At 69.8% G+C, this 57,420-nt stretch carries 48 protein-coding genes and 2 pseudogenes (2 of these 50 only partly in view); 34 read left to right on the forward strand and 16 right to left on the reverse strand.

What is annotated here, in order from left to right:
* A protein-coding gene (locus tag ACF08W_RS12135; protein ID WP_352273412.1) for a serine protease crosses the window boundary here: on the forward strand, positions 1–2 show a 2-nt sliver of it. The gene continues 868 nt to the left of window position 1, outside the view; only 2 of the gene's 870 nt are visible here; its start codon lies beyond the left edge, outside the window; its stop codon straddles the left edge of the window (only 2 of its three bases are visible, at positions 1–2).
* A 69-nt stretch (positions 3–71) separates the two neighbouring features.
* On the opposite strand, the gene ACF08W_RS12140 is transcribed toward ACF08W_RS12135, so the two are convergent.
* The gene (locus ACF08W_RS12140; RefSeq protein WP_392279197.1) at positions 72–887 is read right to left on the reverse strand and encodes a TetR/AcrR family transcriptional regulator; all 816 of its coding nucleotides are present in this window, start codon (positions 885–887) and stop codon (positions 72–74) included.
* 99 nt (positions 888–986) lie between these two features.
* On the opposite strand from ACF08W_RS12140, the gene ACF08W_RS12145 reads away from it, so the two are divergent.
* Positions 987–1,823 carry a siderophore-interacting protein gene (locus tag ACF08W_RS12145; protein ID WP_385214377.1) on the forward strand — a complete coding sequence of 279 codons (837 nt, stop codon included), beginning with the start codon at positions 987–989 and terminating at the stop codon, positions 1,821–1,823.
* A 20-nt stretch (positions 1,824–1,843) separates the two neighbouring features.
* On the opposite strand, the gene ACF08W_RS12150 is transcribed toward ACF08W_RS12145, so the two are convergent.
* Both ACF08W_RS12150 and ACF08W_RS12155 read right to left on the reverse strand, forming a co-directional pair.
* Entirely contained in the window at positions 1,844–3,472 is a 1,629-nt protein-coding gene (locus ACF08W_RS12150; RefSeq protein ID WP_392279198.1) for an amidohydrolase family protein, read from the reverse strand.
* Between the two features lie 34 nt (positions 3,473–3,506).
* Positions 3,507–4,748 carry an alanine racemase gene (locus ACF08W_RS12155; RefSeq protein ID WP_352273626.1) on the reverse strand — a complete coding sequence of 414 codons (1,242 nt, stop codon included), beginning with the start codon at positions 4,746–4,748 and terminating at the stop codon, positions 3,507–3,509.
* Positions 4,749–4,990: 242 nt separating this feature from the next.
* Here ACF08W_RS12155 and ACF08W_RS12160 point away from each other — a divergent pair, with 242 nt between their 5' ends.
* Genes ACF08W_RS12160 through ACF08W_RS12170 form a run of 3 tightly spaced genes read left to right on the forward strand, consistent with a single transcriptional unit; the run spans position 4,991 to position 7,221 of the window.
* Positions 4,991–6,049, forward strand: a complete 1,059-nt coding sequence (locus ACF08W_RS12160) for a sugar kinase (RefSeq protein ID WP_392279199.1) — start codon at positions 4,991–4,993, stop codon at positions 6,047–6,049.
* Positions 6,046–6,804, forward strand: a complete 759-nt coding sequence (locus ACF08W_RS12165) for an IclR family transcriptional regulator (RefSeq protein WP_392279200.1) — start codon at positions 6,046–6,048, stop codon at positions 6,802–6,804. Before ACF08W_RS12160 ends, ACF08W_RS12165 begins: the two co-directional genes overlap by 4 nt.
* Positions 6,805–6,810: 6 nt before the next feature.
* Positions 6,811–7,221 carry a RidA family protein gene (locus tag ACF08W_RS12170; protein ID WP_352273406.1) on the forward strand — a complete coding sequence of 137 codons (411 nt, stop codon included), beginning with the start codon at positions 6,811–6,813 and terminating at the stop codon, positions 7,219–7,221.
* Positions 7,222–7,309: 88 nt separating this feature from the next.
* Here the strand turns inward: ACF08W_RS12170 and ACF08W_RS12175 are convergent, their stop codons facing one another.
* Positions 7,310–9,490, reverse strand: coding sequence for a serine/threonine-protein kinase (locus tag ACF08W_RS12175; RefSeq protein WP_392279201.1), 2,181 nt, complete (start codon positions 9,488–9,490; stop codon positions 7,310–7,312).
* Positions 9,491–9,668: 178 nt separating this feature from the next.
* Entirely contained in the window at positions 9,669–11,399 is a 1,731-nt protein-coding gene (locus ACF08W_RS12180) for a chitinase (RefSeq protein ID WP_385214363.1), read from the reverse strand.
* 724 nt (positions 11,400–12,123) lie between these two features.
* Here ACF08W_RS12180 and ACF08W_RS12185 point away from each other — a divergent pair.
* The 14 genes from ACF08W_RS12185 (at position 12,124) to ACF08W_RS12250 (ending at position 24,123) form a co-directional block, all read left to right on the forward strand.
* Positions 12,124–12,990 (forward strand): hypothetical protein, encoded by an 867-nt coding sequence (locus ACF08W_RS12185; RefSeq protein WP_352273403.1) that lies wholly within the window; start codon positions 12,124–12,126, stop codon positions 12,988–12,990.
* A 75-nt stretch (positions 12,991–13,065) separates the two neighbouring features.
* Positions 13,066–13,773 carry a Flp pilus assembly protein CpaB gene (gene cpaB, locus ACF08W_RS12190; protein WP_352273402.1) on the forward strand — a complete coding sequence of 236 codons (708 nt, stop codon included), beginning with the start codon at positions 13,066–13,068 and terminating at the stop codon, positions 13,771–13,773.
* A 7-nt stretch (positions 13,774–13,780) separates the two neighbouring features.
* On the forward strand, positions 13,781–15,076 hold the full coding sequence (locus ACF08W_RS12195) for an AAA family ATPase (RefSeq protein ID WP_352273401.1): 1,296 nt from the start codon (positions 13,781–13,783) through the stop codon (positions 15,074–15,076).
* A 3-nt stretch (positions 15,077–15,079) separates the two neighbouring features.
* Entirely contained in the window at positions 15,080–15,556 is a 477-nt protein-coding gene (locus ACF08W_RS12200; protein ID WP_352273400.1) for a TadE family protein, read from the forward strand.
* A complete protein-coding gene (locus ACF08W_RS12205; protein WP_392279202.1) occupies positions 15,553–15,942 on the forward strand; it encodes a TadE/TadG family type IV pilus assembly protein in 390 nt (129 codons plus the stop codon). Before ACF08W_RS12200 ends, ACF08W_RS12205 begins: the two co-directional genes overlap by 4 nt.
* A gap of 69 nt (positions 15,943–16,011) precedes the next feature.
* On the forward strand, positions 16,012–17,349 hold the full coding sequence (locus ACF08W_RS12210; protein ID WP_352273398.1) for a CpaF family protein: 1,338 nt from the start codon (positions 16,012–16,014) through the stop codon (positions 17,347–17,349).
* A 10-nt stretch (positions 17,350–17,359) separates the two neighbouring features.
* Entirely contained in the window at positions 17,360–18,298 is a 939-nt protein-coding gene (locus tag ACF08W_RS12215; protein ID WP_352273397.1) for a type II secretion system F family protein, read from the forward strand.
* A gap of 14 nt (positions 18,299–18,312) precedes the next feature.
* Positions 18,313–19,200, forward strand: a complete 888-nt coding sequence (locus tag ACF08W_RS12220; protein ID WP_352273625.1) for a DUF5936 domain-containing protein — start codon at positions 18,313–18,315, stop codon at positions 19,198–19,200.
* A 51-nt stretch (positions 19,201–19,251) separates the two neighbouring features.
* On the forward strand, positions 19,252–20,568 hold the full coding sequence (locus ACF08W_RS12225; RefSeq protein ID WP_392279203.1) for a sensor histidine kinase: 1,317 nt from the start codon (positions 19,252–19,254) through the stop codon (positions 20,566–20,568).
* Positions 20,569–20,628: 60 nt separating this feature from the next.
* On the forward strand, positions 20,629–21,726 hold the full coding sequence (locus ACF08W_RS12230) for a response regulator (RefSeq protein ID WP_392279204.1): 1,098 nt from the start codon (positions 20,629–20,631) through the stop codon (positions 21,724–21,726).
* Positions 21,727–21,986: 260 nt separating this feature from the next.
* Positions 21,987–22,217 carry a hypothetical protein gene (locus tag ACF08W_RS12235; RefSeq protein WP_352273394.1) on the forward strand — a complete coding sequence of 77 codons (231 nt, stop codon included), beginning with the start codon at positions 21,987–21,989 and terminating at the stop codon, positions 22,215–22,217.
* Positions 22,217–22,819 (forward strand): pilus assembly protein TadG-related protein, encoded by a 603-nt coding sequence (locus tag ACF08W_RS12240; RefSeq protein WP_392279205.1) that lies wholly within the window; start codon positions 22,217–22,219, stop codon positions 22,817–22,819. The genes ACF08W_RS12235 and ACF08W_RS12240 overlap by 1 nt, the downstream gene beginning before the upstream one ends.
* Before the next feature lie 31 nt (positions 22,820–22,850).
* On the forward strand, positions 22,851–23,468 hold the full coding sequence (locus ACF08W_RS12245; protein ID WP_392279206.1) for a hypothetical protein: 618 nt from the start codon (positions 22,851–22,853) through the stop codon (positions 23,466–23,468).
* Between the two features lie 73 nt (positions 23,469–23,541).
* Entirely contained in the window at positions 23,542–24,123 is a 582-nt protein-coding gene (locus ACF08W_RS12250; protein WP_366295533.1) for an OmpA family protein, read from the forward strand.
* A 250-nt stretch (positions 24,124–24,373) separates the two neighbouring features.
* On the opposite strand, the gene ACF08W_RS12255 is transcribed toward ACF08W_RS12250, so the two are convergent.
* Entirely contained in the window at positions 24,374–24,844 is a 471-nt protein-coding gene (locus ACF08W_RS12255; protein ID WP_392279207.1) for a hypothetical protein, read from the reverse strand.
* Positions 24,845–24,892: 48 nt separating this feature from the next.
* On the opposite strand from ACF08W_RS12255, the gene ACF08W_RS12260 reads away from it, so the two are divergent.
* Positions 24,893–25,831 (forward strand): TetR/AcrR family transcriptional regulator, encoded by a 939-nt coding sequence (locus ACF08W_RS12260; RefSeq protein WP_392279208.1) that lies wholly within the window; start codon positions 24,893–24,895, stop codon positions 25,829–25,831.
* Between the two features lie 154 nt (positions 25,832–25,985).
* On the opposite strand, the gene ACF08W_RS12265 is transcribed toward ACF08W_RS12260, so the two are convergent.
* Complete coding sequence (locus tag ACF08W_RS12265) at positions 25,986–29,921, reverse strand: hypothetical protein (RefSeq protein ID WP_392279209.1); 3,936 nt, start codon at positions 29,919–29,921, stop codon at positions 25,986–25,988.
* A gap of 304 nt (positions 29,922–30,225) precedes the next feature.
* Here ACF08W_RS12265 and ACF08W_RS12270 point away from each other — a divergent pair, with 304 nt between their 5' ends.
* The 3 genes from ACF08W_RS12270 to ACF08W_RS12280 all read left to right on the forward strand — a co-directional run bounded on the left by ACF08W_RS12270 (position 30,226) and on the right by ACF08W_RS12280 (position 32,346).
* Positions 30,226–30,372, forward strand: coding sequence for a hypothetical protein (locus ACF08W_RS12270; protein ID WP_352273384.1), 147 nt, complete (start codon positions 30,226–30,228; stop codon positions 30,370–30,372).
* Between the two features lies 1 nt (position 30,373).
* Positions 30,374–31,375: a peptidoglycan-binding protein gene (locus ACF08W_RS12275; protein ID WP_352273383.1), complete on the forward strand. Its 1,002-nt coding sequence runs from the start codon at positions 30,374–30,376 to the stop codon at positions 31,373–31,375.
* Positions 31,376–31,461: 86 nt separating this feature from the next.
* Positions 31,462–32,346: a DUF6528 family protein gene (locus tag ACF08W_RS12280; protein ID WP_392279210.1), complete on the forward strand. Its 885-nt coding sequence runs from the start codon at positions 31,462–31,464 to the stop codon at positions 32,344–32,346.
* A gap of 89 nt (positions 32,347–32,435) precedes the next feature.
* Here the strand turns inward: ACF08W_RS12280 and ACF08W_RS12285 are convergent, their stop codons facing one another.
* On the reverse strand, positions 32,436–33,008 hold the full coding sequence (locus tag ACF08W_RS12285) for a dihydrofolate reductase family protein (RefSeq protein ID WP_392279211.1): 573 nt from the start codon (positions 33,006–33,008) through the stop codon (positions 32,436–32,438).
* A 304-nt stretch (positions 33,009–33,312) separates the two neighbouring features.
* On the opposite strand from ACF08W_RS12285, the gene ACF08W_RS12290 reads away from it, so the two are divergent.
* Positions 33,313–34,182, forward strand: coding sequence for an LLM class F420-dependent oxidoreductase (locus ACF08W_RS12290; protein WP_385214296.1), 870 nt, complete (start codon positions 33,313–33,315; stop codon positions 34,180–34,182).
* A 49-nt stretch (positions 34,183–34,231) separates the two neighbouring features.
* Here ACF08W_RS12290 and ACF08W_RS12295 read toward each other — a convergent pair whose 3' ends face one another.
* Positions 34,232–34,735, reverse strand: coding sequence for a DinB family protein (locus ACF08W_RS12295; protein ID WP_392279212.1), 504 nt, complete (start codon positions 34,733–34,735; stop codon positions 34,232–34,234).
* Positions 34,736–35,042: 307 nt separating this feature from the next.
* On the opposite strand from ACF08W_RS12295, the gene ACF08W_RS12300 reads away from it, so the two are divergent.
* From ACF08W_RS12300 to ACF08W_RS12310, 3 genes are all read left to right on the forward strand, one after another.
* Positions 35,043–35,636, forward strand: a complete 594-nt coding sequence (locus ACF08W_RS12300; RefSeq protein WP_352273374.1) for a hypothetical protein — start codon at positions 35,043–35,045, stop codon at positions 35,634–35,636.
* Between the two features lie 175 nt (positions 35,637–35,811).
* Entirely contained in the window at positions 35,812–38,157 is a 2,346-nt protein-coding gene (locus ACF08W_RS12305; RefSeq protein ID WP_392279213.1) for a Tox-REase-5 domain-containing protein, read from the forward strand.
* Between the two features lie 51 nt (positions 38,158–38,208).
* On the forward strand, positions 38,209–38,937 hold the full coding sequence (locus ACF08W_RS12310; RefSeq protein ID WP_392279214.1) for a hypothetical protein: 729 nt from the start codon (positions 38,209–38,211) through the stop codon (positions 38,935–38,937).
* 102 nt (positions 38,938–39,039) lie between these two features.
* On the opposite strand, the gene ACF08W_RS12315 is transcribed toward ACF08W_RS12310, so the two are convergent.
* From ACF08W_RS12315 to ACF08W_RS12335, 5 genes are all read right to left on the reverse strand, one after another.
* Positions 39,040–39,489 (reverse strand): DUF3592 domain-containing protein, encoded by a 450-nt coding sequence (locus ACF08W_RS12315; RefSeq protein WP_392279215.1) that lies wholly within the window; start codon positions 39,487–39,489, stop codon positions 39,040–39,042.
* A 75-nt stretch (positions 39,490–39,564) separates the two neighbouring features.
* Positions 39,565–40,158, reverse strand: coding sequence for a hypothetical protein (locus ACF08W_RS12320; protein ID WP_352273622.1), 594 nt, complete (start codon positions 40,156–40,158; stop codon positions 39,565–39,567).
* Between the two features lie 71 nt (positions 40,159–40,229).
* Positions 40,230–42,239 carry a hypothetical protein gene (locus ACF08W_RS12325; RefSeq protein WP_392279216.1) on the reverse strand — a complete coding sequence of 670 codons (2,010 nt, stop codon included), beginning with the start codon at positions 42,237–42,239 and terminating at the stop codon, positions 40,230–40,232.
* A 215-nt stretch (positions 42,240–42,454) separates the two neighbouring features.
* Positions 42,455–43,882: an APC family permease gene (locus ACF08W_RS12330; protein ID WP_392279217.1), complete on the reverse strand. Its 1,428-nt coding sequence runs from the start codon at positions 43,880–43,882 to the stop codon at positions 42,455–42,457.
* Positions 43,879–45,027 carry a zinc-binding dehydrogenase gene (locus ACF08W_RS12335; RefSeq protein ID WP_392279218.1) on the reverse strand — a complete coding sequence of 383 codons (1,149 nt, stop codon included), beginning with the start codon at positions 45,025–45,027 and terminating at the stop codon, positions 43,879–43,881. Before ACF08W_RS12335 ends, ACF08W_RS12330 begins: the two co-directional genes overlap by 4 nt.
* A 229-nt stretch (positions 45,028–45,256) precedes the next feature.
* Here ACF08W_RS12335 and ACF08W_RS12340 point away from each other — a divergent pair, with 229 nt between their 5' ends.
* Positions 45,257–45,841, forward strand: a complete 585-nt coding sequence (locus ACF08W_RS12340) for a helix-turn-helix domain-containing protein (protein WP_392279219.1) — start codon at positions 45,257–45,259, stop codon at positions 45,839–45,841.
* 52 nt (positions 45,842–45,893) lie between these two features.
* Here the strand turns inward: ACF08W_RS12340 and ACF08W_RS12345 are convergent, their stop codons facing one another.
* Positions 45,894–46,274: a DUF192 domain-containing protein gene (locus tag ACF08W_RS12345; RefSeq protein WP_392279220.1), complete on the reverse strand. Its 381-nt coding sequence runs from the start codon at positions 46,272–46,274 to the stop codon at positions 45,894–45,896.
* Positions 46,275–46,377: 103 nt separating this feature from the next.
* Here ACF08W_RS12345 and ACF08W_RS12350 point away from each other — a divergent pair, with 103 nt between their 5' ends.
* From ACF08W_RS12350 to ACF08W_RS12375, 6 genes and pseudogenes are all read left to right on the forward strand, one after another.
* A complete protein-coding gene (locus tag ACF08W_RS12350; protein WP_392279221.1) occupies positions 46,378–47,382 on the forward strand; it encodes a prepilin peptidase in 1,005 nt (334 codons plus the stop codon).
* A gap of 271 nt (positions 47,383–47,653) precedes the next feature.
* A pseudogene (locus tag ACF08W_RS12355) lies at positions 47,654–48,569 on the forward strand (hypothetical protein); the annotation flags it as partial.
* Between the two features lie 1,167 nt (positions 48,570–49,736).
* Entirely contained in the window at positions 49,737–50,408 is a 672-nt protein-coding gene (locus ACF08W_RS12360) for a hypothetical protein (protein WP_392279222.1), read from the forward strand.
* A 159-nt stretch (positions 50,409–50,567) separates the two neighbouring features.
* Positions 50,568–52,544, forward strand: coding sequence for an N-6 DNA methylase (locus ACF08W_RS12365; protein ID WP_392279223.1), 1,977 nt, complete (start codon positions 50,568–50,570; stop codon positions 52,542–52,544).
* A complete protein-coding gene (locus tag ACF08W_RS12370) occupies positions 52,541–53,827 on the forward strand; it encodes a restriction endonuclease subunit S (protein WP_392279224.1) in 1,287 nt (428 codons plus the stop codon). The genes ACF08W_RS12365 and ACF08W_RS12370 overlap by 4 nt, the downstream gene beginning before the upstream one ends.
* 85 nt (positions 53,828–53,912) lie before the next feature.
* On the forward strand, positions 53,913–56,504 hold the full coding sequence (locus ACF08W_RS12375) for a DUF262 domain-containing protein (protein WP_392279225.1): 2,592 nt from the start codon (positions 53,913–53,915) through the stop codon (positions 56,502–56,504).
* A gap of 279 nt (positions 56,505–56,783) precedes the next feature.
* Here ACF08W_RS12375 and ACF08W_RS12380 read toward each other — a convergent pair.
* Positions 56,784–57,420, reverse strand: a pseudogene (locus tag ACF08W_RS12380) (IS5 family transposase); it runs 317 nt beyond the window's last position.

Below are 57,420 nucleotides of genomic sequence, written 5' to 3' on the forward strand. Positions count from 1 at the left end.
GACCGGGTGACCCCGTCCGCCGCCGCGGCGCCCGCTCTCCTCCGGGTGCCGCGGCGGCGGCACGTCGTCCGTCACTCTCTCCCCGCACGGTCGACCGCCGCGGCGATCCCGTCGAGCAGCACGTCGAGTCCGGCCTCGAAGGTCGCCCGCGCCTCCCGTTCCAGGAACGGCACCGACTCCTCGCCCGGCGCGATGTCCCGGGGCGCGCTCGCCCCCTCCAGCGCGGCCAGGTCCGGATACCGCGCCGCGAAATCGGGCGCCACCTCGGCCAGCAGCGCCGAGCGCGCGAACCACCACCGCTCGTCCGGCTCGCCCGTCGCCGCCGCGGCCTGCCGCGCCTCGGCGACCGTCCCGGCGCAGCCGCGCACGAAATGGGACAGGGTGCCGATCAGCCGCCGCAGCAGAGACGCGTCGAGCCCCGTCGCGGTCAGCAGCCGCACCAGGGTGTCCAGCCCCGCGTACTCGTGCGGGCCGAGCACCGGGCGGGCCTGGGAGACCTGGAGCACCCACGGGTGGCGCAGGTGGAACTCCAGGCCGTCGTGGGCCCAGGCGGTGAGCCCGGCCCGCCAGTCGCCGTCGTCCGGGTAGTCGGCGGGCAGTTCGGCGTGGACCTGGTCGTACATCAGGTCCAGCAGCTCGCTCTTGCCGGGGACGTAGGTGTAGAGCGCCATCGCCGTGCGGCCGAGCCGCTCGCCCACCGCGCGCATCGACAGCGCGGCCATCCCCTCGGCGTCCGCGAGCCCGATCGCGGCCGCCACGATCGCGTCGACGCTCAGTGCGGGCCTCGGGCCGGGACCGGGGCGCCGCTCCGCCGGCTCCGGCCCCGCGCCGCGCCACAGCAGGGACATCGAGCGCCGGGCGTCGCCCTGTCCGGCAAAGACCACCACTTGCGACTCCTTACGCCGTAAAGTAACTTCTTCCGAGCAATTCCTTACGCCGTAAAGTATCAGTCGGGGAGCCGTCCCCGGCGGAGAGGTGGGGCCGCGATGGGACAGGCACTGGCCGTGTCGTACGTACGGGTCGTCGGCGTGGAGCGGATCACGCCGCGCACGGCGCGGATCGCCTTCACCGGGGAGGCGCTGGCCGAGCTGCTGGAGGACCGGCCCGACCAGCAGATGAAGCTCTGCTTCCCGCGGCCGGGCCAGGACCTGCCCCGGCTGCCGGAACCGGCCGCCGACGACACGTACGGCATGCGGTGGTACGAGGCGTACCTGGCGATCCCGGAGGCCGAGCGGCCGCTGCTGCGCGGCTTCACCGTGCGCGGCCACGACCGGGCGGCCGGGGTGATGACGGTCGACTTCGTGCTCCACGGCGACGACGGGCCCGCCGCCCGCTTCGGCCGCCGGGCGCGCCCCGGCGACGTGCTCGGCATGGTCGGGCCCTCGTCGCTGTACGCCCGTCCGCTGCCCGCCGCCGACTGGCTGCTGTTCGCCGGGGACGAGACCGCGCTCCCCGCGATCGGCACCCTGCTGGAGTCCCTGCCCGCCGGGGCGCGGGCGCTCGTCCGGGCCGAGGTCGCCGACGCGGCGGAGGAGCGCCCGCTGCCCTCGGCGGCGGAGGTGTCCGTGGAGTGGGTGCACCGGGACCGGGGCGGCTCGCTGCTGGACGCGGTGCGGGCGGCCCGGCTGCCCGAGGGGGCCGGGGCCGCGTGGCTGGCGGGCGAGGCGGGCACCGTACGGGCGCTCCGCCGCCACCTGGTCGAGGAGCGCGGGATGGACCGGAAGGCCGTGGAGTTCGCCGGGTACTGGCGGCGCAGCCTCACCCAGGACGACGCCCCGACCGAGGAGGACCTGGCCTGGGCGAAGGAACAGGGCGGCTTCTGACGGCCGCCCCCGCGCGTCGCCTACCGCGTTCCCCGGCCGCGGACGGACCGGCCCGCGAGGGTCTGGGTGCGGCGGCCGTCCTCGATGACGAAGCGGCCGTCGATCAGGACGTGCGGGATGCCCGTCGGCAGCGTGCGGGGCGCCTCGAAGGTGGCGCCGGCGGCCACCGTGAGCGGGTCGAGGAGGACGAGGTCGGCGCGGTAGCCCTCGCGGACGTACCCCCGGTCGGGCAGGCGCAGCCGCCTCGCCGGGCGCGAGGTGAGGTGGGCGACGCACTCCTCCAGCGAGAGGACGCCCAACTCCCTGACGTACCGGCCGAGATAGTGCGGGAAGGTGCCGTAGGCGCGGGGGTGCGGCTTCTCGCCCTGGAGGATGCCGTCGCTGCCGCCGGTGTGCACCCGGTGGCGCATGATGCGGCGCACGTTCTCCTCGTGGCCCACGTGCTGGAGGATCGTGGGGCCGAGCCGGTCCTCGACCAGCAGCCGGCGCGCGGTCGCCCAGGGCGTCTCGCCGCGCAGCCGGGCCGACTCGGCCACGGTGCGGCCGACGTGGTCGGCGAGGGCGGGCGTGCCCACCCCGGAGATCTCGATGGTGTCCCACTCGATCGGCACCCCGTGGCAGCCGTCCGAGCCCAGCTCCTCCAGATGGTGGCGGATCCGCTCGGCCGCGGCGTCGTCGGCGAGCCGCTCCAGCACCGCCCCGGGGCCGCCCTCGCCCGCCCAGCTCGGCAGCATCGCGAAGAGGGTGGTGCAGCCGGGGGTGTACGGGTACGTGTCGAGGGAGATGTCGGCGCCCGCGTCGAGCGCCTCGTCGAGCAGGGCGAGCAGCTCGGGCGCCCGGCCCTCGTTGACGCCGAAGTTCATGGTGGCGTGGGCGAGATGGAGGGGGCAGTCCGCCGCCCGGGTGAGCCGCACCATCTCCGCGTACGCGTCGAGCGCCCCCGCCCCGTACGAGCGGTGGTGCGGGCAGTAGTAGCCGCCGTGCGCGGCCACCACCCGGCACAGCTCGGTGAGTTCGGCGTCGTCCGCGTACATGCCCGGGGTGTAGGTGAGGCCGGAGGACATGCCGACCGCGCCCTCCGCCATGCCCCGGGCGACGAGCTCCTTCATCCGGTCCAGTTCGGCGGGGGAGGCGGGGCGGTCCTCCCAGCCCATCGCGTACATCCGGACGGTGCCCTGCGGGATCAGGTAGGCGGCGTTGACGGCGATGCCCCGCCCGCCGAAATTGCGGTCCAGCCGGTCCAGGTACTCGCCGACGGTGCGCCAGTCGAAGTCGACGTCCGTCTCCTCGGGCGCGCCGCCGTTCCAGCCGGAGATGGAGCGGCGCACCTCGGCGAGGGTCCGGTCGTCGACCGGGGCGTACGACAGGCCGTCCTGGCCGAGCACTTCGAGGGTGACGCCCTGCGCGGCCTTGGCGCTGTGGTCGGGGTCGCGGAGCAGCGCGAGGTCGCTGTGCGCGTGCATGTCGACGAAGCCGGGCGTGAGGGCCAGCCCGTCGGCGTCCAGGATCCGGCGGCCGGAGGGGCGGGGGCCCGCCGCGCCCTCCGGCCGGATCTCGGCGATCCGGCCGTCCCGGACGCCCACGTCGGCCCGGCGGCCCGGGGCGCCGGTGCCGTCGACGACGTACGCGTTGCGGATGACCAGGTCCATGGGGTGGTGCCTTTCGGGGGAGCGGCCGGGCGGATCAGAAGAAGGTGCGGACGTAGTCCGTGACCGTGCCGTCCTCGGTGACCAGCGGGATCAGCTGCCACTTGTCGAAGACGGTGCACGGGTGGGAGAGGCCGAGCCCCACCCAGTCGCCCACCTCCAGCCGCGCGTCCGGCCCGGTGCGCAGCCAGGTGTGCTGGTCGGAGAGGCGGTCGACCGTGATGTCCGTCGCGGGGCGGACCTCGCCGTCCCGGCCGGAGCGCACGAGCTGGGCCTCGGGGAGGTCGAGGTCGTAGGCGGCGTCCCGCTTGCCCGCGTTGAGGAAGGCCTGCGCGTCCGTGGGGCGGGAGACGACCTGCGCCCACAGCCGGAACGCGGGCCGCAGCGAGCCCTCCTCGGGCACCCGGTTGAACGGGGTGAGGTGGCGGTAGTGGATGTCGTCGTGCGAGACGTACGCCCCCGAGCGCAGCAGCTTCAGCACCGGCGCGGAGAGCTCCGGGATCCGCGCGAACACGTCCGCCACCGCGTCGAACCAGGCGCTGCCGCCCGCGCTGACCACGATCGGCTCGCCCGGCGCGAAGCGGCCCGCGCGGTCCAGGTCGACGGCGAGCGCCACGAGCCGGTGCAGCCAGTCGCGCACCCGCTCACCGGTCGCGTCCGGCACCTCGCCCTCGTAACCGGCCACGCCCACCAGCCGCAGCGTCCCGGTCGCCGCGACCGCGTCGGCCACCGCCGCGCACTCCGCCTCCGTACGGGCCCCGGTGCGGGCGCCCTCGCCCGCGCCCAGCTCCACGACGACGTCCACGGCCCGGGCGGCGCCCGCCTCCCGCAGCGCCGCGTCCATCAGCTCGACGCCGCGCACCGAGTCGACGTAGCAGACGAAGCGGAACTCCGGGTCGGCGTCCAGCTCCCCGGCGAGCCAGCGCAGCGCCGCCGCGTCCACCAGCTGGTTGGCGAGGAAGATCCGCCGGATGCCGAACGCCCGGTAGACCCGCGCCTGGTGCGGCACGGCGGCGGTGATGCCCCAGGCACCGTGCTCCAGCTGGCGGGCGAAGAGCTGCGGGGACATGGACGTCTTGCCGTGCGGGGCGAAGGCCAGCCCGTGGCGCTCGGCGTACGTGCGCAGCAGGACGAGGTTGTGCTCGACCGCCTCGGCGGACAGGGCGAGCACCGGGGTGGTGAAGCCGCCGGTGTGGAGGTTGCGCCGCTGGGCGGCGAGGGCGCCGACGGTCAGACCCTGCGCGTCGGGCGGCAGCGCCTTGAACCGGTGGTCGACCACCTCGGCGGCGAGTGCGCCGGCGCGTTCACCGGCGAGGGCCGTCGCGGACCGGTCGACCTGCTCGAGGGAGTGCTGGGTGGCCAAGAGGATCCTCCTCGATCACTCATGCGTTGCATTGTGTGCAACGATCATTGCGTATACCGCTCGTCCCTGTCTACCATCCGAGCCGACGCCCGTGGTCCGCCGCGTGCGTCCGTTCCGTATCCCGGACCCCCGTCCGCCAGACCTGCGAGGAGCCCCGCGTGTCCGGAACCCCGGCCAGGACCGCCGCCGGCACGGCCGCCGCCACCGACGTCGTGTGCCTCGGCGAGTCCATGGTGACGTTCCTGCCGTCGCGTCCCGGACGCCTCGCCGACGTCCCCTCCTTCGACCGGGGCATCGGCGGCGCAGAGTCCAACGTCGCCTGCGCCCTGGCCGCCGCCGGACACCGGGCGGCCTGGGTCAGCCGGGTCGGGGCGGACGGCTTCGGCGACCACCTCGTCGAGACGATCACGCGGTACGGGGTCGACACCTCCGGGGTGCGCCGCGACCCCTCCCGGCCCACCGGCGTCTACTTCCGCACCGCCACCGACCGGGCCACCGACACCCACGAGGTCGCCTACTACCGGGCCGGTTCCGCCGCCTCCGCGATGTCCCCCGACACCGTCCCCCGCACGGCGCTGCCCCCCGCCCGGATGCTCCACCTGTCCGGGATCACCGCCGCGCTCTCCACCGGCTGCCTGGCCCTGCTCCACCACCTGACCGAGGACCGGCCCGGCCGCCCGGCCGTCTCCTTCGACGTCAACCACCGCCCCGGCCTGTGGCGCGGCACCGACGCCTCCCCCCGCGTCCTCCTCGACCTGGCCCGCCGCGCCGACCTGGTCTTCGTCGGCGAGGACGAGGCGCGGGAAGCCTGGGGGGTGAACGGCGCGGAGGCGGTCCGGGCCGCCCTGCCGGAACCGTCCGTCCTGGTCGTGAAGCACGGCGCGGACGGCGTGACGGTCTTCTCGGGCACCGGGAGGAGCCCCGGCACCGTCACCACCGTCCCCGCCCTCCACGTGGACGTCGTCGCCCCCGTCGGCGCGGGCGACGCCTTCGCCGCCGGATTCCTCTCCGCCACCCTGCGCGGCCTCCCGGTCCGCGACCGCGCCCGCCACGGCCACCTGATGGCCGCCGCCGTCCTCACCGTCCCCGGCGACCTCACCGAACCCCCCGCCCGCGCGCACGCCGACGCCCTTGCCGCACTGGACGACGCCGCCTGGGGGAGACTTCGTCTCGGCCCCGGCTGGACGGGGGACGACCAGGAGGTACGTACGACATGAGCCAGACCGTCGACCGGGCGCTGAGCATCCTGCCCCTGCTGGCCCAGGGGCCCGCCGACCTCGGCCAGGTCGCCGAGCGGCTCGGCGTCCACAAGTCCACCGCGCTGCGCCTGCTCCGTACGCTCCACGAGCACGGCCTCGTCCACCGCCAGCAGGACCAGCGCTACCGCCTGGGCGCCCGCCTCTTCTCCCTCGCCCAGGAGGCCGTCGAGAACCTCGACGTACGCGAGATCGCCCACCCCTACCTCGTCGAACTCAACGAGAGCTGCGGCCACACCGTGCATCTCGCGGTCTACGAGGAGCAGGAGGTCCTCTACATCGACAAGGTGGAGAGCCGCTACCCGGTCAGGATGTACTCGCGGATCGGCAAGCCCGTCGCGATCACCGTCGCCGCCGTCGCGAAACTGCTCCTCGCCGACCTCCCCGAGTCCGAGCGGCGCACCATCGCCGAACGGCTCGACTACCCCATGTACACGCCCCGTTCGACCCCGAACGCCGGCGCGTTCCTCAAGGAACTGGCCGTCGTCCGCGAACAGGGCTGGGCCACCGACCTCGGTGGCCACGAGGAGTCCATCAACTGCGTCGGCGCCCCCATCCGGGGCGCGGACGGACGGGTCGTCGCCGCGATGTCGGTCTCGGCGCCCAACGTCGTCGTCACGGCGGAGGAACTCCTCACCCTGCTCCCGCTGGTGCGCCGCACCGCCGAGTCCATCAGCCGGGAGTACTCCGGCACCCCCCGACCCAAGAAGGCCTGAACTGCCATGACCGAGAAGACCGCCCTCACCCCGAGCACCCACACCACGCCCCCCGCGAAGTTCTCGCACGGGGTGAGGAAGGGGAACATCCTCCAGGTCGCCGGACAGGTCGGCTTCCTGCCCGCCGTGGCCGGCCAGGCCCCGACCCCGGCCGGACCGACCCTGCGCGAGCAGACCCTCCAGACCTTCGCCAACGTCAAGGCGATCCTGGAGGAGGGCGGCGCGAGCTGGGACGACGTGATGATGATGCGCGTCTACCTCACGGACGTCGACCACTTCGCCGAGATGAACGAGATCTACAACGCCTACTTCGCCGAGCAGAACCTCACGGCGCCCCCGGCCGCCCGCACGACGGTCTACGTCGGCCTCCCCAAGGGCCTGCTGATCGAGATCGACGCCCTCGCGGTCCTCGGCTGAACCACCGGCCCGGGTGGTCCGGCCGGGCACGGTCCGGCCGGACGGCCCCGGAGCAGCCGGTGACGCCGGGGCACGCACGGCGCCGCGGTCAGGCAGCCGAGGCGCAGATGACGCTCTTGCCGTGATCCACCGGCCAGTACCAGAACCGCTCGCCCCCGGACGGGCAGGTCCAGCTGGTGCCGGGCGCGGGGGCCCGGTAGTAGCCGGTGATCCGCAGGATCGACTGCCCGGCCACCGGCACGGTCGAGGCGTTGCAGCTCCAGACCACCGTCAGGTCGGCGTTGGTGGCCCCCTGGACCTTCGCCGGGAAGCACTGGCCCACCTGGTACACCCGGTCCAGGCAGAGTGTGCGCACCACCCCGTCCGCGCCGGTCTTCCGCCACCAGGTGTAGCCCGCCCCGCTGTCGCAGGAAGTGGACGCCCCGGCGGCGGTGCTCACCCGGCTGACGTGCATGTACGCGTTGGCCGCCCGGCAGCCCACCCGGACCGGGCGGGTGGCGCTCATGGTGCCGTGACCGTCGTTGTACACGTCCAGGCAGTCACCGGCGCGCACTGCGGCGAAGGCCAGATCGGTGGCGTCCGGGGTGGGCGTGGGTGTGGGTGTCGGCGTGGGGGTCGGGGTCGGCGTCGGCTCGTCGTCGCCGGAGTCGTCGGTGCCGGAACCGCTGCCGGAACCGTAGGTCGTGGTGTCGTGCGTACGGGAGCCCGGGCCGGTGCCCGCGACGGAACCGGCGCCGGCCGAGACGCCGGAGGAGCCCGAGCCGCCGGACGGCTTCGAGGCGTCCCAGGGCTGCCAGATCAGCAGACCGACGACGATCAGGGCGACCAGCCAGCCCCAGTTCGAGGAGGAACCTGAGGAGGACGAGGAGGACGGGGTGGCGGTGGCGGCCCGCGCCCGGTCGGCCCGTTCCGCCCGCTCCCGTTCCTTGCGTTCCCGTTCCGCGCGCTCGCGCTGGATCCGGCGGGCCCGTTCGGCCCGCTGCCGCTCGGCCTGCTCCTGCTTGGCCCGCTCCCGTTCCGCCCGCTCGCGCTCGGCCCGTTCGGCCCGCTCCGCGCGTTCCCGCTCCGCCCGCTCGGCCCGTTCCGCCCGTTCCCGCTCGGCGTGTTCGGCCCGTTCGAGCTCCTCGCGCTCCCGCTCGGCCTGCTCCGCCCGCTGCCGCTCCGCCAGCTCCAGGAGGGCCGCCATCTCCCGCCGGGTGCGGTCGCGGCGGCGGGCCCGGTCGCGGTCCGCGCGGGCCTGCCGCTCGGGCGAGTAGATCAGCGTCGGCCGGGGCGGCTCGACCACCCGGGTGCGCTGCTCGGAGGCGCCCCGCCCGGCGGTCGGGGCCGTCGGACCGGACCGCCGCCCGTCCGCCAGTTCCCGGCCCTGGTCCGCGTACTGCCCGATCAGCGTCGTCCACCGGGGCGGCAGCCAGCGCGCGCCGCTCCGCGTCGCGGGCATCCCGGCCTGGGCCCGGCGGAACCGGGCGAGGAGTTCGGCGGGTTCGGGGCGCCGGTCCGGGTCGAGGTCCAGACAGGGCCGGACCGTCCCGACGAGCTCCTTGGGCAGTCCGGTGAGGTCGAGCTCGCCGCGCTGGACGCGGGCCAGCAGCCGCAGCGTGTTGCCGTCGTCGGTGTAGGGCGGGCGGCCGGTGGCGAGCAGGAAGAGCGTCGCGCCGAGCGAGTAGACGTCGGAGGCGGCCGTGGACGCCTCGCCGCGCGCCTGCTCGGGCGAGGTGAAGGCGATGGTGCCGAGGGTGAGCCCGGTCAGGGTGAGGTCGCTGGCGTGCGAGATGCCGAAGTCGATGACCCGGGGGCCGTCCAGCGGGAGCAGCACGTTCTGCGGCTTCACGTCCCGGTGCACGATGCCCACCCCGTGCAGGGTGACCAGGGCCTGCGCGGTCCCGGCGGCGATCCACCGCACGGCCGAGGCGGGCAGCACCCCGCAGCCCCGGGCCAGTTCGGCGAGCGAGGGCGCGGCGATGTAGTCGATGGCCATCCAGGGCCGCTCGGCGTCCGCGTCGGCGTCCCGCACCCGCGCCGTGTACGCGCTGTCGACCCGCTGCGCCAGCGCCACCTCACGGGCGAAGCGCCGCCGGTCGACCGCGCCGACCTCCCCCTCGGCCAGCAGGGTCTTCACCGCGACGAGCCCCTGCCCGCCGCCCCGGCCACCGGCCCGCGCCAGGTAGATCCGCCCCATGCCGCCGGACGCCAGCCGCCCGATCAGACGGTACGGCCCGAGCGTCGCGGGATCGTCCTCGCTCAGCCTCTGAATCCGTGCCCCGGCCATGTCCCCGCCCCCCTGTCACACCACCGTCGAGCCCCACAACGGTGCCATGAGCACGCCCGGACGGCCATGGAGGGCGGGCCGTCCGGGCACTCTGTTGCCTGTCCGGGACATGTCCTGCACATGCGGCAGCGCCGCCGGGGGAGCGGCGGCGCTGCCGGTCGGGGTGGCCGGCCGTGGGTTACGGCAGGCCGTGCACGTGCGGAGCCACCGCGTTGGACCAGGCGTTGCCCGACTTGGCGTCCCATGCGGTCGACCAGGTCATGGCGCCCCGGATGCCCGGGTACGTCTTCGAGGGCTTGAAGGAACCGCAGTTGGTGCCGGAGGCCAGGCAGTCCAGGGCCGCGTTCACGACCGAGGGGGAGACGTAGCCGCCGCCCGCCGCGCTGGTGGAGGCGGGCACGCCGAGTCCGACCTGCGACGGGGCGAGGCCGCCCTCCAGCTGGATGCAGGCGAGCGCGGTGAGGAAGTCCACCGAGCCCTGCGAGTAGACCTTGCCGTCGCAGCCGAGCATCGCACCGCTGTTGTAGTACTGCATGTTGACGACGGTCAGGATGTCCTTGATGTTGAGCGCCGTCTTGAAGTACTCGCCCCCGGTCGACTGCATGTCGATGGTCTGCGGGGCCATGGTGATGACGAGGCCGGAGCCCACCTTCTGCGACAGGGAGCGCAGCGCCTTCGTCATGTACGTGGAGTTGAGGCCGTTCTCCAGGTCGATGTCGACGCCGTTGAAGCCGTACTCCTGGATGAGCGAGTAGAGGGAGTTGGCGAAGTTGGTCGCCGAGGCGTCGCTGTTGACGGAGACGGTGCCCTTCTCGCCGCCGACCGAGATGATGACGTTCTTCCCGGCCGCCTGCTTCGCCTTGATGTCGGCCTTGAACTGGTCGACGGTGTAGCCGTTCAGCCCGGCGGAGTCCAGGTTGAAGGTGACCGCGCCCGGAGTGCTGGTGGCGTCGGCGAAGGAGACCGCGATGATGTCGTAGTTCGCGGGCACGTCGCTGAGCTTCTGGACGGTCGCGCCGTTGTTGAAGTTCTGCCAGTAGCCGGTGACCGCGTGCTTCGGGACGGAGGTGCCGGGGTTCGGGTTGCCGCCGCCCTCCTTGGCCGTACGGGCGCTCACCGCGGCGGACTTGACGGACTCGCCCGCCGCGTTGGTCGCCGTCACCGCGAACTGGTACGCCGTGTCGGCGGTGAGTCCGGTGACGGTCGCGGAGCTGCCGGTGGCCGTGGTGGCCTTCTGGCCGTCCCGGTAGACGGTGTAGCCGGTCGCGCCGGAGACCGCGTTCCAGGAGAGCTGGACGGAGCTGGTGGTGGTCGCGCCGACCGAGAGTCCGGCGGGGGCGGCCGGGACGGTCGGGTCGGGGTCGGAACCGCCCCCGCCGTCGGGGCCGTTCACCGAGACGTCGTCGACGAGATAGGCGGCCTGCCCGTACCAGCCGTGCGTGTAGATCTCCACGGAGGTGGTGCTGGGGCCGGTCTTGAAGCTGGTGTTGAGCTGGGTCCAGGCGGAGGAGCCGGGCGACCAGGTCGACACGTCGGTGGTGCCGGTGCCGCTCGCGCCGAGGTACGCGTAACCGCCCTGCACCCAGGAGCTGAGCGCGTACGTCGAGTTGGGCTTCACGGCCACGGTCTGGGAGCAGCGTGCGGTGTCCTGGCCGGCCGGGGTCGCCCTGAGGGCGGCGGAGCCGCCGTGCACGGGCGAGGAGACGGTGGCGCCGCTGCCGTTGGTGCAGGTCCAGTTGGCGAGCCCGGACTCGAAGCCCGCGTTCTTGGCGACGTTGATGTCGGCGGCCTGGGCGCTGGAGACCAGGCCCGTGGCGGTCAGCGCGACGGCCGCGAGGACGGCCGTGGCGGCGCCGCGCCGGATCCGGCGTCCGCGGACTCTGTGGGCGCCGAGGGGAGAACGTTCCACTTGCTGCCTCCGTGGGGAGTCGGTGATGCCTGCCGGGGCGGCCGGGCGGGCCGGCGGGGTGGACCGGCGCCGCCCGGGACGGACGACAGGTGACGGGGGGAAGACGGGGATGTGGAGCCGAGGGAACGGTGGCCACCGCTGGCCGACAAAACTGGTCCAGACCAATAGAGTTGTCAAGACCTCTGGCAGCGGAAGACTCTCCCGCGACCCGTCGCGAACGGCTCCCGGCTCCGCGCCGCGGCCGACCCGCGCCCGCTCCGTTTAGGGCCCGCGGAGCCCGTCGCGCGGGCCCGAAGTCACGTTCCCGTAGCCGTACATTGACGTTTTGTTGACCTCCCGGAACCGTGTTCGGGTGATCCTGCGGGGGTGCTCGGACAGTGAGCGTCCGGCCCTTCTGCGGGGGCCGTGCGGGAGGACCCGCCGGTTCCGGATCCGTGTTGACGTGCGTCGATGAAGGTCCGGACCGGACGACGGGAAGGCGGGGCGGTAACCCTCCGCAGTCGTACAGAATTTGACGATTTTCGATTTGCTCCGATTTAGCACGGGGGTGTTACGCGGGCGCCCCGTGACTGTTGTCGGAATGCCCCTCGAAAAGTGTTCTCTGCCAGGTAGGACGTGGATAAAGTGCTGAACCAGACCGCGGAGCAGGAGCGATTGCGGCCGACGCCATGAGCGGCGTCCGGCCGGAGCCGAAACGGGGAACAGCGTGCCGACCGCAATAGCAGTGACCAGTGCTGATCTGGTACTTCCTCCTACCGATCAGCAGACACCGACGGCTGCCCTGTTGCAGGCTCCGGACGCCCAGGCGCTGGACATGGCCATCGGTGACATGCACGTACTGCTGGAGCAGCACGGCTACGTCGTCGCGGTCTACCCGTCCAGCATCGCGCCCGCCCACGAGCGCCGGCTCTACTCCGTGCGCTCGGTCCTGGAGAGCGACCGCATCGCCCTGGTCAAGGTGGACCTTCCGCCGCTGGGTGTCGCCGTCCTCGTCAGGCAGTTGCGCCAGCTGTCGATCTGTGACTTCAGCCCCGGGGTGGTCGCCTCCGCCGCCCGGCTGCTGACGCACTACATCCACGCGGGCGCCCTGCTCCACTCGGTCACCAAGTTCGACCGCATCCCGGTCGACCTCAAAACCCATGCCAAGTCCTGGGTGCCGGGCTCCCAGTTCGTCGCCGTCGCGAGCCCCGATCCGCGGCTGGTCAAGATCGGCCCGAAGGACGGCCCGCCGGCCGGACCCGAATTCGGCACCCACCTCGTGACCGCCAAAGGCCAGTCGCAGTCCGAGTGGGTGAAGGAAACCCTCGCACCCGCATGGCAGGTCCAGGCCATTCAGGAGTCCGCCCTCCCGTCCCAGTCCCCGGCATGGTGGGGAACCGGGAAATTGGTGGAATTCGCCGCCTATCTGCCAGACCTCTCCGTCCTGTACCAATTGGTGGCCTCCGTACGTCGGGAGAGCTGCCACTGGTGCGGAATGGAACTCATCGGTGATCTTTGCGGGTTCTGCTCCTCCCCGCTTCCCGCGACCGAGAACCGAAACAACTCCGCCGGTGTCCTCAGCCATGAAGCGCTCGTTCCTCCGCACTCCTAGCGCTTCCGCTTTCCTCCGTAGACGCCCTTCCGTCCGCTGCCCCATGCATCCGAATCGAACGAGGTTGTCCGGCCCATGAACTCCCGTCAGCGCCGTGGCGTGATACTCCTGCTTTTGTCGGTTCTGTGCGCCTTCGGCGCCTTCGCCGGCGTGCTCTCGGTGATCAGTGACGTCAATTCCAAGGTCGGCCCCGAGGTCGGGGCCTATCAGCTCAAGTCCGACGTGGCGCCCTACACCGCCCTGTCCGCCGGGCAGTTCGAGAAGGTCTCGATGCCCAAGCGCTGGCTCTCCCGCAACGCCGTCACCGACCTCTCCGAGGTAAACGGCAAGATCGCCGTCACCCAGCTGCGCAAGGGCTCCCTGCTCCAGTCCGACATGATGCAGCGCCGCCCCGAGCTCCAGCCCGGTGAGCAGGAGATCGCGATCATGATCGACGCCGCGACCGGTGTCGCGGGCAAGATCACCCCCGGTGCCACCGTCAACATCTACGCCACCTTCGCCGGCGAGCGCGACGGCGAGGCGTCCCAGTCGAAGGTCATCGTCTCCAACGCCAAGGTCCTGGACGTCGGCAAGCTGACCGCCCTGGAGCCCCGCCAGGACGGCAAGTCCAACATGGGCACCGAGGCCGTCCCGATCACCTTCGCGCTCAACACGCTCGACACCCAGCGCATCGCCTACGCCGAGTCCTTCGCGGAGCACGTGCGCCTCGCGCTGCTGGCCTCCGGCAGCGACAGCACCATCCGTCCGGGCGACCGCACCTACACGCTCGACAAGGACAAGTGAGGGTCGAATGTCCACGAGGATCCTCCCGGCCGTCGGTGATGTCGACGCGGCCAGATCCGTCACCACCCTGCTCAGCCAGCTCCCGGAAGCGGAGCCGGCCGCACCGGTCAGTGATTCGACGCAGCTCATCGACACCCTCGCCCGGCTCGCCGGCGAATCGCTCGACGACCTGCCCGAGGTCGTGCTGGTCCACGAGCGGATCGGGCCGGTGCCGGCGCTGGAACTGATCCGGGAGGTCTCCCTCCGCTTCCCCGCCATCGGGGTCGTCCTGATCACCGCCGATGTCACCCCCGGTCTGTTCTCGTCCGCGATGGAGTCGGGTGCGCGCGGTGTCGTCACCCTCCCCCTCAGTTACGAAGAACTGGCCAACAGGGTTCAATCGGCGGCCCAGTGGTCCCTCGGGGTCCGCCGCCACCTGACCACCGGGACCGAGGTCTTCACCGGTCCCGGCGGTACGGTCATCACGGTCAGCGGAGCCAAGGGCGGGGTCGGCGCCACCGTCACCGCCGTGCAGCTGGCCCTGGCGGCCCAGGCGTCCGGGCGCACCGTCGCCCTGGTCGACATGGACCTCCAGGCCGGCGACATCGGCTCGTACCTCGACGTGCAGTTCCGCCGCTCGATCGTCGACCTGTCGTCGATCACCGACATCTCGCCCCGGGTGCTGGCCGACGCCGTGTTCAGCCACGGCACCGGCCTGGCGCTGCTGCTGGCCCCCGGTGAGGGCGAGAGCGCCGAGGAGGTCAGCGACCGCTCGGCCCGCCAGATCGTCAGCGCCCTGCGCTCGCGCCACGAGGTCGTGGTCATCGACTGCGGCAGCCAGCTCAACGGCGCCAACGCCGCGGCCATCGAGATGGCCGACAGCGCGCTGCTGGTCACCACACCCGACGTGATCGCGGTTCGCGGGGCCAAGCGGGTGGTACGGATGTGGGACCGGCTCCAGATCCGCAAGGCGGAGGAGACGGTCACCGTCGTCAACCGCTTCATCCGCAACACCGAGATCCAGCCGCAGCTGATCGAGAAGATCACCGGCACCACCACGGCCGACACGGCCATCCCCGCCAACTTCAAGGAACTGCAGAGCGTGGTCGACGCGGGTCGACTGCACGAACTCGACTCCAAGAGCACGGTCAAACAGGCCCTCTGGGCCCTTGCGGGCGAGCTGGGCATCGTCAAGGTTCCTGAGAAGGCCGAGAAGAACGGCGCGAAGAGCACCGCGAAGTTCAAGAACGACCGAGGCTCGATCGGACGCCGACGCGACCGCGACGGCGCCCGGAACCGGGCGACGACCCAGGGGGCAAGTTGACCAATGACACTCACCCAGACAAGAGACACGGAGATACCCGGCGGACGGCACGGTGACCCCGTCCCGGCCCGCCCCGGGACACGCCTCCGCCTCCTCACCCGCGTCCGGGACAGGGACCGCGGCCAGACCGCGATCGAGTTCCTGGGCGTCACACCGCTGATCATCCTGATGCTGATCGCGCTCTGGCAGTGCGCACTGATCGGCTACACGTTCTCCCTCGCGGGGAACTCGGCGGACGAGGCGGCGCACAAGGGCGCCATCGCGCAGAGCATGCGCAACCAGGAGTGCCGCGAGGAGGCCGAGAAGCATCTGCCGAAGGCCTGGCGGGACTCGATGCGCCAGAAGGCCAACTGCCGCAGTACGCGGTACGCCTACAAGGCCGAGGTGAAGCTCCGGGTGCCCGTGCTGGTCCCCGGCGTCCTCAACTGGCCGTTTACCGTCAAGGGCAACGCCGCGTACCCGGTGGAGGCCGACCGATGAACGAGACCACCAGCGACGTCCGCACCACCTCCGCCCGGCGCGACCGGGGGCAGGTCGCCATCGAGTACCTGGGCTTCGTCCCGCTGCTGCTGCTGTGCGGCCTCCTCGCCATCCAGGCCGGGCTCGCCGCGTACGCCGCCAACCAGGCGGGCACGGGCGCCCGCGCCGCCGCACGCTCGGGAAGCATGTCGTCCTGGGGCGGCTGCGACGTGGAGGCGGGCCTGGACGCGATGAGCGGCTGGACCGCCTCCCGGGCCCACATCAGGCCGGGCGGGCTGGGCGGCGACAGCATCACCTGCACGACGCGTGTCAAGGTGCCCGACATCCTGCCGGGCGTCCACCTCTGGGGCACCGCCGAGCGAAGCGCCACGATGCCCCGCACCTGACGGTGACGACAGTCCGAACCACGGTCTTCCCGACGGCTCGACCAGCACGTCGGAACGAGGAGTTACGCAATGAGTCTGCGGGCACGCATGACCGCCCCCGAGAAGAACGGCGGGGCGCGGGAGGACAGCCACATGGTGGCCGTCTACCGCGCCAAGCTTCTCGAAGAGATCGACCTGGCCGAGATGTCCTCGCTCGCCGCCGCAGACCGGCGGGCGAGGCTGGAGCGCGTACTCAGCCACATCATCAGCCGGGAGGGGCCCGTCCTCTCCACCGTCGAACGCACCCAGCTGATCCGCCGGGTCGTCGACGAGGCCCTCGGGCTCGGCATCCTGGAACCGCTCCTGGAGGACGCGTCCATCACCGAGATCATGGTGAACGGACCCGACCAGATCTTCGTGGAGCGCAGCGGCCGGGTCGAGCAGCTGCCGATGCGGTTCAGCTCGCACGAGCAGCTGATGCAGACCATCGAGCGCATCGTGTCGACGGTCAACCGCCGCGTCGACGAGTCGAACCCGATGGTCGACGCGCGTCTACCCAGTGGCGAACGTGTCAACGTGATCATCCCGCCGCTCTCCCTGACCGGCGCGACGCTCACCATCCGACGGTTCCCCCGGGCCTTCACGCTCCAGGAAATGATCAACGTCGGTTCGCTCGACGACCAGATGCTGATTTTGCTGTCCGGACTCGTCCAGGCCAAGCTCAACATCATCGTCTCCGGCGCGACCGGCACAGGGAAGACCACGCTCCTCAACGCGCTCTCGGGCCTCATCCCCAACAGCGAGCGCATCGTCACCATCGAGGACTCCGCCGAACTCCAGCTCCAGCAGAGCCACGTCATCCGGCTGGAGTCCCGCCCGGCGAACGTCGAGGGCAAGGGCCAGATCACCATCCGTGACCTGGTCCGCAACTCCCTGCGTATGCGCCCCGACCGCATCGTCGTCGGTGAGGTCCGTGGCGGCGAGTCGCTCGACATGCTCCAGGCGATGTCCACCGGTCATGACGGATCGCTCGCGACCGTCCACGCCAACAACGCCGAGGACGCGCTGATGCGTCTGCAGACCCTCGCCTCGATGTCCGAGATCGAGATCCCCTTCGAAGCCCTGCACGACCAGATCAACAGCGCCGTCGACGTGATCGTCCAGCTCACCCGGCACGCCGACGGCACCCGAAAGATCACCGAGATCGCCGTCCTCGACTCGCACGGCCGCGACCCCTACCGCATCGTCACCGTCGCGAAGTTCAACGCCCGGCCGATGGACGCCGAGGGACGGATCAACGGCGAGTTCTCGTACCTCCCGCTCCCACGCAAGATCGCCGAGCGCCTCTACATGGCCAGCCAGCCCGTCCCGCAGGCCTTCGGGGTCGCCGAATCCGCCGAACAGCTCGCCACCCGAGAGGCCAACTAGGTACCGAGCCATGACCAATCTCCCCCTCCTCACCATCGGTGTGACGCTGCTCGCCGGTGTCACCGGCGTCGCGGGCCTGCACGCCTACAGCGGCGGCAAGGCCGACCGCGACGCCCTGGTGGACCGCCTCTCGCACACCGGGCACATACCGGAGACCGGCCGCCGACGCCGGTTCCGGGCGCTGGACTCCCGGCTGCGGAAGACCGGCCTGGGCCGGAAGCTCGAACTGAAGCTGGCCGCCACCGGACTCGACGTCACCCCGGGCGAGTTCGTCGTCTACTCGATCGCGGCCATGGCCGCCCTGTGGATGATCGCCGCATCGGTCCTGGCCAGCTTCTTCGGACCGGTCGCCGCGCTCATCGGCCTCTGGAGCACCAACGCCTTCCTGAACTGGCAGCGGACCAAGCGCACCGAACGCTTCATCAACCAGCTCCCCGAGCTCGCCCGCATCCTCGCCAACGCCACCCAGGCGGGCCTGGCACTGCGCACCTCCATCGGCATGGCGGCCGACGAGATGGAGAACCCGGCCGGCGAGGAACTGGCCCGGGTCTCCCGGCGCCTCGCCGTCGGTGAGCCGCTGGAGGACGCGATGAGCGAGCTGACCGACCGGCTCCCCTCCCGCGAACTCGTCGTACTCGTCACCACGCTCGTCCTGTCCAACCGGGCCGGCGGTACGGTCGTCAGCTCGCTGCGCAACCTCACCGAGACGCTTGAGGAGCGCAAGGAGACCCGGCGCGAGGTCAAGACCCAGCTCTCCCAGGTCACCGTCACCGCCTACGCCGTCCCGATGTTCGGCCTGGGCGCCATGCTCCTGATGAACGCGGTCATGCCGGGCGCGCTCGACCGTATGACCGGTGCGTTCATCGGCCAGGTGGCGGTGGTCGTCTCCATCGCCCTGTACGCGATCGGGTTCATCGTGATCCGCCGCATGTCCCGGATCGACGTCTGATGGGCGGGGGAAACATGGACCTGGTCCTCGCAGGCGTCATGGGGCTCGCGGTGTACGGAGCCATCGCCGGTATCCGCATGTACCGGCGCGACGCGAAACTCCCCGGTGACCTGGCGATCGCCCTGGAGGTCGGCTCCACCCGCACCAGCGCGGTGGGATCCGGCATCGACCGGCTCGGTATGCGCTGGGCCCCCGCGGTCCTGCGGATGATGGGCCCCAAGGCCGTCAACAAGAAGCGCCGGCAGATCGACATGGCCGGAAACCCGGCCGGTCTGACCATCGACCGCTACGCCGCCCGCCGCGCCGTCTACGGCGGCCTCGGCGCGCTCGGCGCGTTCACGATGCTCATGCGCGGCCAGGTCATCCTCGCCCTGGTGCTGATCGCGTTCGGTCTGTTCTGGGTGGAGGTCGGGCTCTGGTCCGCGGTGCGCATTCGCCGCGACCACATCGACCGGACCCTTCCGGACTTCCTCGACGTGCTCGCCGTCGTCGTCTCCGCCGGGCTCGGCTTCCGCCAAGCGCTGGCCCGGGTCGCCGACAAGTACGAAGGCCCCTGGGCCGACGAACTGCGCATCACCCTGCGCCAGATGGACATGGGTGTCAGCCGCCGCGAGGCCTTCGAGCAGCTGCGCAAGCGCAACGACTCGGAGCAGGTCGCGATGTTCGTCACCACGCTCCAGCAGGGCGAGGAGCTCGGTGCCCCGATCGTCGAGACGCTGATCCAGATCGCCAACGACATGCGGCGCACCGACGCCCAGAACGCCCGCCGGAAGGCTGCGAGAGCGGTCCCCAAGGCCACCTTCGCCGTGACCACCTTCCTGCTCCCGGGCACGCTCATCATGCTCTGCGTCGGGTTCGTCTACGGGGCCAACATCGACTTCGGGTTCCTCACGGGCGGGTGACGTGGTCGTCGCGAAGGGTGGGCAGGACAGTCGGAAGGAGGTGGCAGGTCCATGTCGTTCCAGCTGGGCAGCGCCCAGAACGAACTGAACGCCGAGGTGCGTCAGGCGATCACCGATCCCGGCTCGCGCCCGGCGTTCGCGATCCAGTTGAACGCGCTCCAGGCGATGTGCCGCCAGGTCTTCGGCTTCCGGCTCGCCATGATCGCCCTGGCCACCCCGTTCGCGATCGGACACACCGCCGAGGGGCCTGCCTCGTGGCTGATCGGCTCGGCCATCCTGGTCACGTTCATGGGTTCGTACGTCCTGTTCCGTGACTGGGAGCGCTTCGGCCCGGTCCTGCTGCGCCACCCCTGGCTGCTCGGGATAGACGCCCTCCTCGGCGCCCTGCTGCTGGTCACCGCCAGCCCCGAGTCCACCCTCGCGTACGTCACGGTCTGCACCCCGCTGCTGGCCGGTCTCGTCTACGGCTGGCGGGGTGCGGCGGTCTTCGCCGGACTCCAGGTGCTGATCATCCTCGGGGTCTACAACACCACCCCGAGGCTCCACCCCGCCGACGCCACGGCGTTCCTCCTTCCCGGCTTCTGCGTGATCGCGGGAGCGGTCGGCGTCACCCTGCGCAACCTGCTGCTCCGCTTCGGCTCCGCCAGCCAGGCCCTCACCGAGACGAGGGCCCGGCTCGCCGTCAGCGAGGCCGTGGAGGGCGAACGGGCCCGCCTGGCACGGGAGATGCATGACTCGGTGGCCAAGACCCTGCACGGGCTGGCCCTGGCCGCCGACGGGCTGGCGGCCTCCTCCGGCCGGATGGACCCGCTCACCGTCAGGCATCAGGCCGAACTGGTCGCCCGCTCCGCGCGCCGCGCCGCGGCGGAGTCCCGCGAACTCCTCTCCGACCTGCGCCGCGAGTCCGGACTGGACGGCGGCGTCGACGTCGTCGGCGAACTCCGCGCCCGGGTGGCGGACTTCACCAAGCGCCACGACCTCGCCGCCACCTTCCGCCTCCTCAACGACGTGCCGATCCCGCCCGTACCCCAGGTCGTCGCCCGTCAACTGCTCACCATCGCCTCCGAGGCCATGGAGAACGCCCACCGCCACGCCCACCCCACCTACCTCGTCGCACTCGTCGGCGTGAAGGGCGACGTGCTGCGCGTCAGCGTCTACGACGACGGGCGCGGCCTGCCCCCGGGCACGACCCTCGACGACCTCCGGCACGCCGGACACTTCGGCCTCGTCGGCATGGTCGAGCGCGCCGCCTCCATCGGCGCCCGTATCCGTATCGGCAAGGGCCAGGCGGCCAAGGGCACCGAGGTCCGCCTGGAACTCCCGATCGCCGCTCTGCTCGCGCCCTCCGGAGCTGAGCCACCCCAGTGAACCGTCCGCATTCCGCACTCACCCCCCATAGACCCACAGACCCCTGAGAGGAGGTCGCAGATGCCGGACGACGTCTCCCGCGCCTCGGGCCAGAACTGGACCGCACCGCACCACGCGTCCCAGCACACGTCCTCGCACGTCACACCACCCACCTCGGAGCCCAGCTCCCCGTCCTTCCCCGTTCCCCAGCAGTCCGCGGCATCCCAGTCCCTGCCTCCCTTTCCCGCGGCCACGCCCCCGGCGGGCCCGAGCGCCCTGCGGGTCGTCGTCGCGGACGACAATCCCGTGGTCCGGGCCGGTCTCGGCGTTCTGCTCTCCGGCCGCGAGGACATCGAGGTTGTCGCGGAGGCCATGGACGGCCGGCAGGCCTACGACATGGCCGTCCGGCACCGCCCGGACGTCGTCCTGCTCGACGTCCGCATGCCGGGCGTCGACGGCATATCGGCACTTCCGCACCTGGTGCAGGTTGCACCCGTGATGATGCTGACCTACAGCCGTGAGAACGAGATCGTCCATGAGGCGCTCCGGCTCGGCGCGAGCGGCTACCTCGTCCACGGCGAGTTCACCGCCGACCAGCTGGTGCAGGCCGTACGCGACACCAGGGACGGCCGGGCCCACTTCACCGCCACCGCCGCCAACGCCCTCCTCGCCCATATGCGCCAAGGGCCCGGAGCGACTTCGGGACCTCTGCCCGAAGGGCTCGGAACGGCGCTGAGCACCGGCGTTCCGTACCAGATACCCGGCTACGACGGCCACGCCCCGAGTTCCGTTCAGCAACATTCCGCGCCGGCGCACACGCCCCGGCCCGAACCGGTGCCACCTGCGCCGCGACCGGCCCGTACACCGCAAGGTCTTTCGCAGATGCAACCAGTTGTGGCACAGTCTTCCCTGGCCGGGAAAACGGATGCCTCGGCCAACAGGCAGCAGTACGGGCTGAGTTCACGGGAGGTGGAGGTCATGGAGCTGATCGCGTCCGGCATGAGCAATCAGCAGATCGCCGCCACCTGCTTCATCAGCGAGAAGACGGTCAAGAACCACATCAACCGCATCTTCACCAAGCTGCACAGCACCAGCCGCAGCGAGGCCATCGCCCGCTGGCTCGGCACGGCGCCCATCACGGGCAACGGGGCACACGGGACCGGTGGTCGTCGTGGCTGAGCAGCGGCAGCGCGGGAGTGAGAGTGGGAACGGGTCGGCGGCCGGGCGTGGGCCCTGGCGGCGCGGAGCGGAGCCGCAGACCCAACTGACGCTTTGGGCCCGGGAATGGGCCCTGGGACCCTCAGGTGGGCGGGGCACGTCGCCGTATGTTTCTCATGTCGCCAGCGGCACCGGCCAGGAGGAAGCCGGTACCGCGGGCGACACCCAAGAAACGTGCGAGTCGGCCGGCTACCGGTCGGCCGAACCCGGAGGGGAACCCCATGTCGAACATCACCCTGAAGACCGCCGTTCGCGTCAACGGCTGGGCCAACACCACGGTCAGCGCCATCCAGAAGCGCTTCGAGAACAAGGACCGCGGCCAGACGGCGTTCGAGTACCTGGGCATCATCCTGGTCGTCGTGGCGATCATCGGCGCGATCATGGCCACGGGTATCGGCGGCGCGATCTCGTCCCGCATCCAGGGCCTGGTGTCGTCGATCACCTCGGGCTGATGACCGGCACTCAACGCCGAGACGCAGGGCAGGCCTTCCCCATCTACGTAGTGATGGTGGCGGGCCTGCTCTTCCTCGTGTTCGCGTTCTTTGCCGTCGGCAAGGCGTCGGCCTTGCGTAATGGTGCCCAGGGTGCTGCCGACGCCGCGGCTCTGGCCGCGGCGTCGCAGGCGCGTGATGAGTTCCAGGCCGGATTCCTCGCCTCGCTTCCCGAGGACCTGCTCAGTGAGTACCTGCAGGCCCATCCGGTGGGCGGATGTTCCGCGGCCTCCGGGCTCGCCGAGGCGAACCAGGCGCAACTCACGGGCTGTATCCCGTTCCCGGGTGGCCGTGAGGACCGGATCAAGGTCAGCGTCAAGGGTGACAAGCCCGTGGACTCGTCGGTTCTTCCTGGCTCGAAGCAGACGAGGGCGAAGGCTACGGCCACCGCCGTCATCAAGTTCCGCTGCAGTTGGACGTCCGTGGACCTCAACGACGACAGCATCAGGGACATCTTCTTCTTCACGTGTGGCAAGGACTTCCTCGAGATCAGGCCGAGCAGCCCGCCGCCCTGGTCGCAGGTGAGCAAGATCCTCTACGACGTGCACCTGGTCGACAACTGATCGCGAACGACGAGTAAAGGAATCAGAACTCATGAGCATTCGGCGCTTCACTAGGCCCCGAAGGGTCGTGGCAGCCGTCTCGCTGGCGGCGGCGATGACCCTGGCTGTTGCCGGCTGCGGTACCGACGGCGGTGGCGACAAGACCAACGACGCCGGTTCGACGCCGTCCTCCGCTGCTTCCAAGCCCTCGGACGGGGACAAGGAAGCGAAGCAGGAGGACACGGCTGCCGGGGAGAACGTGGACCCGAATGTGAAGCTCGCCGAGATCAGGGGGCAGCGCGGGATCACCCTGGTCATCAACCAGGTGAAGCGCGATTCCGGCGGATTCGTCACGGTGCAGGGCGAGGTCAAGAACGAGAGCGACACGAATCAGCCCACCAGCGGCTGGTCCGGGTCCGAGGCTCTGCTCGTCGAGAAGAACGCCAACTCGGTCGCCGGTGCCGCGCTGGTCGACAAGGCGGGGAAGAAGCGCTACTACATCCTCCGGGACACGGACGGTCGCTGCCTCTGCACCACGGGCATCCTGCCGCTCCAGCCCAACGCCTCGACCCCCGTGTTCATGCAGTTCCCGGCACCGCCCAGCACCACGACCGAGGTCGACTTCGTGCTGCCGACCTTCGCCACCACCTCGCTCAAGATCTCCGGGTGAGGCGGACGTGAACCACAGCCGCACACGTCGCAGGTCGCAGCAGGTCGTGACGCACGCCGTCGCGACCGTACTGATGGTGGCCAGTGTCGGGATCCTCGGCGCTTCCGGTGCCGTCGCCGACGACGGTCCCTCCGTTCCGCCCGGAACGGAGGCGTCGTCGGTGCCGCCCGTGAAGCTCGACCCGAAGGACCCCGACCTGAAGATGCCCGAGGGCGGCACGCTCGCCCCCGCCAAGGTCCTCGACATCGTCCAGGTCGTCGAGGACATGGGCGGTGAGGAGCGTCGCGAGGACAGCAACGCGAACGTGAAGTTCGCGCTCCAGGCCGAAGTCCTCTTCGGCAAGGACAGCGCCAAGCTGAGCTCCGCGGCCAACTCCCGTATCGCGGCCATCGCTGCCGAGGTCAAGAAGCAGAACGCCACCAAGGTGCGCGTCTTCGGCTTCACCGACAACCTCGGTTCGTCGGCCCACGGCGACGTGCTGTCCAAGCAGCGCGCCAACGCTGTGCACGCGGTACTGGCCAAGGATCTGCCGGGCATCAGCTTCGAGATCCGCGGTTACGGCGAGCAGTACCCGATCGCCGACAACAGCACCGAGGAAGGCCGGAAGAAGAACCGGCGCGTGGAGGTCTCCTTCCCGCGCGGCACCTCTTCCTGAGAAGGCCCGAGGAACAGCGCCACCTGTAGGGCTCTTGGACCAGCCCAAGGTTTTTGCTCGATCGGGTGACTCCGACGCCAGTCGGAGTCACCCGATTTTTTGTGCCTGGCGCCCTGGCTCCACAGATGGACGCAGACGTGTTTCGTCAGCGGGGTTGCCGCCACCCGCCGCCACCCGCCGCCGGCTGAGGGGAGGACCGCCGGCCGCTGGTGCTTCGTGGGCGCACGTCAAGCAGGAGCGGAGGAGCGGCTCAGGCGGTGGTGGCGCGGGCCGAGGTGAAGAAGGCCGAGGATTCCCGGGTCCACAGCAGAGCAACGGCGACCAGACCGGCGGCGCACGGCAGGATGCCGGCCAGCGTCATCACCAACGGGTGAGGCTGGCTGAAGTTGTACACGGCAAGCGCACATCCCAGCACCAGGGTCGCCCCGCCGACGCTGCGCACCCAACGGCGGCCGCGTCGGCCGGCCCAGGCCATCGCCGCGAAGAGGACCGTGCCGAACGCGGCCAGGGTGAACAGGTACGTGAGGATGCTGGACTCGGCCATGGCGAGCTGGTCGGCGCTGCGATGCGGATAGGCCCGGTGGAGGTGTTGGCCCAGGCCCCCGTCGACGGCCTGGTCGGCGACGACGACGCCGGCCCCGACCACTGCCAGGACGGCGGCCGCGCGGAGTGCCTGCGAGGCCCTGAGCACGGAGGCGGGCAGGTGTTGGTGCGGAGACATACGGATCGATCCCTCCTAGGGAGATGCAACGATGATACTTGAGATATCATGTCTCACAGCTTCGATGTGAAGGTAGAGGACTCGATGCCGAAAGAGCAACACCAGACCGGACCGACCCGGCGTCGCGGCCGCCTGACCGACGTCGAAACCGCACGGCGCACCCTCGACGCCGCTCTGGCCATGATTGAGCGCACCGGGCTGACCGTGAGCCTGGATCACCTCAGCTTCGAGGACGTGATCCGGGAGGCCGGTGTCGCCCGCGCCGCCGTCTACCGGCGTTGGCCGCACAAGGGTTTGTTCTTCAGCGACCTGCTCAAGGAGGTCGCCCGCCACGCCCCCGCGGCGGCCGGCGCAGACGGACAGGCGGGCGAGGAAGCCGTTCGCCGCCTGGCAGGCGAGCGCATCGACCAGTTCGCCACGGCCCAGGGCCGCCACGATCTGTGCGTCGAGCTGCTGAGAACGGGTGCCCTGCGGGACTTCGACGCCATGCACGCCTCCACCCGATGGCGCAGTTACATCGCCCTGCACGCCACCTTCCTGAGCCTGGCCGACGGTGAACTGCAGCGTGAGGTCCAGACCGCGCTGGCCGCCGCGGAGCACGAACTCAACGACCGGATCGCGCAGTCCTACCAGCGCCTGGCCGCGCTGTTCGGGCTGCGCCTGCGGCCCCATCTCCACACCAGCTTCGACGCATTGGTCACCCAGCTGAGCGCCACCATGCGCGGCTTCGTCCTCACCGCCCCCGCCCGGCCGGACCTGGCCCAGCGGCAGCAGAGGCCGGGTGTCCTCGGCACCACAGGCACCGCCGAATGGTCTCCGCCCGCTCTCGGCATCGTCGCGACCGCCCTGGCCTATCTCGAACCGGACCCCACCGTGAAGTGGGATGCCCAACGCCTTGCCGAAGTCGGGCAGGCATTGCACGCCACGAGCCACGCCCCTTCCGTGCCGCAGTCCTCGGGCGCAGGTCCCTCGGATCGCACAGCCTGAGCTCGGCAGACGTGCCGGACGCGGGGCAGCGGGGGCAGCGGGGGCGGCAGGCGAGCTTGCGTCGTTATCCGTCGATGGGTCCTGCTGCCGTTCCGGGTGTCAGCGGACGACGTCGAAGACGCATCCCTGGGCGGCGGCTCGGCTGCCGGCCGGGTCAGCAGATCCTGCGGTACGGGGTGTCGGAGAGGTAGGTGTCCCACTGGTCCCGTGACAGGGGGCCGTCGGCGCGGCGGCACACGGCTTCGGTGGCGCGGTCCGGGTCGATGGCGCGGTGTTGCAGTAGTACGTGCGTGCCCGCCAGGGACAGCGTGCGGCCGTCCGGGGCGAAGGCCAGAGCGCGGATGTGGTCCCCGGCCGTGGGCAGCCCGGCGCCGAGTGCCAGGCGGGAGGGGACGTCCCACAGGCGCAGGGTTCCGTACGATCCGGCCGCGGCCAGGGTGGTCCCGTCGGGGGAGAACGCGAGGGCGGTGATCTCCTCCGGGGCGTCCGGGCTGCCCTTGCCTGCGCCGCCGTAGAGCATGCCGAGCCTGGTGCGGCGCCGGGTGTCCCACAGGGAGATGTGGCCGGACAGTTCGGCCCTGGCGGCCAGGCCGTCGTCGCGGTCGAAGGCGGCCACGCACGCGCAGCTCGCCGTTGGGGGGCCGGTCGTGGCTTCGTCGACCGATGCGCCCATGCCCGGGTCCTGGGTGCCGCCGCCGTCCTGTTGCGCCCTGCGCGCGGTGATGGTGCGCAGTCGGCGGGCGGTGTCGGAGCTCCAGACCGTGGTGTCGTCACTGGCCGTGCTGGTCGTCGTCAGCTCGCGCCCGTCCGGGGAGAGCGTGAAGGTCATGAAGCCGTCCTCTCCGGGGGCGCGCAGTTCGCTGATCCGGCGGTGGCGCTCGGTGTCCCACACCGTGACGCGCCGGGCCATGCCCGGTACGTCCTCGTACCGGGACACGTAGGCGAGTCGTCGTCCGTCCGCACTGAGCGAGAGAGTGGGGGAGTCCGGTGCGAGGTCCTGGTCGAAGGGGGACGGGGGAGGCGGCGGCAGGTCGGAGCGGTGCCGGCCCGTACGGCCGTCGTAGAGGCCGAGACGGTCGCCGCGCAGGACGGCGAGCACCCTGCCGTCCTCGCTGAGGGCGGCCTGCTCCACCGGCCGACCGTCCCAGCGGGCGTTCAGTACGGCGCCGATGTCGAGCGCGTGGACGGTCCGGGTGCTCGCCGGGCTCTCGTCGAGGTAGCGCAGGACACCGGCGCGGGTGTCGATCCGCAGGTCGACGGGGTCCTCGTCGGACAGCTGATGACGGAAGACCGGGGCCTGCGGGCGGTCGAGCCGCCAGATGAGGATGTCCGTCGAACCCCGGCTCGCCGCGTAGGTGCCGTCCTCGGTGAACGTGAAGTCCAGCGGGGCCACTTGGTTCAGTTTCGGCAGTTCCTTGCCACTGGAGACGCTCACCCTGCGCAGCGCGTAGGCGTCCCGCAGGACCAGCTCCCGGCCGTTCGGGGTGAACTGCAGCCGGCCGTCGGACGGGCAGGCGGGGCGGCGGTGCCAGGCGGTGTCGGCGCGGCGGCGTGTGCGTACGTCCCACAGGACCAGGCCGCGGCGCGTGCACAGGGCGAGCAGCCGGTTGTCCGGGCTGACGTCACTGTCGTTGAGCGTGCCTGTGCCCGCGAGCGGCAGGGCGGCGAGCAGGCGCCGCCCGGTGGGTACGTCCCAGACGTCCAGGTCGGCGTCCGTATTGAAGATCACCGCGTGTCCGCTGGAGCTCGGCCCGTAGGCGGCCGAGGCGCTCACGGAGACGGGGCTCAGGTCGCCCTCCCCGGCTGGAGGCCCGGCCTCGACGAGCTCCCCCGCGTCCGGAGCCGATGGCTCGGCCATGCCCTTCGGGCCGAACGGACGTCCCTGGTAGCGCTCGGCCCGGATGTCCCACAGGCGCAGTCGCCCGTCCTCGTCCGCGGGCACGATCAGGAAGCGTCCGTCCGGGGTGGGCTGGGCCGTCTCGGCGGCCCCGGCCGGTAGGTCGCCGCCGCCGGGCGCCCGGTAGCTGCCGGTCCTCCGGCCGCTCGGGATGTCCCACCGGGTGACGCGGCGCTCGCCGACGCCGACCAGGGTGCGGCCGTCGGAGCCGAGTGTCCAGGTGGCGTCGGACCGCCGGGGCGGGGTGAATCCGGGGAGTTCCTGCTGGCCCAGCGCGCCCATCAGCGCGGACCGGGTCTCCGGCGTACGGCTGAGCCGCCAGGCGGCGACGCTCAGACGCAGCGCCGTGCGCGGATCCGAACCGCGCAGCCCGTCGGCGGTGCCGGCCGTGCGGCGGGCCGCGGCGTCGACACGACGGCGGTCGCCGTCCCGGTTCTGCTGCCAGGCCACGGTGCCCGCGATCAGGGCGAGTACGAGGAGCAGGCTCGCGGAGCCGGCCAGCGCGCGCAGCCGTCGCCGTTCACGGGTACGGGTCGTCCGGGCCGCGTGCAGGAAGTCCTGCTCGGCGGAGGTCAGTTGAGCCAGGTGCGCGGGGTGCGCGAAGCTCTCCTCGGCCTCGGCCAGCCGTGCTCCCCGGTAGAGCGCCCCGGGGTCGCGGCCCAGCTCCGTCCAGTCGGCGGCGTCCTGGGTGAGGCGGCGCAGGACGCGCAGCCGGTGGCGGTCCTCCTCGATCCACCCCTGGAGCCGGGGCCACGCGGTGATCAGCGTCTCGTGGGCGAGCCTGACGGTGTCCCCGTCCAGGGTGACCAGGCGGGCGCGGGCGAGCCGGTCGAGGACCGCCTGGGTGCCGGTGCCGGTGCCGGTGACTGTGTTCGTGCCTGTGCCTGTGCCTGTACTCGTGCCGTCCGCCGGACCGCCGTCCCCGGAGTCCCCAGCGTTCCCGGTGGTTCCGGGTTTCCCGGTGTTTCCGCCGTCACCGCTGCCGTCCGCCGGGCCGGTTTCGTGCCGCCGTCCCGCCGCCGGGGCCGTCTCCAGCTCGCTCCGGTCCGCGGGGCGGCACGTGTCGGCGGTGCCGTCCCCCGGGGCGACCAGACGCAGCAGGATCCGACGCGTCAGGGCGGCCTCGGGAGCGGTGAAGGTGCGGTACAGCTCCTCGGCCGTCTGGGCGATGGCGCCGCGTACCCCGCCCGCCGCTTCGTAGGACCGCAGGGTCAGCGTCCGGCCCGATCGTCGGCGCCAGGTCTCCAGCAGCGCGTGCGAGAGCAGCGGCAGCCCGCCGGGCTCGCCGTCCACCTCGTCGATCAACTGGGCGGTCAGGGAGCGCTCCACGGTCAGGCCGCGCACCCCGGCCGGGCCGGTGATCGCCCGCCGCAGGTCCTCGCGGCCCATCGGGCCGACCGGCAGACTCGCGTCCCGGATCACCCGCACCAGCGCGGGGTGCTCCAGGCACCGGCCGTAGAAGTCGGAGCGGACGCCGAGCACCACCCGCAGGCGGCTGCCGCTCTGCCGGGCCGCGAGCAGCAGGTCGATGAACCGGGCGCGCTCGGCCGGGTCCGGGCAGAGGGTGAAGACCTCCTCGAACTGGTCGACCACGACGAGGGTGTCGCCCGTGCCGTCGGCGGGGCGCAGCCTGCTCCCGTGCGTCCGGACCGGGTGCGGGCCCGGCGTCAGGACCCGGATCGCGGCCGGGCGCAGCGCCCGTTCCGTCGTCCGTCCCAGCCGTGGTGCGAGTCCGGCCCGCAGCAGTGAGGACTTGCCGCTGCCCGAGGGCCCCAGCACGACCGCGCACCGGTGGTCGCGCACCACGTCCACCAGGCCGTCCACCAGGGCGTCGCGCCCGAAGAACACCTCCGCGTCACCCGGTTCGAAGCGGGCCAGCCCCCGGTAGGGGGAGTCCGCGACCGGCTCGTCCTCCCGGGGAGCGGCCGCGACCCGCGCCGCCGCTTCCTGCCAGCGCTCCTCCCACTCGGCGCGGTCACCGCCGCACGCGGCCACATAGGCCAGCGCCGCCGCCAGTGTCGGCAGCCGCTCGCCGGCCGCCGCCTGCGACAGCACGGGAGCCGAGTAGCCGGACCCCTTCGCCATCACCCGGTAGGTCGGCCCGCCCGCCTCGGCGCGCAGCCCCCGCAGCTCCGCGGCGAACCGCTGCACCGGGCCGGCGTCCGCGTCGATCGGTCTCTCGGGACGTCCCATCCGGCTGCCTCCCCCTGGCAGTTGACCCGGCCCCCCGACCGGGGCGACCACGCTACGGCACCCCGTACCCGTATCCCCAACCCTTCGCGGTGGCGGGCGAGTTGATTGCCCGCACGGATCGGGGGTGCCAATCAACCGGGCGGGCGGTGAAGTCGTTGTCGAGCGGCGCCGACCAGCACGGACGGCCCCGCCGAGCACGGACCGCCCGGACGCCCGGCGGTGCCGACGGACGCACGGCGTCGTCCCCCGGCGCCCGGCCGCACCGGCGGACGACGACAGGAAACGACAGGAAGGGAACCACCCCATGACCGAGCCAGTGGAGAAGCCGACCTACCCCGTCGGCGGTGCCGGAATCTTCGACGTGGACCCCGACCAGCGCGGCGTCAGCCAGAACCCGGACACCGTCGTGGCCTCGGACACCGACGCCCTCCCCGAAGACACGGAGATCTGACATGGGCAACGTACAGGGCATGCTCGCCGCGGCCCGGAAGCTGCTGGGCACCACCGAGCAGCCGCCCGGATCCAACCGCAACCTGGTCACCCGGTGGTACGGCTTCACCGGTCCCTGGTGCGACATGGCGGTCAGCTACGCCGCCGCGCACTCCGACAACCTCTCCGCGGTGGGCGGCAAGTTCGCCTACACCGTCGCCCACGCCCGCGCGTTCCAGAAGAAGGGGCGCTGGCACTACGGCATCGGCGGCATACGCGCCGGCGACATCGTGTTCTTCGACTGGTCGGGCTCACGCTCCATCGGCGCCATCGACCACGTCGGCATCGTCGAGGCGGTGCACTCCAACCGCACCATCACCACCCTGGAGGGCAACACCTCGAACGCCTTCCGCCGCCGTCTGCGCAACTCCGCGTGCGTCGTCGGCTACGGCAGGCCCGTCTACGCGGGCGGCGGCGCCCCGATGCCGAGTACCGACGGCATCCTGCGCCGGGGCTCGAAGGGCAAGGCCGTCACGGTCCTGCAGAAGAACCTCAACACCGTGCAGAACGCCAAGCTGACGGTGGACGGCGATTTCGGCCCGGCCACCGACAAGGCGGTCCGCGTCTTCCAGGCGGCCCACCGCCTGACGGTGGACGGCGAGTACGGCCCGAGCTCGGCGGCCATGATGAAGGCGGCCCTCGCCAAGCGCAGCCAACCGATCCGGCCCACCGCCCTCGTCCCCACCGGCGCGCTCAAGGCCGACGGTGAGTTCGGGCCCGCCACCTGCTCCGCCCTCCAGCGCACGCTCAACAGCCGGATCCAGGCCGCCCTGGACGTGGACGGCGCCTTCGGGCCGAAGACCGTCACCGCGCTCCAGCGGTACCTGAAGGTCACGGCGGACGGCATCGTCGGCCCGAAGACCGTCACCGCCCTCCAGCACCACCTCGGCGGTACCGGCGACGGCGAGTGGAGCAAGGACACCACCCGCCGGCTCCAGGAAGCCCTGAACAACGGCACCTTCTGACGGATCGCACCGGGGGCGGGGGACACCACGGCGTCCCCCGCCCCCGGGCACCCGCCCCGACCGTCGACGTCAGCCAGGAGAGACACATGGACACATCCACCGCGGCGACCGCCTCGACCGGCTACAAGGTGGCCGTCACCGAGCAGCACAAGGGCCAGATCCTCGTCTTCGAGCGCACCGATCAGTTCACCGACGCCCACGTGAAGTGGAGCTTCAGCACGGGCAACGCCCCCGGCTGGGACCACCCCTTCGAGATCCGCTTCCGCGACACCAAGCGCTACGGGGCCATCGCCCTCATGACGTTCGGCAAGCCCGGCGAGGGCCGCGCCGGCATCGTCAACGTCACCGGCGACACCCACCTCACCCGCGCGGACCTCCTGTGGTCGGCCCGCATCACCACCTACCCGCACAGCATCGAGCGCGTGCCCAACGCCGGGACCGTCGTCGTCGCGGGCTCCCGGGACCGGCTGCACGTCTTCGGTCCCTCCAGCAGCGACCTGGCGTCCCTGAAAGAGATCCAGACGCTCTCCTTCACCAAGGCGCACGCGGTCCTGTGGGATGACCAGAACAACCTTCTGTGGGTCACGGGCGGCAAGGTCGTCCGCACCTACCGGGTCAACGGCACGATGCGCAACGCCCGTCTGGTGAAGTACGGGCCCGACCTCACCATCGCCGGGAACGGCCACGACATCCAGCCCGACTACTCCCGCCCCGGCACGCTCCTGGTCAGCGACAGCCACCACGTGTACTGGCTGGACAAGAAGACCCGGAAGATCACGAAGACCATCTCCCTGGCCTACCCGAAGTCCTACGTACGCCACTCCTCCGGCCAGGCCATGTGGACCACCGACCCCGACCCGGACGACTCGCGCTGGGGCGGCCCCACGGTCCACTTCTCCGAGGGCGGCGACCGCACCCGGCCGGGAGCCGAGATCTACAAGGCCCGCCTCTACACCACCCAGTTCCACTGAGCCGACCCCAAGGGCCGCGAGGGGTGCCGCCGGGCCGGACCCGGCGACACCCCTCGCGCCGTCCCACGGCCCTTCCCGGGCCTCAGCTCTCAGCGGACGACGTCGAAGACGTTCTTCTGGAGGCCGTTGGAGTAGGCCTCGTGCTCGACGAGCACCAGTTTCTGGGCGTCCTTGTCCGTGGTGCTGAACAGGCGCTTGCCCGCGCCGAGCAGGAGGGGGAAGACCAGCAGGTGGTAGCGGTCGATGAGGCCGGCGTCGGAGAGGGCGCGGTTGAGGGAGGCGCTGCCGTGGAGGATGATCGGGCCGCCCTCGGTCTCCTTCAGCGCGGCGACCTCGTCGAGCGAGCGCAGGATCGTGGTCTCGCCCCAGTTGTCCACCAGGTCGTCCTCGGTGAGGGTGGTGGAGACGACGTACTTCGGCATCGTCTTGTAGTCGGCGAACTCCGGCATGTCCGGCCATACCGCGCTGAACGCCTCGTAGCTGGTCCGGCCCAGCATCATCGCGGCGGCCTCCTTCTGCTCGCGGCCCTTGATCTCGAAGGCCTCCGGCACGAAGGCGATGTCCTTGAAGGTCCATCCCGAGTTCCGGTAGCCGGGCTCGCCGCCGGGGGCCTCCACGACGCCGTCGAGCGAGATGAAGGCGGTGCTGATCAGGGTGCGCATGTCCGGGGTCTCCCGTGTCCGTGGCAGTGGTACGCCGATGATCTCTCACCCGATACGACCGCCGGGCACGCGGAAACTCATCGGTGCCTCGTCGCGCGAGCCGTCCGCCGGGTGCCGGTTTCGCCAAGCATGCTGCTGCAGAGGCGAGTTGGCGTCGAGGGAGGTCGGTGGCGCGCGGCGGTCACCCGTCTGCCCCGCCCGGAATGCCGCCACCCCGCCACCGCGCATAGCGTGGCAGCCGACCGCGTACGGCCGACGTACGGCCCGGGGTGGCGGCGGACGGAGGCGTGGACGGAGACGGACCATGAAGCTCGGCCTGCACTACTGGAACTACTCGACACCGGCCGACCCCGCGCTCATCGCGCCCACCCTCGCCGAGACGGCCCGGGTCGCCGAGGGGGCCGGATTCGCGTCGTTCAGCGTCATGGACCACTACTTCCAGATGGAGACCGGGCGCAGCGTCGCCGACGAACCCATGCTGGAGGGCTACACCACGCTCGGCTACGTGGCCGCGGTGACCCAGCGGATGTCCCTCGGCCTGCTCGTCACCGGAGTGATGTACCGGCACCCCGGCCTGCTCGCGAAGATCGTCACCAGCCTCGACGTGCTCTCCGGCGGCCGGGCCCGGCTGGGCATCGGCGCCTCCTGGTACGAGCGGGAGCAGTACGGGCTCGGCGTCCCGGTCGTCCCGGTCGCCGAACGCTTCGAGCGGCTGGAGGAGACGCTCCGGATCTGCCTCCAGATGTGGAGCGACGACAACGGGCCGTTCCGGGGCCGGCACTACCGGCTCGCCGAGACGCTCTGTGTGCCCGAGCCGATCGGCGGCCACCCGCCGATCATGATCGGCGGCGGGGGCGAGCGGAAGACGCTGCGCCTGGTCGCCCGGTACGCCGACGCCTGCAACCTCTTCGCCACCGGCCGGGACGAGGTCGCCCACAAGCTCGACGTGCTGCGCGCCCACTGCGTCGCCGAGGGCCGCGACTACGACGCCGTCACCAAGACCGTGCTGTACAACGGCCCGGTGCTGGACCGCCCGGCCGCCTTCCTCGACGACGCCCGCGCCTACGCGGAGCTGGGCGTCACCGAGATCCAGCTGCTGCCCGACCGGAACCCGGTGAGCTTCACCCGCCAGGTCGCCGAGCACCTCGCCCCCGCCGTCGCCGCGATCGGGTGACCGGCGGGACCGGCGGGGACGGCGGGACCGGCGGGGACGGTGCCGGCGGCTACACGCCGGTGGTGCCGTCGACGATCTCCCGGATCAGGTCGAGATGGCCGTTGTGCCGGGCGGTCTCCTCGATCAGGTGCAGAACGATCCAGCGCAGGTCGGGGTGGCGGCCGTCGCCGCGCGGCCGGGCGGCGAGCGTGTCCAGGTCGTGGGAGGCGACCAGCTCCCGGTAGCGGGCGGTGCGTTCGGCGTACAGCGCCAGTACGTCGTCGAGCGGCATGTCCAGCGCGATGCGCATCTCGCGGTCGGGGTCCTCCTCCGTCCACGGCCCCTCGTCCTCGCCGCCGAGGAAGACCACCTCGAACCAGTGGTACTCGACCCAGCTCAGATGGTTGATCAGCCCCGCGACGGTCATCAGGGGGGAGCCGGGCAGCGGGGCGCGGCGGGCGTTCTCCGGCGAGATTCCCTCGCATTTGGCGCGGGCGGTGTGGCGCGCGTAGTCGAGGAAGGTGGCCAGCTGGGTGCGCTCGTCCCGGGCGGGAGGCGTGTCGGTGCGTGTCATCGGCGTACACGATCCGCGAGGGGGCACGGGTTGTCCACCGGATTCGGCGGCTGTCGCCAGGTGCCGGGGCCGGAGGGCGGAGGAGTGCGGGCGGGGAGCGCGGGCAGGAGAGCGCGGGCGGGGCGGTGGGTTCCCCTTGGGGTCCTGGCCTGGGTCCGTGGGCCCACGCCCGGGAGATCGCGCCTGGCTAGGCTCGTGCCGACCAACTGCGAGCCCCCTCGACAGGCGCCGGAACACGCGCCCGTCCGGCATGCCCGCGCGCACCTGAACTGCACGCCCACCTGATTCTTCATGGGGTGATGTGTCGATGAGTGACGGTTTCTTCTACTCCTACCATCTCGGCTGGAGCCGCCCGGACTCCGAGTGCCTCTTCGGTGATCTCGACGCGGCGGGGCTGCGGCTCGGCCATCCGGTCACCAGACGGGTCACCCTCCTCGGCCCGGGGCCCGGACCGCGCGGCCTCCCGTCCTGGGTGACCAGGGAACAGCTCGTCCTCCTGGCCGGTCTCCAGCGGCTCGACAGCGTCGACTTCCTGCTGTGGGTGGAGAGCGGCGCCGGGGTGCCCGCCCGGGTCCGCCGGATGCGGGACGGGGTGGTGGCGCTGGAGTTCGGCTTCGGCGGGCTCACCCGGGACGAGCAGGAGGTGGCCGCGCGGGCGATCCGCGAGGCGATCGGGCGGGCGTCGGTGCTCTGCATCGGCTTCGTCGTCGACCGCGAGGGCGCCTCGGCGGCCACGGACTGGAGCGGTGTCGTCATCAACGGCACGACGTACTTCGACAGTTGGCCCGACACCCTGGCGGTGCGGCACGAGATCGCCGCGACCCAGCCGCAGTTGGCCGGGGTGGCCTCGTACGACCAGTCGCCCTGGATGCTGTTCGGCAGCGAGGTGCCCGTCCGGTAGCGGCGGCGGGCGCCCGGTTCCGCCCCTTCAGGTCCGTGCAGGGTGCAATCAGTGATTTTGAGCCTTGCATTGGGCCCTGAGGCCCATGCCCCGAAGGGTGCCGGTGTGGTCGGATGCGTGAACTGGCTGAACTCTGGCCTCTCACCGGCAAGCTGGGGGACCTGTCGTGTCTGGCATGAGTGGAATAGCGTTCGCGGGCGGGGGCGCCGGCGCGGGCGGCGGGGTCGTCACGGGCGGGTACGGCAGGCGGTCCCTGCCGCGCCCCCTGCAGGCGGTACTGATCCTCGTACGGCTCCTGTTCGCCGTCGCGGCCCTCGGCGGCATCGGTGTGCTGGTGGTCGCGTCGGAGCTCGACGGGATCGACGGCGAGCTGCTCGGGCTGCTGCTGTACGCGGCGCTGCCGAGCGCGGTGGGCTTCGTGCTCTCGCTGTACGTGCGCACCGGCGGGGCCTGGGTACGGCGCGGTCTGCTGGCCGTGCACGTCTGGCTCGCCCTGGGCGCCCTGGCGACCCTCGGGGGCGGCGGTGCGCGCGGGGTCACCCAGCTGGTGATCCCGGTCGTGGTCCTCGTCCTGCTGTTCCGGGCGAGCGCTCGCGAGTGGTTCGACCTCCCCCTCGGACAGCGGGCGCCGCACCGGCGGTTCAGCCTCGCGCGCATGATCAGGTGGCGGCGGGACGACGAGGGCCAGACCGCGATGGAGTACCTGGGCATGGTCCTCGTGGTCGTCGCCCTCATCGGGGGGCTGGTCGTCACCGGGATCGGCGCCCAGATCACCGGCGGGATGCAGGACGCGATCTGCCGCCTCACCGGAAGCGCCTGCCCGGCGCCCGGCAGCGGCAACGTGGAGGCGGGACACGGCAACACCACCGGCGGGGCGGACTCCGCCGGAGGCACCAGCACCTCGGGCGGCACCGGAAGCACCGGCAGCACGGGCGACTCCGGCAGTACCAGCACCACCGGCGGCTCCGGTTCCTCGGGAACCGAGGGAACCGACGGAACCACCGGCAGCACCGGCTCCTCCGGCACCACCGGCTCCTCGGGCAGCACCGGTGGCTCCGGCGGCGACACCGCCGTCCAGACCGACGACGGCGGCGACGACGTCGACACCTCCGGCGAACCGGACGGCGGCGACGACCAGGACGACAGCGGCACCGCCAACGGCGACGACCAGCCCGGCGAGAGCTGCACCTCGGGCGTCGGCGCCTTCTTCTCCTGCGCCGCCCACCAGACCGGCGGCTTCTTCAAGGGGCTGGTCGGCGACGGCCTGTGGGGCGACATCACCGGCACCATCGACACGGTCCTGCACCCCATCAAGGCATGGGACGGCCTGAAGGAGTACGGCAAGAGCCTCGGCGACAAGTGGAGCGAGGACTCCAAGGACGCCGGCGGCAAGTGGGACAAGGGCGACTACCTCGGCGCGCTCTGGGACTGGACGAAGGCGTCCGGCTCCACGGGCGTCAAGGTCCTCGACGACGTGTTCATCGGCGACGACGTCCGGGACATGTGGAACCGGGGCGACGAGGGCCAGGCGATCGGCACCGGCCTGTGGAACATCGGCTCGCTGTTCATCCCCGGCTACGGCGAGGGCAAGCTCGTCGGGAAGCTCGGAAAGCTGGGCAAGCTCGGGAAACTCGGCAAGCTCGGCGAGTTCGCCGAGAAGGCCGGCGAGGCCGCGACCAAGGCGAAGAAGGCCGCCAAGGCGGGCGACGTCGCCGCCGCCGAGAAGGCCGCCAAGGAAGCGCAGCAGCACGCCGACGACGCCGCCGAGAAGGCCGGGCTCAAGGGCTGCACCGTCGGCATCGGCGGCCGCCTCCGTGTCCCGTACGGCTCCGGCCCCGCCGTCGGCGCGTCCGGCACCAGCACCGCCGTCCTGGCCGCGCCGCCCGCCTCCGTGCCCGTCGGCTTCTTCATGGAGAAGTGCGGCGACGTCGACCCGGAGAAGAAGGCCGCCGCCGACGAGGCCCAGAAGCAGGCCGACGAGGCGAAGAAGGCCGCCGCCGCGGCCAAGCGCAGGCAGGGGCTGGAGCGGGCCCAGAACCAGCCGAAGCCCGCCTGGTACAACGACCTGAAGGACCCGCCGGCCGGGGCCAAGGACGCCGGTGACGGGTCCTGGGCGGAGATCAAGCCGGGCGTCTTCAGCTACGCGACGGAGATGGGCGCCCGCTACCAGGAGCAGATCTCCAAGGTGGGACGGGGCAAGGAGTACGAGGTACCGCTCGACAAGCTCACCGGCAAGCCGGTCGACTTCGACGGCTGGGACTCCGCGCGCGGCACCTACCTGGAGGCGAAGTACGGGTACAAGAACCCGGACTTCTACAACGCCGACACCGGAAAGCTCACCCCGAAGATCACCGAGCGGTGGTCCGCCCAGGCGAGGCGGCAGGTCGACGCGGCGCGCGGCCGGCCGGTCGAGTGGCACCTCTCCGACCCGGATGTCGCCGAGGCCGCGCGTGAGATGTTCAAGGAGCAGGGCATCGACGTTAAGGTCATCCACACCCCCGATGACCTGGTCGGCGGCTGAGCGTCGGCCGGGGCAGCGGAGCGCAGGACCCGAATCCGAGGAGAGAGTCTCGTGCTGTACGTCGTCGTCAACGGTCTCTGGGGCCCCCGCGCGGAGTCCGTGCGGAGCGTCGCCGAACGCTGGTCCGGCACGCTCGCCGCCCTCAAGGACATCGACGCCCAGACCTTCGACGGATGGCACGAGGCCGGTGACGACCTCCCGTCCGACCCCCTGCTGGAGCCCTCGGCCCCCGCGCTGGCGGAGTACATCGAGCGGCGGAACACGGGCCCCGACCTCGACGTGGTCGGCTACACGTCGTCGTCGTGGGCGCGGAACCCCAAGGCGGCGTACGTGTCGCTGACGACCCACGCGGGCGGCACGTCGCGGTACGCGCCGCACTCCGTCTCCCTCGTCTTCCGGTCGCGCGAGGTCGACGAGACCGCCGAAGTGATCCGGCGGACCCCCGAGATCCTGCGCGTCCTCGCGGAGCAGTGGGAGATCGACGCCGGGCAGGTGTACGACAAGGCCGTGGACGCGGCGGTGACCGAGCGGTTCGACCTGGAGAACAGCGCCCCCCGGTGCGGCCGGGCCGTCTTCCTCTCGGCCGGCCGCGCGGCCCGCGCCCCCGAGGACCTGCCCGGGGCGTACGTCCGCACCGCCGACGGCGGGCTGGTCGTCGACCTCACGTACGGCGGCACGAAAAGCCCGGAGATCGACACGGTCATCGAGGTGAACGAGCGGCTGCGGGCGGCCGGGGCGCTGGAGAAGCTCCCGGTGCCGTTCGACCGGGACCGCTACTGACCGCTACTGACCACCGGCCCCCGCCAGCGGCCACCGGGACCTCTGTACGGAACCGTACGGGCGGAACCGTACGGGCGGAGCCGTAGGGGCGGGGCCCGAGGCTCAGAGCCAGCCCCGCATGGCCGCGAAACCGGCCAGCAGACCGACCGCGAACACCCCGAGCACCCCGGTGAACAGCGCGGGCATCAGCACCGGCCCCCACGCCCCCGGACCGGCCACCGTGGCCCGCCGCCCCGGGTCGGCCGGGTCGTAGCTGACCCGTACCGGGGCCCCGACCTCGAAGCCGAACGGGCCCGGGGCGTGGTCGGTGAACTCGATGTCGCGGCCGTCGCGGGTGCGGAAGGCGAAGACGTACTCGGTGGCGTAGCGGCGCTCCGTGCCCGGCCCTCGGTCCACCGTGCGCCGCTCGGCGCACCGCCCCTCGGCACGCTCGCCGCGGCGCAGCAGCGCCAGTACCCGGTTGAGCCGCAGGGCCGAGCGGATCGCGAACGCCCCGAGGAAGAGGCCGAACAGCAGCAGGAAGGTGGCCGTGCCACCGGGCAGGACCTGCATGGACGAGCTCCCCCGCTCCTTGAGGAAACGGCCGGTACGGCCGGGTCGATCACCCGACCGTACCGGCCGTGTCCGCTACTTGACGGTGATGGAGTCGACGAAGGCGTCGAGGTCCTTCGCGCTCAGGGTGCCCTTGACGGCGTTGATCCGCACCGCGAACGGCACCTTCTTCGAATCGACGCCCGCCACCACGACCCCGGTCATCCGGGTGCCGTCGGCGGGGGTCCGCTGCTCGCCGTTGGAGGTGAACTCGTAGTCGATCCGGCGGGCGTCGCGGGCGCTCTCGGGGCCCGTGAGCCGGATCTCCTGGGTGGCCTTGCGGGTGGCGCCGACCCCGATGCCGGCGCCCGCCGCGGCCGCGGCCTCGCCCGCGTCGTCGACCCCGGTGGCGAAGTCGAGCTGCACCGAGACCATGCCGGTGCGCAGCCCGCTCTCCTCCTTCAGCGCGACGGCCGCGTTGCCCTTCGCCAGTTCGGCCTCGGGCTGCTCCTTGTAGCCCTGGTTGCCGGGGTAGCCGACGGAGAGGCTCTTGGTGTCGAGCTTGCCCCAGCCCTCCGGGAGGGCGGCGGAGTCGCTGCCGCACCCGGAGAGCAGGGCGAGGCCGACGGCGGCGGCAACGGTGGTGCCGATCGCCCGGTGGATCTTCCGTGTCGTCATCGCCATCGTCATCGCCATCGCCTCTTCGTCGTACCTGTGTGCCGGCCGCGGTCGGTGTGCTCCGCGGCCATCCTTCCGTACCGCTACTTCGCGCAGTAGCTGTACGGGAGATAGGAGCGCTTGTCGCCCTGCGGAGCCCCGAGGAACTGCGCGTCGTTCAGGGTCTCCTTCTTGTGCTCGTCGGAGATCGAGAACCCGAGGCTCATGCCGAGCGAGACCTCGAAGCCGAACTCCTGGGCGTCCGTCTGGCCGGTGTACTTCATCGTGCTCGACAGACCGTCCTGGAACATCAGCTGGTCGAACGGGTCGTTCCCGGCCGGCTTGTTCTCCATGTTGTGGTCGCCGAAGAGGTACTCGAAGGGCGCGGTGTTGTTGCCGGAGCCGTCCAGCCACTGCTCGGCGATGGCCCGCTTGGCCTCGGTGTCCGCGTCGGTGTCCTTGCCGAAGACGATCGAGTTCGTCTTGACCTGGATGCCGGTCTCGCCGGAGGAGTCGGTGCCGCTGACCTTGCCGCCGCGCTTGTCGCCGTCCTTCTTGCCGTTGTCGCCGCTGATCTCGCCCTTGTCCGACGTCGAGGTGCCTTCGAGGGTCTGGGTCATGTCGATGCGGACGATCTTCCCGGTCTTCTGGTCGCGGGTGACGGTGACCGCCCCGGTCCGGGTGTCCTTCGCGCCGGCCGTGCCGCCGAACGGGCCGGCGGTGCCGCTGACCTTGCCCTCCAGTTCGAGCTTGGCGGTGTACGTGTACGACTCGTTGCCGTTCACGTCGTCCTTGGTGATGGTCACCTCGGGGGAGAACTTCGCCTTGCCGCCGAGCTTCGCGCCGAGCTTGGTGTCGTCGCCCGCGTTGATGGAGAGTCCGCCGTCCGCGTAGGCGTTGAGGCCGATCGTCGAGTACGAGATCTTCTTGTCGCCGATCTTCTTCTCGACGTCCTTCTTCTTGTCGGCCCACTTCATGCCGGAGTACCAGCCACCGCCGTAGCCACCGCTGTACTTGGTGGAGGTCTCCCACATCTTCATTTCCTCGATGTCGTCCCGCATCTTCTTGGCTTCTTCCTCGCTCTTGAAGACCCAGGTGTCACCGTTGGTGATCTTGATGCCGCCGCCGACGTCGACGTCCGCCTTGCCCAGCTTGCCGAGCTTGACGCCGGGGGTGGAGGCGGTGGCCCCGGCCGAGGCGGCGTCGGTGAACGTCATGTAGACCAGCTTGTCGTTCTCGTCGACCTTGCCGTCGCCGTTGATGTCGGTGTTGGCCTGGCTGACCTTCTGCTGGAAGCCGTACTCGTTGCCCCACTCGAACCAGCCGATCTTCACTTTGCCGCCGACGGTGTCGGAGACGCTGGAGACCTGGCACATCTTGGGTTCGTAGTCGGCGTCCGTCTTCGGCTTCGCGGTGGTGTCCGTGCCGTTGCCGCCGCCGGTGGAGCAGGAACCCCCGCCGCCCCCCATCGCGTTGATGGCGCAGCGGATGCGCTCGCCGATCTGTCCGCCGACGCCCGCCATCGACATCGCGCCGATCAACGTGACGACCAGGACGATCACGCCGAGGTACTCCATGGCGGTGGCCCCGCCGTCCCGCCAGGAGTACGGCTGGTACGGGGTGGGCGCGTCCTCCTCGCCGCGGTCCTCCAGGAGCCGGTCGACGGCCAGGCCCGCGGCCGCGCCGGTCACCAGCGAGACGATCGGCATCAGGGTGCCCTCGATGCCCACCAGGTGCCAGGAGACGGCGAGTCCGTAGACCAGCGCGGCCACCGGCACGGTGAGCGCGGCGCCGAGCGCCACCACGCGCGATTCGCGGTACTCCGCGGGCAGCACCCGGGCGGCGGCCAGGACCGTGACCAGGGTGGTGATGACGTTGGGAACGTGCAGCAGGGCCAGCCGCCAGCCGAAGCTGGTGAGCCGCTCGTCCGAGGCCAGCAGCTCCACGAGCCCGCGCGAGAGCAGATACCCGGCGGCGATGTAGACCAGCGCCCCGGCGGCCCAGCTACGGGTCAGCGCGAAGAACGTCCCGCTGCTCCCGCCGGAACCACCGCCCCGGCTCCCGGGAGGTATATGGCCCCGGCCTCCACTTCCCCAGCCCCCGCCACCAGTCACGGCTCTTCCTCTCCGACGCCCGCTCGCCCTGCTTGCCCTGCGTGAGCCCGCGGTTCGGGATGCGGGCGTGGCGTGAGCGTACGGGTGTACGAGCCGGGTGACCTGGGCCCTTGGCCCCAAAGTCGGGCCCAACGCGCGATGCCCCGCCCCGCCCGCCGGGTGCGGGGGAGGGGCGGGGCATCGCGCCGGGGAGCGGACGCGTCAGGTCCTCACGGTCAGTCCAGGTCGTCGGCGAAGGTTCCGGCGCGCTCGGCGACCTCCGGGCGGCGGGCCTTCAGGACGGCGAAGCCGACGACTCCGACGACCAGCGCGCCGACGAACACGTACGGCAGCACGTTCAGCGGGAACTCCGGGACCGGCCACAGGTTCCGGTAGAACACGTAGACCATCGCGGCGGCCCCGATCAGGCCGAGGAGCCAGGTGACCAGCAGCCCCCGCGCCCCGATCCGGCGCACGAACAGCGGGGCGGCCAGACAGACCAGGGTGTAGCTGAGCATGTAGCCGAAGACGCCGATGGTGTCGATGTACGACGTCGCGTTCAGCGGTGCCGTTCCCGCGCCGACCACGAGCACCGCCGGGACGACGACGAACGGGGTGACGACCCAGATCGCGGCGGACGGGGTGCGGTGGCGCGGGTGGGCGCGGCCGAGCCTGGCCGGCATCACACCCTCGTTCGCCATGCCGAACAGCAGCCGGGCGGCGACGGTGATGCAGGCCATCACCACGGCCACGAACGAGGCGGCGAACCCGGCGTGCAGGAAGAACTTCAGGAAGCCGAGCCCGGACATCTCCGCCAGCTCGTCCATCGGGTCGGAGCTCTTCCCCAGCGCGTCCGCCCCGCCGAACCCGGCGACCTGGGCGTACGTGGCGAACATGTACAGCACCCCGGCCAGCACCGCGCTGCCCATCACCGAGCGGGGGATCGCCTTGTACGGGTCGGTGGCCTCGGCGCCGAGCGAGGCGGCGCCCTCGAAGCCGACGAAGCCGAGCACACCCAGCACCACGGCGAAGACGATGCCGTCGAGGGTGGAACCGCTCAGGCTCAGCTGGTCGGTGTCGATGATGTTGCCGCTCTTGAAGAAGGCGGGCAGCAGCACGACCACGATCAGGACGATCGACACGACCTCCAGCACCGAGGCGACCCGGGCCGCCGTCCGCACACTGGCGATCGTCAGCCGCATCGCGACGGCGGCCAGCAGCACGTCCAGCAGGATCTGGCCGGTGATCCCGGTGAAGACCCCGATGCCGATCTGGTCGAGGGCACGCGCCGTGTAGTACCCGGCGCCCGCCAGCGAACCCGAACCGATGCACACCGCGCCGATCAGCAGCGCCCAGCCGGTCACGAAGGAGCCGGGAGCCCCGAGCGAGAGCCGGGAGAACGCGTACAGCGAACCGACCCCGGCCCGGCGGCGGGCGAAGACGCAGATGCAGTACGCGATGGCCAGCACGGCGGCCATGGCCAGGAAGAACGAGAACCAGGCGCCGTTGCCCGCGGACGCCGCCATGCTGGCGGGGGCGAAGGCGATGACGGCGCTCGGCGCCACGTTGGCGACGCTCTGCGCGCCGACCTCGAAGGTGGAGACGGACCGGTGGGCCAGGCCGTCGGACGGCGTGGGGGCGGTCTGCTTTCCGGCGGTGCTCATGTCCGGTCCTCCATCATCAGCAGCTGGCGCAGCGCGTGACCGGCGGCGAGGTCGGCCAGGGCGTCGCCCGCCTCGTCCAGCGGGCGCCGCGCCGAGATCATCGATTCCACGTCGAGCTCACCCGACACCACCAGGTCCACCAGGGCGGGGATGTCGCGGGCGGCGTCCACCGAGCCGTAGTTGGAGCCGAGGATGCGCTGGTCGGCCTCGGCGAGGGCGAGCGGGTCGAAGCGGGCGGTCCGGCCGGTCGGCGGGAGGCCGACGATGACGGCGGCGCCGCCCTGGCCGAGCGCCGCGATGGACTGCTCGGTGGTCTCGATCTTGCCGATCGCGTCGAAGACGTAGTCCAGGCCCTCGGGGACCAGGGCGCGCAGTGCCTCGACGACATCGCCGTCCCGGGCGTCCACCGCGTCCGTCGCGCCCAGCCTGCGGGCCAGTTCCAGCTTCTCCGGGACGACGTCCACGGCGACGATCCGGCCGGCCTTCGCCAGCCGGGCGCCCTGCACGCAGGACAGGCCGACGCCGCCGCAGCCGATGACGGCGACGGTCGCGCCCTCCTCGACACCGGCGGTGTTGCGGACCGCGCCGACGCCGGTGGCGATGGCGCAGCCGACCAGGGCGATCACATCGAGCGGGGCGTCCTCACGGACCTTGATCGCGCCGGAGGCGGGGACCACGACCCGCTCGGCGAAGGAGGAGACGCCCAGGTAGTGGTGGGCCTGCTCGCCGTCGACGGAGAGCCGGCTGGTGCCGTCGTAGAGCACGCCGTCGGGCGCCACGACCTCGGCGACCAGGCTGCACGCGGCGGGCCGCCCGGCCAGGCAGAACCGGCACTCGCCGCAGGACGGCACCCAGGACAGCACCACGTGGTCGCCGACCGCCAGGCCGGTGACGCCCGCGCCGAGCGCGGTGACCACGCCGGAGCCCTCGTGGCCCAGGACGACCGGGACCGGGTGGTCCCACTCGCCGCGGATGACGTGCAGGTCGGAGTGGCAGACCCCGGCCGCCGTCACGGCGACCTCGACTTCGCCGGGGCCGGGCGGGGCCAGGGTGACGTCGGTGACGGCCACGTCCTGGCCGGGGGAGCGGAAGACGACGCCGCGCACCGTACGCGCGGTGCTCTCTTGGAAGGACGGGGAGCTCATCGGCCTACTCCTCGGGTGGTGCGGAACGAAACGGGGGAGGTGCGGCGGCGCATACGGCCGTCGAGGGGGCGGCACGGGAGGCCGCCATGGCGTCTTGTTTAGCGCCATTAAACTTTCGTCAAGTTTTACAGCACTAAACTCGATGGGTAAAGACCCTTCTGCATCCCTTTTGACCTGGCTCTTCCCCCGGCCACCGCCCGTGACGTCCCCGACAGGTAGCGTGTTCGCCATGTCCGAAGCCGCTGACAGCCACATGTCCACGATCGGTCCGCGGCTGCGCGAGCTCCGGCAGTCCCAGCGGCTGACCCTGGTTCAGGTCGCCGAGGAGGCAGGCGTCACCAAGGGCTTCCTCAGCCTCGCCGAGCGCGGCAAGACCTCGGTCTCCGTCCCGACCCTGATCCGTATCTGCGAGGCCCTGGGCACCGGCATCGCCACGCTCTTCGACTATCCGGACCAGGACGTCGTCAAGGGCGGGCTCGGCGCGAAGCTGGAGATGGGCGGGCACGGCATCGAGGAGTTCCTCCTCACCCCCGCCGAGGAGCGGCACGTCCAGGTGATGCGGACGATCCTGCGCCCCGGCGGCGGCTCCGGCGGCGCGTACAGCCTGGAGGCCGAGACGGTCTTCGCGTACCTGGTACGCGGCACCCTGCGGCTCACCGTGGACGGCGAGCCCAGGTTCCTGGAGGCGGGTGACTCCACGACGTTCTCCGCGCGGGCCGCGCACGCCTGGGACAACCCCGGCACGGACGAGACCGAGGTCCTCTGGTCGATCGCCCCGGCCCTCCCGCTCTCCCGCACGAAACTCAGGCCGTAGGCCCCGACTTCACAGTGCGCCCGCCGTGCGGCCGGGCGCACCCGACCGGTCGCTACCGGTCGGTCCCGGTCTGTTCGACCGCGACGACGGCTCCCGGCCGGATGCCCCACTTCTTCATCGTCCCGGCCTCCGACTCGATCACGTGCCGGGCGCGCAGCCGGGGCAGACCCAGCCGGCCGGGCTTCATCGTGTGGACCGCCACCACCCGGAACTTCCGGTCCAGGTAGGCCACATCGATGGTGAACCGCATCCGGAAGCTGTGCACGCTCCCGCACGGGGTGATCATCAGCGCGCCGTCGATCCCGTCCTGCCCCAGCAGACCGCGGCTGCGGGCCCGGTAGGAGGCCGCGATCCGCAGCGGTATCGCCTCACCCCGCCCGCCCTGTCCGTCGGTGACCGTCAACGTGCCTGTGCCATTGCGCCATTGAGCCATGGCCATGAAGGTAGCGCCCAGTCACGGATCCTGGGTCCGGAACGGTGCCCAGTGGGCCCCAGGACCCATGACCCGTCTCCGGGCCCCGCCTAGGGTCGCCCTTGTGGACGCCATGCTGACAGTGCTCGCCGCTCTCTGGGGGACGGCCGCCGGACTGCTCGTCCCGCGCGCCGCCTACCGGTTCTCCGTGGAACCGGAGGAGCCCTGGCGCGACGCCTGCCCGGCGGGCCACCGGCTGACCGGCCCGGCCGGCGGCTGGCTCGGCTCCACCCGCTGCACGACCTGCGCCACGGCCCCGGCCGCCCCCGCCCAGGCCCCGCACGCGGAAACCGCCCAGGCCCCGCACGCGGAAACCGCCGAGAACCCGGGCGCGGGAACCGCCGAGGCGCCCGCAGAGGTACCGTCCGGGGGAACCGCCGGAACGACCACGGACGGCCGACCCGCGGCAACCACCGAGGAGCAGGCCGCCCGGCCCGCCGAAGCCCCGGCCGACGGCTCCACCGGGCAGCAGACCGACCCGCCCGCCGACCCGCCCGCCCAAGGCCCCGGCGAAACCCGCCCCCACCCCGCCCGGTACGCCCCCGGCGCCCTGGTCCCGGTCGTCACCGCGCTGTCCTGCGCCGCCCTCGGCGCGGCCACCGGGCCCCGCCCCGAGCTGGCCGTCTGGCTGCTGCTGGCCCCCGTCGCCGTCCTCCTCGCGACCATCGACCGCCGCGTCCACCGGCTGCCCGACCGGCTGACCCTGCCCGCCGCCGGGGCCGCCGCCGTCCTCCTCGGCCTCGCCGCGCTCCTCCCCGAACACGCGGGCTCCTGGTCCACCGCGCTGCTCGGCGGCGCCGCCCTCGGCGGCTTCTACTTCCTGCTCTTCCTGATCAACCCGAACGGCATGGGCTTCGGCGACGTCAAGCTCGCCCTGTCCCTGGGCGCGGTCCTCGGCTGGTACGGCTGGGCCATGGTTTTCGCCGGAGGCTTCGCCGGATTCCTGCTCGGCGCGGCGTACGGGTTCGGGCTGATGGTCCTGCGGCGGGCCGGGCGCAAGACCGGCATCCCGTTCGGCCCGTTCATGATCACGGGCGCGCTGCTGGGCATCCTCCTCGGCGCCCTGTAGGTTCCAGTTTCTGATGTCCCTTTCCAAGTGATGCTGTCCCCTGTCTGGCCCATGGGACGCGAGTGCTGGTCATTCACCCCTTCGGGGTAGTTCTGGAGCAGATGAGCAGCGAGCATCGACTGTCTCCCTAGGGTTGCACTCAGTAACCGGAGTTGCATTCGTTCGGGCCGGGTTCGGTCCGGAACTGAGCCTTGGAGAGGGGCGTGCGGCCTGTTGTCGGTGCCGTTTCGGTCAGCCTGCGGTCGGGAGGACGACACCGTACACGAGGGGCAGCAACATGCAGGACGGGGGCAAAGTCAAGGGCGCAGTCGCTGTCGGCGCGTTCCCGGGACTCGGGAAGACGACTGCGGTGCTGTCCTTCGCCAAGCAGTTCCACTTGCGGGAGATCGCGGAGGCGGGCCCCTTCACCGAGGATGGCCACGAGCGCTGGCCCGGCTGCCGGGGCGGCCTGACCGGCAACACCGGCATGAAGGACTTCAACCTGGCCATGCTGGACCCCGGCGCCTTCCGGGGCACTACCAGGCAGATCGGAGAGCGGGCCCTGGACTGCTTCCTGTTCTGCGAGGTCAGGCTCTTGGTGGTCGATGACCTGCACTTCCTGCGGTGGAGGAAGTGCAGCGCCGCCGAGATCAGCAACCACTTCATTCCTGATCAACCGCGAGGCCGGACGGCGGGACTGTCGCAACCTGCTGCTGGCCATTGAGAAGCGACTCGTCCTCGCGGACAAGTACCCCGGCATGCTCGCCGACGACCTGTCCGACCACCTCTTCGCCCGCTCCACCGGCCACATAGGCCCGCTGATGACCCTGGTCAACCGCGGCTGCCAGCGCGCGATCCGTGCCAGCACCGAGCGCCTGGGCGCCGGACTACTCGACCAGGTCAAGAACTACGGCGCCGCCGAGGCGGCACCCAACCGCTGCCTGCGTTCCAGGCATTCGCTGACCTCCGCGCGATCGTCGGCAGTGTGGTCACCAGCACCCTCCGCTACGGGCTGCCCGGCCCCCTCGTCCACGACCCCGTCGCCGTCGAACTACACCGCCAAGCCGTCCAAGGCCTCGGCCGGGCCCGCCATTCGCCGGCCCAGCATCGCACCCCGCTCGCGGGCGCGGCTCTCGGCCTGGTATACGCATGCCAGATCATGCTTCACCCCGACGCGTCGGCCGCAGGCGAGAGCCTGCGCTGGCTGATGACCATGCTGCCCGGCCCCGAGCGGCGGCCCACTCACGCCTCCACCATCGACGACTGGGGACCTCCACACCAGCTACACTTTCCGCCGCGTCCAACTCGCCGTCCTCGGCCCCGGCCTGCGTCTAGCGACCAACTCCGTTACCGAACCGGCACAACCAACCCGGCAGTCCAGCTGGACCGGGCCGGAGTCCTCGCCCGCTCCCGCGCCGCCAAGCTCCCCGCCGTGTTCTGGCCAGCCTGGACCGCACGGCTCCTCCCGCCCGGCACCGGCTTCGTCAGCGTCCGCGGACCAGCGCTTGCCGCGGCCCTCCTGCTGAGCGGACAGGAGACCGGGCTGCCGACCAGCACAGTCCGCTACTGGGTCGCTATCCTCGGAGTTAGTCCGCCGCCCCTCACCGTTATGTAGACGACCTACCGTTGACCGCGCTGCCTCGGCCCCAGGCGCAAGCAGGAGCTTCAGGCCGTCTGCTACAGCTCCGCGGCGGTCAGCGGCAGAGGCCATGATGATGTCGTCGAAACCAGGGAACTCTTGGCGTGCTTGCTCGATCACATCCGTTGCCGACTGCTCGTGGCCGGGCGCGAATTGCCTTGCAACCGTCGCGAACGCCTCATTTGGCTCCCGGGCCCCCGCAGGGCCCGTTGCTGATGGCGGCCTCACAGGGGGCCACATCCGCCTGTGAGGCGCCACAGGAAGTCACACCGAGGCTGCGAGACACGACACCGGTCTCGCCCTCAGACCCCAGGGAAGACGAGGGGCTGGTCGACAAGGGGTTGGCCGGGGCGGATCAGCCAGAGGGCCGTGTACCCGCCGCTGCCGTCGTGGCCGAACACACTGAAGGCGCCGCCGACACGTAGCACTAACGCCGCGACGCGGTAGTGACAGAACACAAGTCTCGCTGCACGCTGCGTCGCGATGACCTTGGTCGGGTGCCAGGACCGGGCCGAAGGATCCAACCCCATAGCCTTCTTGGGAACCCTGGTCTCCTCGAACCCTCTGGACCTGGTAGAAGATCAACTGGGCAATCAGGGTCACTAGTAGGAGGCCCAGCCTGGTAGCCCGTCGCGGGCGTCGGCGCTCAACATGTCGTTCACCGAGAGACAGTCTCTCGTATCCATTTGCGAGGGTATCCTCGAAGTGTTGATTCAACCGATCGGGGATCGCTACGATGGCCAAGGCGCAGGAGAACTTGGGCGAGGTGCGCCCATGGCCCGTGGTTGACTGGCGCCAAATCCTCGTTGCCTCCGACCCTGCGGCGGCAGTCACGCAGCAGCGGCTCCGGACACTGCGTGGGCGTGCCGTCTTGTCGGAGGGCATTCAACGATCTGTTTCCTCCAACGGTCGCTTGGTCGGCAAGGTGTCACTGTTCTGTGAACTCAACATTGAGGCAGTTGTACTGGCCAGGAGGGGGCTCGCCGCAGTGGCCTCCAGCTACCGGAGCGCCGCTTCGCTGATCGAACGGGCACTCAGCGCCCAACTCGATCGACAGGAGGTGCATGCTGCCGATCTGCTGGGACCCGCTGCACAATCTTCTCCAGTCGTTCTGGAAATGCTGCGCACTTTGAGTAGTGAGTGTGCTTCAGTTCGCGCAAAACTGCCGGGGATACCTGGCGAGGAAACGGCGACGGGAATCTTGACATTGCAGGAGGAGTCATGGGTGCAATTCACCCCGAGTGAACACCTTCACCTGCAGCAACTCCTCCCTATTGAAATGGCACTCGGAGTTGGTCTAAGTGTGGGTGATCCCGCAGTCCTAACGCGGGAGGTACTCTCCAATGGAACCGTTCTGCTCCGCATGCGCCCTGGCCTTTTGTTTTCCACGGGGTCGGCCCTCGCATGACGCCGCAATGTCTTCAGCCGATTCGCCAGCATCCGACTCTGACGCTATCCCGGCCGAGGCATGACACTGAAATATCTAACCCGCCCTAGTTTCCTGCGTCACTCGAAATAAATCCAGATGCCAGATCCACAGAGTTCAGCAAGCTTCGGGAGGGCCAACATGACAGCCAAGCACCAAGAGATCGCCGGCTTCATCTGGTCCGTAGCGGACCTTCTCCGCGGAGATTATCGTCAAACAGAGTACGGCAAAGTGATTCTTCCCTTCACGTTGCTGAGGCGGCTGGGCTGCGCCGCCCTCGAATCAAAAGACGAGATTGAGGCCGAAGTAGTCAAGTTCAAGAGCCGTGGCATCCAAAACTACGAGCACCGCCTGGAAAAGATCGCTCCGTATTACAACATTAGCTCCGATTCATACGAGGATGTGGTGGCAAAAGATGCGGAGCTGAGTAAGCGGCTTCGCGCTTACATCAGTGGCTTCTCTTCGAAAACTGCTAGCGTTCTTGAGAATTATGAATTTGATCAGCAGATCGATCGCCTTGAGCGAGCAGGGCTCCTCGCTCCAGTTGCGCGCAAATTTGCAAGCATCGACCTGAAGCCACAGAAGGTTGATAATCATCAAATGGGCTACATCTTCGAGGATCTTATTCGTAGGTTCTCCGAGATTTCGAACGACACGGCTGGTGAGCACTTCACTCCCCGCGAAGTAGTGCGCCTGATGGTAGACCTCCTCTTGGTTCCCGACGAGGCGGAACTCAGTGCAAGCGATGCTGTCGTGAAGAGGATCTATGATCCGGCATGCGGTACCGGGGGCATACTCGCGGAGGCCCACGCCCACATTTTGAAGAGCAATCCCGATGCAGAGATTACACTGTACGGACAAGAGGTAAATCCTGAGTCTTACGCCATTTGCCAATCGGACATGATGCTCAAAGGGCAGGAGGCCGGCAATATCAAATTGGGCAACTCGTTTACTCACGATTTGCACGCCGGCCTTTCCTTTGATTACATGCTGGCCAATCCGCCATTTGGCGTTGAATGGAGCAAGGTCAAGGACTACATTGCGGCGGAGGCCCGCGACGAGAACGGCAGGTTCAGCGCTGGCCTCCCGCGCGTCAGCGACGGCTCACTTCTGTTTCTGCAGCACATCCTCCACAAGATGAAGTCGCCGAGGGACGGCGGAAGTCGAATTGCCATTGTATTCAACGGATCGCCGCTCTTTGGTGGGGGAGCAGAAACGGGTGAGTCAAATATTCGGCGCTGGATTCTCGAGAACGACTGGCTTGAAGCCGTCATCGCGCTTCCCGATCAGCTATTTTACAACACGGGAATTGCCACTTATTTCTGGATTCTTTCGAACCGAAAGAGGTCAGAGTATAAGGAGCGTGTTATTCTGTTTGATGCGCGTGAATTCTCCGATCGCCTGCGCCCTTCGCTCGGCGAGAAGCGTAAATTCATCAGCGACCCGCAGATCAAGAGGATCACCGACGCCTATCGATCTGCTTTGGCTATTTCCAAGGACCCCGCGCATCCGTTGAATGCAAAGGTGCAGGTGGTGGATTACAGGGAATTCGGCTACAGGCGGATCACTATCGAACGCCCGCTTAAGCTGCGCTTTGAAGTCACAGACTATGCTCTTGGCCAACTACTTGAAAGCAAGGCCCTGAAGAATTATGTGCACCGAGATAAGCTGACCCAGGGGCTTCGATCCCTCATGGGCAACCCTCCTGTCTGGAAGAAGATCGAGTTTGCCACGAGAGTGACGCTTGCTCTGGCAGACGTCGGCATCGGGAAGCTTCCTGCCAGCGCAGAAAAGGCCTTGTGGGCGGCAGTAGGCGTGCAGGATCCGGACGGCGAGCTTCAGGTCGACAGGTCTGGTAATATTCTGCCGGATCCTGATTTGCGCGAGTATGACAACATTGGCCTGGACGAGGATGCCGAATCGTACCTCGAGCGGGAAATCCGTCCTTTGGTGCCAGATGCCTGGATCGACCACGATAAGACCAAGACTGGCTATGAGATCCCCTTTACGCGCCGCTTCTTCTCATTTAACCAACCTCGGCGACTTGAGGAGATTAATGCGGATCTGAAGAGGGTCGAGAGCGAGATCCAGCAGCTCTTGGAAAAGGAAATCTCGTGACTTGGCGAACAGCCCCGCTCCGCTCCGTCGCTGAAGTCTCCCTTGGGCGCCAGCGTTCTCCGGTCCATGCCAGCGGAAAGTGGATGGTCCCGTACCTGCGCGCAGCCAATGTCAAGGACGGCTTTTTGGACTTGTCCGACGTCCAGAGCATGAACTTCACTCCAGCTGAGCAGCGCACCTTCTCCCTCAGGCCCGGGGACGTCCTGGTTACCGAGGGGAGCGGTAGCATTTCAGCTGTAGGTGCTTCGGCGGTCTGGGAACGACAGCTTGAAGGCCCCGTCTGCTTTCAGAACACACTGTTGCGGCTGCGGCCGCGCGATGGGATCGATGGGCGTTTTTTGGCATGGTGGGCCCGGTCTGCCTTCTCGTCAAGGATTTTCGCCAGTATTTCCTCCGGGGCCAACATCTTTCATCTGAGTGCAGATAGGGTAAAGGCCCTTCCTATTTCCTTTCCAGGTCTCGATGAGCAGCGCCGAATTGTAAAATTTTTGGACGCAGAGATGTCGATCATTGACCGTCTTGCGTCCCTGCGCGACTCTCAGCAGAGACTCATCCGCGAGCGGGGCCTTTCACGGGTCTACGACGCAGTTCGAGGAAAAGCTGAAGGCGGTCCGCGGGCGCCGAGTCGCCTCCCTTGGCTTGGTGACGTCCCAGCATCATGGCACGTCGCTCCGGTGTCATCTCAATTCGAACTGCGTCTGGGGAAGATGCTCAACCGGGAGCGAACAACGGGATCCCACCTCAGGCCGTACCTCCGTAATCTGAACGTCCAGTGGGATCGGATCGATACAGGTGATCTCCTGCTCATGGATTTCCCCCCGGGAGAGCGCGTGCGTTACGAGGTGCTCCCCGGCGACCTCCTGATCTGCGAAGGGGGGAGCGAACCTGGACGAGCCGCTATCTGGAACGACCAACGTGAAATGTACTATCAAAAGGCGCTCCATCGTGCTCGGCCGAGAGGTCACAGCCTTTCCCGCTGGCTCTACTACTGCCTGAAGGCGGCGACATCGCTGGGCGTTTTCGCGATCGGGGGCAACACGACCACCATCGCTCACCTGACTGGCGAACAGCTCGGCTCCCAGCGCTTTCCCTTCCCGGACAGTTCGACGCAAGCGCGGCTCGTCTCGGAGCTTGAGGAGGCGGCCGCCCACGACTCGCTTCTCGTGAGCCGGCTTCACCGCCAAGCGGATCTCCTGGACGAACGGCGTAGAGCATTGATAGCTGCTGCCGTAGCAGGCGAGTTGGACGCTAGTTCGACTGGGCGCTCGGGGCTACTTCCGTGACTCTGTGGCCCGCTGACAGAGGCATCGGGTACAACTTTCCTAAGGGGCGGTGACGCCTGGGGCGACGGCATGCAGGGGGTTAGGGATGGGCGAGACGGTACGGGGGCGGGTCGAGGGTCGCGACTACACGGTTCGACAGCTGTTCAATAGGCAGTATGTCCTGGAGTACTATCAGCGGGAGTACTCTTGGGAGCGGCGTCACGTCGTGGAACTCGTTAATGACCTCGCTGGCGCCTTCCTCCGTGATTGGCGCCCCGAGCACGATCGGCAGAAGTATGTCGAGTACCGACCGTACTTCCTTGGCCCCTATGTCTGTCAGTCGTCGGGCCTCAAGAAGAACTTGGTAGATGGGCAGCAACGCTTCACGACGTTGCACCTATTGCTCATCTATATCGAACGTCTTCTGAATGAGCAGGGTGACCATGATACTGCCAATATGGTCGGCGGTTTGGTGCGTCGATATGCGGGCGGTCAACACCACTACACGATTGACGTTGAGGAACGGCGTCAGTGCCTCGAGTCTCTGAGGGGCGGGAAGGATTTCGATCCGACCAAATCCACGATGTCCGTCCAGAATCTCTGGCAGCGGGCGCAGGACATTGCGGAAGAACTTCCCGAAGCCTTGCAGGACGAGTGCCTCCCAACTTTTGCCGACTGGTTGGCGGATCGCGTTTCTCTTGTAGAGATCTCTACGGATGATCACGACCTGAGCTGGGAAATCTTTGAGACGATGAACGATAGAGGCGCTGGACTGACGTCGCTAGATCTGCTCAAGGGATTCATTTTGTCTCGGGCAGGGCGCGAACAAGTTGAACTCAACGCCGCGTGGCGGGGAATGCTGAGCGAGCTTGGTGATTTTGGGCGCCAGGTTCCCAGTGATTTCTTCGAGACGCTCCTCCTGGCTCGATTCGCTGCCTCCGATGGGAGCGATGACGATGAGATCAGTCGCGCCTTTCATGAGTGGATTCGAAAATCTCCGATGAGGGTGGGGCTGCGGAAGACTGGACAGGATTACGTCGACTTCGTGCTCAAGACCGCCGTTCCACGTAGTCGCCAGTATTGTCGTCTGCTCGGTGCGGCACGCAATCGCACCGCCGGCCTCGAGTCTATCTTCTACAACGCCGCAAACGGGATCGACGCGCAGTACCTGCTGATCCTCGCCAGCGTTCGTGATACCGACTCACAAGAAGCTTTTGAGGCTAAGGCTCAACTCCTTGCCTCCTATCTCGACCTTGTCTTCATTACGCGGACCGTCAATAATGATCCAGCAGTGCAAGCGCAAGACTTCTTTGAAGAGGTTAAGCGATTGCTTCCTAGCGTGCGTGAAGCCTCGGCCATTGATGACCTGAGAGATCTGCTGGGGCGCGAGGCCGCTAATCTCGGCAGTTTTGATGCAGTGAAGAGGTTCAGTCTCCACAACAATCGGCGTCAGGTTCGCTACCTGCTTGCACGCCTCACAGGCTTCGTCGAGGCAGAATGCGGCAAGCCTGACCTGGTGGATCAGTACCTTGGTAGAGGGGCTCCTGGGATCGCTGGCCCGGCGGTTCCCTGGGAGATCGAACACATCTGGGCGAATAAATTCAGCCTGCATATCCAGACTGGTGTGGCAAACGAGCGCGACTTTGACAAAGCGCGCAATCGCATCGGAGGTCTCCTCCTTCTTGAGAAGTCAGATAATGCGAGCTTCGGGGCTGACCTATATGCCGAAAAGCTCACCTATTACTACGGTCAGAACCTTTTGGCGGCATCGCTAAATCCGGAAGCCTACAAGCGTAAGCCAAGGTTCAGGCAGTTTCGCGAGCGCTATAGGCTCGAGCGCACCTTTAAATCCTATCAGAGCAACTTCGACGTAAAGGCGCTCGACGAGCGCGCTGAGCTATATCAGCGTCTGTGTGAGCTCGTGTGGGATGTGGAGCGGCTAGGTTTTGCGAAGGTGCGAGAAGTCGCTGCACAAAGGCCACGAAGTGCTGGGCGCCGAAAGACGCACTATGGAATTCAGGTTGCTGACTTGATCCACGCGGGGCTGATTTCTGTCGGTGCGCCACTCTCTGCAGAGCTGAAGCGAACTGGTCAGAAGTTCAATGCAGTCATCCTTGAGGGTGGGCGTATCCGACTTGAGACCGGAGAGGAGTTTGGGTCGCTCTCGGGTGCTGGCGCGGCTGCACTAGGTGCGTCATCTTGCCCGGGTTGGGATTTCTGGCACAGCGATGTCTCGGGAAACGGACTCCTCAGTCTTGCATCGATCCGCAAGGTGGCCATTGCCCAGGGCCTGCTCGATCGGGGGCCTTCCAGTGCGCGATCAAAGGGAGCTGCCACGGTGGAGAGCTCAGCGCCAGTAGTCGTCATCGAGTCGGAGGGTACTATCGAAGCGGCATTTCGTTCTAATTTCAATGAGCTGGTCCAGAGATACAAGCTCCCCACCCCAGCTCCTGACCCCGTTCCGCCCATGCGGGCCTGCTTCAAGTTGCGGCGGGTCGTCTCTGCTGGGCTTGCTGCAGATCTAGAGAACTTTGGTGACGTATTTGACGGAATCTTCCAAGGAGTCATTGAAGACCATTTCATCAATGACGAGCAATTCTTGCGCTGCTTCATGGATGATCGAGATTTTCGCAGGGCCTTCACCGAGGGCGCTCGACAATACACATATAAGGTCCTGCGTGTCAGGCAGAGATCCTGATCTATCAGAGCGGGGGAGGCTGGGGCGGTCTCAGCGGGTTTACGTGGCTGGCTATCTGGCTCTTGGAGTCGGCCTTAGTCTCGATTCGTCGGCGGTGAGCGGGAGCTGATCGGCTCGACTGGGTGCCCGGGATGTCCCCTCGTCGTTCGGGCGGGCCGTCGCGTTTCGCTGCGGGGCGCCGGGCTTCACGGACCCGGACTTGCGGTTCGCTTCTGATCGTTGGGGTTGGGCCGGCTGTCAGGTGACGGCCGGAAACTGTGTTAGGCACTGTTTCTCGGATCACGTTCGGTGCCAGATGACGAGGGCTGCGAGGGTGACGGTGCCGAGGTAACCGTAGGGCGCGCTTCTCGTAGCGGGTGGCGACGGCCCGGAAGCCTTTGAGGCGGTTGATGGTGCGTTCGACGGTGTTGCGTTTCTTGTAGCGCTCGCTGTCGAAGTGAGTGGGCCGGCCGCCTCGGGAGCCTCGGTTCTTGCGGTGTTTTTGCTGGTCGAGGCGTTCGGGGGGTCGTGTGCGGGATGCCGCGTCGTCGCAGGTAGTGGCGGTTCACCCTGGACGTGTAGGCCTTGTCCGCCAGGACGCGGTCGGGCCGGGTGCGAGGCCGGCCGACTCCGGTTCGGGGCACCGATACCTTCTTCAGGACCCGCTCGAGTTGGGGTCCGTCACCGTAGTGTCTGGGTGTCAGGACGAAGGCGAGGGGCCGGCATGGCCCCTCGGCGGCGAGGTGGATCTTGGTGCGCCGCGGGAACGCCGCAGGCACTCGCCGATCTGACCACCTCCTCCAGCCGGACGGCCAGTTTCCGAAGTACCGGATCGCCCTGGTTCGTCCCCTGCCCGGCCCCCTTTTGAGGAACGGCGGCCAGGGGTATCTTCCGCGCCCCGGCGGCGTGCTGGTGGGCCTGCACGGCCGTCGAGTCC

This window comes from Streptomyces sp. NPDC015144 (assembly GCF_043079735.1).
Classification (GTDB): domain Bacteria; phylum Actinomycetota; class Actinomycetes; order Streptomycetales; family Streptomycetaceae; genus Streptomyces.

Bases quoted from the DNA above. Each gene is read 5' to 3' on its own strand.
- ACF08W_RS12145 (WP_385214377.1), top strand. From the start codon at position 987: ATGGGACAGGCACTGGCCGTGTCGTACGTACGGGTCGTCGGCGTGGAG.
- ACF08W_RS12150 (WP_392279198.1), bottom strand. From the start codon at position 3,472: ATGGACCTGGTCATCCGCAACGCGTACGTCGTCGACGGCACCGGCGCC.
- ACF08W_RS12165 (WP_392279200.1), top strand. From the start codon at position 6,046: ATGAGCCAGACCGTCGACCGGGCGCTGAGCATCCTGCCCCTGCTGGCC.
- ACF08W_RS12170 (WP_352273406.1), top strand. From the start codon at position 6,811: ATGACCGAGAAGACCGCCCTCACCCCGAGCACCCACACCACGCCCCCC.
- ACF08W_RS12175 (WP_392279201.1), bottom strand. From the start codon at position 9,490: ATGGCCGGGGCACGGATTCAGAGGCTGAGCGAGGACGATCCCGCGACG.
- cpaB (WP_352273402.1), top strand. From the start codon at position 13,066: ATGAACTCCCGTCAGCGCCGTGGCGTGATACTCCTGCTTTTGTCGGTT.
- ACF08W_RS12195 (WP_352273401.1), top strand. From the start codon at position 13,781: ATGTCCACGAGGATCCTCCCGGCCGTCGGTGATGTCGACGCGGCCAGA.
- ACF08W_RS12200 (WP_352273400.1), top strand. From the start codon at position 15,080: ATGACACTCACCCAGACAAGAGACACGGAGATACCCGGCGGACGGCAC.
- ACF08W_RS12205 (WP_392279202.1), top strand. From the start codon at position 15,553: ATGAACGAGACCACCAGCGACGTCCGCACCACCTCCGCCCGGCGCGAC.
- ACF08W_RS12210 (WP_352273398.1), top strand. From the start codon at position 16,012: ATGAGTCTGCGGGCACGCATGACCGCCCCCGAGAAGAACGGCGGGGCG.
- ACF08W_RS12215 (WP_352273397.1), top strand. From the start codon at position 17,360: ATGACCAATCTCCCCCTCCTCACCATCGGTGTGACGCTGCTCGCCGGT.
- ACF08W_RS12220 (WP_352273625.1), top strand. From the start codon at position 18,313: ATGGACCTGGTCCTCGCAGGCGTCATGGGGCTCGCGGTGTACGGAGCC.
- ACF08W_RS12225 (WP_392279203.1), top strand. From the start codon at position 19,252: ATGTCGTTCCAGCTGGGCAGCGCCCAGAACGAACTGAACGCCGAGGTG.
- ACF08W_RS12230 (WP_392279204.1), top strand. From the start codon at position 20,629: ATGCCGGACGACGTCTCCCGCGCCTCGGGCCAGAACTGGACCGCACCG.
- ACF08W_RS12235 (WP_352273394.1), top strand. From the start codon at position 21,987: ATGTCGAACATCACCCTGAAGACCGCCGTTCGCGTCAACGGCTGGGCC.
- ACF08W_RS12240 (WP_392279205.1), top strand. From the start codon at position 22,217: ATGACCGGCACTCAACGCCGAGACGCAGGGCAGGCCTTCCCCATCTAC.
- ACF08W_RS12245 (WP_392279206.1), top strand. From the start codon at position 22,851: ATGAGCATTCGGCGCTTCACTAGGCCCCGAAGGGTCGTGGCAGCCGTC.
- ACF08W_RS12250 (WP_366295533.1), top strand. From the start codon at position 23,542: ATGGTGGCCAGTGTCGGGATCCTCGGCGCTTCCGGTGCCGTCGCCGAC.
- ACF08W_RS12255 (WP_392279207.1), bottom strand. From the start codon at position 24,844: ATGTCTCCGCACCAACACCTGCCCGCCTCCGTGCTCAGGGCCTCGCAG.
- ACF08W_RS12260 (WP_392279208.1), top strand. From the start codon at position 24,893: ATGTCTCACAGCTTCGATGTGAAGGTAGAGGACTCGATGCCGAAAGAG.
- ACF08W_RS12265 (WP_392279209.1), bottom strand. From the start codon at position 29,921: ATGGGACGTCCCGAGAGACCGATCGACGCGGACGCCGGCCCGGTGCAG.
- ACF08W_RS12270 (WP_352273384.1), top strand. From the start codon at position 30,226: ATGACCGAGCCAGTGGAGAAGCCGACCTACCCCGTCGGCGGTGCCGGA.
- ACF08W_RS12275 (WP_352273383.1), top strand. From the start codon at position 30,374: ATGGGCAACGTACAGGGCATGCTCGCCGCGGCCCGGAAGCTGCTGGGC.
- ACF08W_RS12280 (WP_392279210.1), top strand. From the start codon at position 31,462: ATGGACACATCCACCGCGGCGACCGCCTCGACCGGCTACAAGGTGGCC.
- ACF08W_RS12285 (WP_392279211.1), bottom strand. From the start codon at position 33,008: ATGCGCACCCTGATCAGCACCGCCTTCATCTCGCTCGACGGCGTCGTG.
- ACF08W_RS12290 (WP_385214296.1), top strand. From the start codon at position 33,313: ATGAAGCTCGGCCTGCACTACTGGAACTACTCGACACCGGCCGACCCC.
- ACF08W_RS12295 (WP_392279212.1), bottom strand. From the start codon at position 34,735: ATGACACGCACCGACACGCCTCCCGCCCGGGACGAGCGCACCCAGCTG.
- ACF08W_RS12300 (WP_352273374.1), top strand. From the start codon at position 35,043: ATGAGTGACGGTTTCTTCTACTCCTACCATCTCGGCTGGAGCCGCCCG.
- ACF08W_RS12305 (WP_392279213.1), top strand. From the start codon at position 35,812: ATGAGTGGAATAGCGTTCGCGGGCGGGGGCGCCGGCGCGGGCGGCGGG.
- ACF08W_RS12315 (WP_392279215.1), bottom strand. From the start codon at position 39,489: ATGCAGGTCCTGCCCGGTGGCACGGCCACCTTCCTGCTGCTGTTCGGC.
- ACF08W_RS12320 (WP_352273622.1), bottom strand. From the start codon at position 40,158: ATGACGATGGCGATGACGACACGGAAGATCCACCGGGCGATCGGCACC.
- ACF08W_RS12330 (WP_392279217.1), bottom strand. From the start codon at position 43,882: ATGAGCACCGCCGGAAAGCAGACCGCCCCCACGCCGTCCGACGGCCTG.
- ACF08W_RS12335 (WP_392279218.1), bottom strand. From the start codon at position 45,027: ATGAGCTCCCCGTCCTTCCAAGAGAGCACCGCGCGTACGGTGCGCGGC.
- ACF08W_RS12340 (WP_392279219.1), top strand. From the start codon at position 45,257: ATGTCCGAAGCCGCTGACAGCCACATGTCCACGATCGGTCCGCGGCTG.
- ACF08W_RS12345 (WP_392279220.1), bottom strand. From the start codon at position 46,274: ATGGCTCAATGGCGCAATGGCACAGGCACGTTGACGGTCACCGACGGA.
- ACF08W_RS12360 (WP_392279222.1), top strand. From the start codon at position 49,737: ATGGCCAAGGCGCAGGAGAACTTGGGCGAGGTGCGCCCATGGCCCGTG.
- ACF08W_RS12365 (WP_392279223.1), top strand. From the start codon at position 50,568: ATGACAGCCAAGCACCAAGAGATCGCCGGCTTCATCTGGTCCGTAGCG.
- ACF08W_RS12375 (WP_392279225.1), top strand. From the start codon at position 53,913: ATGGGCGAGACGGTACGGGGGCGGGTCGAGGGTCGCGACTACACGGTT.